Here is a 57,671-nt window from a genome sequence, read left to right on the forward strand (position 1 = left end):
AACGCACCATATTGGAGCCATCGGGTTACAGCGAGTCTGATAAGGTGCAGAAACGCACCATATCGGAGCCATCGAGCCACCAGCAAGTCTAATAAGGTGTAGAAACGCACCTTATTGAAGCCGTCGAACCACAGCGAGCCTAATAAGGAGCAGAAATGCACCTTATGGAGCCAGCGCGCCATTAGCGAGCGTAATAATTGCTGCAATGTAATGTCCACACTTGAGGAGATATGAAGCAGTGGATTCGAACGAACAAAACAACACTCCTTCCCGTGCCAACACCTATGTGAGCGCGAGTCCGATTGAAGATCTAAAGTAACAATTTTAAACGATCGCAGCACATTCCCCCTAAACCACCAATAAACCGTTCCTCGTCAGCTGAGTAGTGCTCATTCGCATCACTCATAATAAAGACGACAACCCTGATAACAATGGGGCGGAAAAGCTGGCGGGAGCCTTGACAGTTGGTGTCGAATGTGGGATAATTTCTTTCGATAAAGCAGTACCTTTAAATCAGCCCAGAGAGGCTGGCAAGGTAGCGTGATAACATATTTCTCGGTCGGCCCACAGACGGCAGAACCGAGCACCGTTTCTATAGTCGCGTCTTTATTGCGGCCTAATGCGGTGCTGTCGGTTTGCACTGCTGGTGCACCGGGTTATCAAGCTAACTCCTTGCCTGTAGGGCAAGGAGTTTTTTTGTGCACGCTCGCCTGACGAGGATGAAGGAGGAAGCGGCTTCCATGACGGTAGAACAGCAGCGGATACTAATGGACGAGACGGCGATCCGACGCGCATTGACTCGAATCGCGCATGAAATTGTCGAGAGAAACAAAGGCATTGACAATGTTCTGCTGGTAGGCATTCGGACGAGAGGGATCTATCTCGCCGAGCGTCTCGCCATGCTGATCGAGGAAATCGAAGGCAAGCCGGTTGAAGTCATTGATCTCGACATTACCGCTTATCGCGATGATCGCAGATCGGGAGCGTTAGATCGGCGCAAGGCTGGCAACGGTGAGTCGGGCTGCGGGTTGAACGTCGAAGGTCGACGCATTCTGCTGATCGACGATGTCCTGTACACCGGACGAACGATTCGCGCAGCGATGGACGCCGTCATGGATTGCGGAAGACCGGAGGTTATTCAGCTGGCAGTGCTGGTTGACCGCGGTCATCGAGAGCTTCCGATTCGACCTGATTTTGTCGGGAAGAACGTACCTACCTCGAAGCAGGAGCAGATCGAAGTATCGCTGGCTGAAGTGGATGGGGAAGACAAGGTTACGATAAGCATCTACTTAAGCTAGCGGCTAACGGATTGGAACTGAAGCAAGACCACGAACCACAAAGTCGTATGCGGCTAACAAATGGACTAGGGAGGCTTTGCCAAATGACGACAACGGCAATCAAGCAACGCAGCTTACTCGGATTGAAGGATCTGGACGCAGCAGAAATCGAATCGATTCTCGATCGGGCGGCTTATTGGGAACAGCAATCGATTAAGCTGAACCCGGTGCTGCAAGGCAAATTCGTTGCAAACATGTTCTTCGAGAACAGCACACGGACGCGTTTCTCCTTCGAAATGGCGCAGAAGCGGCTCGGCGCAGAGGTGATGAACTTCGCAGCGGCAGCATCGAGCGTAGAGAAAGGCGAATCGATCTACGACACAGTGAAGACGCTCGAGTCGATGGGGATCGACGCAGGAGTCATCCGACTGAAGCCAATCGGCATGCTGGCTGACATCGCGGCGAATGTGAAGGTTCCGCTCATTAACGCAGGCGACGGCAACAACGAGCATCCAACGCAAGCGCTGCTCGATCTGTACACGATGCGCAAGCAGTTCGGCAGCCTGAAGGGCCTGAACGTCTCGATCATCGGCGACGTACAGCACAGCCGAGTCGCTCGTTCGAATCTGTGGGCGCTTCGCAAGTTCGGCGCCAACGTACAGTTCTGCGCACCGAGCAGCATGCAAGCGGCAGAGCTTGATGCGCCTTATGTCTCGATGGACGAAGCGATTCGCGCAGACGTGGTTATGATGCTCCGCGTACAGCTGGAGCGGCATGCAGGCAGCGTGATGAATTCCGCTGAAGCGTATCGCGAAGGCTACGGTCTAACGGTTGATCGCGTGAAGCAGCTCGCATCGCATGCGATCATTATGCACCCTGCACCGGTTAACCGCGACGTCGAGATTGACAGCGAGCTTGTCGAACATCCGCAATCCCGCATTTTCCCGCAAATGTCCAATGGCGTTCCGATCCGAATGGCGGTTATGGAGCGGGCACTGAGCTAAAGCTAGGGTGAACATAGATGAACGGCAACAACGAAGGGAGTTAGCGAAGAATGACACTTTGGGTACTTAACGGACTTATTTGGAACGAAGCAGCAGGCACGGTAGAAAGCAAACACGTTCGGGTAGAGGGCGACACGATTGCGGAAATCGTTGACGGCTCCCAGACGCCGGACACGGCAGGCGCAGAAGTCGTGGATGCAGCAGGCAAACTGATCAGCGCAGGTTTCATCGACATGCACGTACATCTTCGCGACCCGGGCTTCGAATATAAAGAAGACATAGCAACAGGTACGCGCTCGGCTGCAGCAGGCGGATTCACAACGATCGCTTGCATGCCGAACACGCGGCCGGTTACGGACACGGCTGAAACCGTGAAATACATTCTCGACAAAGCAGCGAAGGAAGGCGTTGTGCGCGTCCTGCCTTATGCAGCTATCACGAAGAACGAGCTCGGTCGTGAGCTGACGGACTTCGCGGCACTGAAGGAAGCTGGCGCAATCGGCTTCACGGACGACGGCGTGGGCGTACAGAACGCACAAATGATGAAGAACGCGATGACGCTGGCTAAGTCGCTCGACATGCCGGTTATCGCACACTGCGAAGATGACTCGCTGGTTGAAGGCGCTTGGGCGTCGGAAGGCAACTTCGCGAAGAAGCACGGCCTCAAAGGCATTCCGAACGAATCGGAAGCGATCCACGTCGGCCGCGATGCGCTGCTCTCTGAAGCAACAGGCGTTCACTACCATGTCTGCCACGTCAGCACAGAGCAGTCGGTTCGTCTGATCCGCCTTGCGAAGTCGATCGGCGTGAAGATCACTGCTGAGGTTTGCCCGCATCACCTCGTGCTGTCGGATGAGGACATTCCAGGCGTAGACGACGCGAATTGGAAAATGAACCCGCCGCTCCGCACGCCGCGAGACGTACAAGCGGTAATCGAAGGTCTCGAGGACGGTACGATCGACATCGTCGTAACCGACCATGCGCCGCACAGCGCAGAAGAGAAAGCACGCGGACCGCAGCTTGCGCCTTTCGGCATCGTCGGCTTCGAGACAGCGTTCCCGCTGCTCTACACGAAGTTCGTACGCACGGGCAAATGGACGCTTGGCTTCCTGCTCCAGCGTATGACGTCGGATCCGGCACGCGTTTTCAGACTGCTAACAGGCCGTCTGGAAGCAGGCGCACCAGCTGACCTGACGATCGTCGACCTGGAGAACGAGCGCGAAGTTCGCCCTGAGACGTTCTCGTCGAAGAGCAACAACACGCCATTCGGCGGCTGGAAGTTGTACGGCTGGCCAACGACTACGATCTACAATGGTAAAGTCGTTTACAACCAAGCGTAATAAAGGAACTACTATATATAACTTCTGAGGAGTGAATTCGGATGCAAGCAAGACTTTTGTTGGAAGACGGAACGCTGTTCACGGGCCTCGCGTTTGGCGCTGAGGGTCAATCGGCTGGCGAAGTCGTATTCAATACAGGCATTACAGGTTACCAAGAGGTGCTGTCCGACCCATCCTATTGCGGTCAGATCGTGACGATGACGTATCCGCTCATCGGCAACTACGGCATTACGCGCGACGACTTCGAGTCGGTTCGCCCTTACATCCACGGCTTCGTCGTACGCCGCCACGAGCCAGTGCCATCCAACTGGCGCGGCGAATACTCGCTCGATCGCCTGCTGAAAGAGTACGGCATCACGGGCATCAGCGACATCGACACGCGTATGCTTACTCGCAAACTGCGTAACTTCGGTACGATGAAAGGCCTTCTGACGACGGGCAACGAGCGCATTGAAGAACTGCAAGAACGTCTGGGCGTAGCTCAATTGCTCCGCGACCAAGTTGCGCGCACGTCGACGAAACAATTGTTCTCGGCTCCAGGCAACAAAGAGCGCATCGTTCTCATCGACTTCGGTGCGAAGAGCGGCATCGTGAAAGAATTGTCCCAACGCGGCTGCGACGTTATCGTCGTACCACACAACACAACGGCTGATGAAATTCGCCGCCTGAACCCGGATGGCATTCAATTGTCCAACGGCCCTGGGGACCCGAAAGACGTTCCTTACGCAGTTGAGACGATCAAGCAGCTGATCGGCGAATTCCCGATCTTCGGCATCTGCCTTGGACACCAGCTGTTCGCACTCGCTTGCGGCGCAGACACGACGCGCCTGAAGTTCGGCCACCGCGGCGGTAACCACCCGGTTAAAGAACTCGCAACGAACCGCTGCTTCATCACTTCGCAGAACCATGGTTACACGGTACTGGAAGAATCGATCGCTGGCACGGATCTGGAAGTTACGCACATCAACAACAACGACAAATCGATCGAAGGTTTGAAACATAAGAAACACCCTGTGTTCACGGTTCAATATCACCCGGAAGCGGCGCCTGGCCCGCATGACTCGAGCTACCTGTTCGATCAATTCCTTGACATGATTCGTACACACAAGAAAAACAATCCAGCTAAGCCGCTTCAAACACGGCTGCAGGAGACGCTGAAGGGAGAACTGCAGTATGCCCAAAAATAATGAACTCAAAAAAATTCTCGTCATCGGCTCCGGCCCAATCGTCATCGGACAAGCGGCTGAGTTCGACTACGCCGGCACGCAAGCTTGCCAAGCATTGATGGAAGAAGGCTACGAGGTTGTTCTCATTAACAGCAACCCAGCCACGATCATGACCGACACGAACATGGCTTCCAAAGTTTACATCGAGCCAATTACGCTTGACTTCGTATCCCAAATCATTCGCAAAGAGAAGCCGGACGGCCTGCTCCCAACGCTGGGCGGCCAAACGGGCCTCAACATGGCAGTCGAATTGGCGCGCGCAGGCGTGCTGGAACGCGAGAACGTGAAGCTGCTCGGTACGCAGCTGACGGCAATCGAGAAAGCGGAAGATCGCGACTTGTTCCGCGAACTGATGCGCGAGCTGGAGCAGCCAGTGCCAGAATCCGTTATCGTAACGACGGTTCAAGAAGCGCTCGACTTCGCTAACGAAATCGGCTACCCAATCATCGTTCGTCCGGCATACACGCTGGGCGGTACGGGCGGCGGTATTTGCGCGAACGAAGAAGAACTGCTTGAGACGGTTGCATCGGGTATCCGTTATAGCCCAATCGGCCAGTGCTTGATCGAGAAATCGATCGCAGGCATGAAGGAAGTCGAATATGAGGTTATGCGTGATGCGAACGATAACTGTATCGTTGTCTGCAACATGGAGAACTTCGACCCAGTAGGCGTTCATACGGGCGACTCGATCGTCGTAGCGCCAAGCCAGACGCTGTCCGACCGCGAGTACCAAATGCTCCGTTCGGCATCGCTGAAGATCATCCGCGCGCTGAACATCGAAGGCGGCTGTAACGTACAGTTCGCGCTCGACCCGCACAGCTACCAATACTATGTCATCGAAGTTAACCCGCGCGTTAGCCGCTCGTCGGCGCTTGCTTCCAAAGCAACGGGCTACCCGATCGCGAAGATGGCAGCTAAGATCGCAATCGGCTACACGCTGGACGAAATCGTAAACCCAGTAACGGGTCAAACATACGCTTGCTTCGAGCCTACGCTCGACTACATCGTATCGAAGATTCCGCGCTGGCCGTTCGACAAGTTCACGTCGGCTAACCGTAAGCTCGGCACGCAGATGAAAGCGACTGGCGAAGTTATGGCGATCGGCCGTACATTCGAAGAGTCGATTCATAAAGCGGTTCGCTCGCTCGAGATCGGCGTACACCGTCTGAACCTGAAAGAAGCTACGTCGCTTGACGACGAGACGCTCACAGCACGTCTGATCAAGCCGGACGACGAGCGTATGTTCCTGATCGCTGAGGCATTCCGCCGCGGCTGGGCACTGCTCGACATTCAAGATCTGACGAAGGTTGACTGGTGGTTCCTTGACAAAATCGAAAGCATCATCGCATTCGAAGACCGCATCCGCAAGGAAGCAACGCTGACGCGTGAAACGCTGTACGAAGCGAAGCGCAAAGGCTTCTCCGACCGTTCGATCGCCGAGCTCCGCCGCGAAGGCGCTGCGAAGTCGCATACGCACGAAGACGAGATCCGCGCATTGCGTCTGGAGCAAGGTCTGAAGCCTGTATACAAAATGGTAGATACGTGCGCAGCTGAGTTCGAGGCAACGACGCCGTACTACTATTCGACATATGAAGTAGAAAACGAAGTAACCGAATCGAGCAAGCAGAAGGTGCTCGTGCTTGGTTCCGGTCCGATCCGTATCGGTCAAGGCATCGAGTTCGACTACTCGACTGTGCATGCTGTATGGGCAATCCAGAAGGCAGGCTACGAAGCGGTGATTATCAACAACAACCCAGAGACCGTATCGACAGACTTCTCGACGTCTGACCGCCTGTACTTCGAACCGCTGTTCTTCGAAGATGTAATGAACGTAATCGAGCAAGAGAAGCCAATCGGCGTAATCGTACAGTTCGGCGGCCAAACGGCAATCAACCTGGCTGCACCGCTTGCCAAAGCTGGCGTACGCATCCTTGGCTCGAGCCTCGAGAGCATCGATGCAGCAGAGGATCGCAAGAAGTTCGAAGCAATGCTCAGCAAGCTCGACATCGCGCAGCCTAAAGGCAGCACGGTAACGAATGTTGACGAAGCAGTAGCAGTTGCACAAGGCCTCGGTTATCCGGTGCTCGTACGTCCATCGTACGTACTCGGCGGCCGCGCAATGGAAATCGTATACTCCGATACGGAATTGCTCGTATACATGAAAGAAGCAGTGAAGATCAACCCAGAGCATCCGGTTCTGATCGACCGCTACATGCTGGGTAAAGAAGCGGAAGTCGACGCAATCTGCGACGGCGAGACGGTTCTCATCCCAGGTATCATGGAGCATGTCGAGCGCGCAGGCGTTCACTCCGGTGACTCGATCGCCGTATATCCGCCGCAATCGCTGTCCGATGAGATCAAGCAATCGATCATCGACATCACGATCAAGATCGCGAAGGAACTGCAAGTAATCGGTCTGGTCAACATCCAGTTCGTTATCCATGAAGAGAAAGTGTACGTCATCGAGGTTAATCCTCGTTCGTCCCGTACGGTTCCTTTCCTCTCCAAAGTAACGAACCTGCCGATGGCAAACCTGGCAACGCAAGCGATTCTCGGCACGAAGCTGAGCTCGTTCGGTTACACGGACGGTCTGTGGCCAGAAGACGAATACGTATCGGTCAAAGTGCCGGTGTTCTCGTTCGCGAAGCTCCGCCGCGTCGACCCTACGCTGACGCCAGAGATGAAATCGACAGGCGAAGTTATGGGCCGCGACGTACAATACGAGAAAGCATTGTACAAAGGTCTGATCGGCGCAGGCATGAAAATCCCTACGACGGGCGCAATCGTCGTAACGGTAGCAGATAAAGACAAACAAGATGCAGTCGAGCTGATGGAAGGTTTCGCAGCGCTTGGCTACAAGCTCATCGCAACCGGCGGTACGGCTACGGCACTCGAAGAAGCAGGTCTGCGCGTTACGCGTGTGAACAAGCTCTCCGAAGGCACGCCGAACATCCTCGACCTGATCCGTACGGGTCAAGCGAACTTCGTCGTCAATACGCTGACGAAGGGCAAAACGCCTGAGCGTGACGGCTTCCGCATCCGCCGCGAAGCGGTGGAGAACGGCGCAGTCTGCTTGACGTCGCTCGATACGGTTCGCGCATTGCTCCGCATGCTCGAGACGCTGAACTTCTCGTCCCGTTCGATGCCGGTATTCAAATAAGTCAGACGGTAAGCGGCCAACGACGGCTGTCCTCGAAGCATCCGAGCAGGAGCTTCAAGGACGGCGGCGGGTGGCCGCCTTCCATGTCCGAATATAAGTCTCAAACACCCGACTGAAAGGGGTCTATACGATGGGTTTGACATATGAGCAAGCAGCAGGCCGCATCATGGTCGCACTCGACTATCCTGAAGCGGCAGGAGCAGAGAAGCTTCTGCGCGAACTGGAGGGCATTCCTTGTTATATGAAGGTCGGCATGCAGCTGTATTATGCAGCAGGACCATCCTTCGTCTCCGCATTGAAAGAACGCGGCTACAGCGTGTTCCTCGATCTGAAGATGCACGATATTCCGAATACGGTTAAAGGCGGAGCCAACAGCATTACAAAGCTTGGCGTGGATGTGTTCAATGTCCATGCAGCAGGCGGTAAAGCGATGATGGAGGCAGCACTCGAAGGCGTCGAAACTGCGCTGACAGCAGGTGCGAAACGTCCTGCAGTCATTGCAGTAACGCAGCTGACCAGCACAAGCCAAGCTGTACTGAACGACGAAATTGGCATTGCCGGTCCAGTTGAAGAAGCGGTACTGCGTTATGCGCGCCTCGCGCGCGAAGCCGGCTTGAACGGCGTCGTGGCATCTCCGCAGGAAGTCGTCGCGATCAAAGCGGCGTGCGGCACTGATTTTCAAACGATCACGCCCGGCATCCGCCCGGCTGGCGCCGACATCGGCGACCAATCGCGCATCATGACGCCGGCGCAAGCGATTATAGCAGGCACCGATTACATGGTAATCGGCAGACCGATCACAGCAGCGCCTAGCCCTCGCGAAGCGCTTGAATCGATTATTAAGGAGCTGATGGCAGTATGACGACAGTATCTGTAGAACAACTTCCCCGTGAAATCGCGAAGAGTTTGCTTGAAATTGAAGCGGTAGCTCTTCGCCCGAATGAGCCATTCACTTGGACGTCCGGCCTGAAATCGCCTATCTATTGCGACAACCGCCTGACGATGACTTACCCAGCTATTCGCGACCTAATCGCAGAGGGCTTCGCAGCCGTTATCCGTGAACGTTACCCGAATGCTGAAGTAATCGCAGGAACGGCGACAGCAGGTATCCCGCACGCTGCATGGGTTGCACAGAAGCTCGGTCTGCCGATGGCATACATTCGCGATAAAGCGAAGGGTCACGGCAAACAGAATCAAATCGAAGGCCGCATCGAGGCTGGTCAAAACGTTGTCGTGATCGAGGACCTCATCTCGACGGGCGGCAGCTCGCTCAAAGCCGCAATCGCGGTTCAAGAAGCTGGCGCGAACGTTAACGCCGTGCTTGCCATCTTCTCTTACCAATTCGCTGCAGCTGCGGATGCGTTCGCGAATGCAGGCATTCCGCTCGAGACGCTGTCGAATTACTCGGCGCTCATCGAAGTAGCTGCTGAGATCGGCAAAGTGCAGCCGTCGGATATCGAGACGCTGAAATCGTGGCGCGAGAATCCGCAAGCTTTTGGCCAATAATTGAATCGCATCTCCATTGAAGTTTTACGAAGAAAAGCCGCTAAACTAGGCGCATTCCGCGCAATTAGTTTAGTGGCTTTTATAATTTTCTAAGCATTTTTGCTTATTTTCGTTGTTTATGCTTTTTCTTCTAATTATCCGAAAATGTTTCGCCGATAAGATGGGTATCAGTCATGTGAAGCCGTGCTCTGACAACTAGAAGATTGGCGAAGAGGAAGGGAAGATGTGTTATGAAATTAGGATTTCGCACGAAAGTAATTGGTTTGATTTCGATTCCATTCTTACTGTATATTGGGACGTCGATTTATTACCCTCTGTACGTCAATTCGACTGTCGATAAGCTGAAGGAGCAGCTATACGTCACCTCTTATTCAGCTAACAACGAAATCATGAACGCCGACCGCGACGTCTATCAGGCGTTATCCGCTTATACATTTATCGATATGGGCAATCCTTCAGGTAAAGAAAGAGAAGATGCGATAAAAGATTACGAAGAAAACATCAAACAAGCGAATGACCGCATGGCCCATGCTCGTCAGTTGATCGAACAGGCAGGACTTATGAATATTACCGAACAGGGCTCCGATCGTCCGGTATCGGCATTGTTCAAAGATTTTGCCGATGGATTTAACGCTTGGGCAGAAGGGACCGGCCAGACACTCAAAGATGGCAAGCATGGGAGTGGTGAATTGTACGCGTTGTTCACACAAGGCAGGTCTGGAATCGACGTCATTGGCAATATTCTTGATCAGTATGCGTTAGAATCACTTCAGCGGATTGATAAAGAAAACAGTGATTCACAGCAATCGGCGCTTATTGCAGCGGGAATTATTATCGTGGTGGTAGGTATTCTCATGTATGTTGTCATGCGTCGTCTCAGCCAATCGGTTCGCAGCGCTGCCTCTAAGACGTCTCGAATTATGCAAGGCGACTTGACGGTGGAATCGGAATTGCAGTACAGCTCAGATGAGATTGGCACGATTCTCAAGAGCACGGACGCTATGATCGGCAACCTGAAGTCGATGATCGGCGGCATTGTTGACAATGCAGGCAGAGTTGCGGACTCCTCCGTCACGCTTAATACGGCATCGCGTGAAACAGCTGCATCTGCCAGCCACATCGCCGAGCATATTCAAGAAGTGACGAGCGGTACGGAAGTGCAGGCAAGAGGCGCGGAAGAAACAGCTCGCGCGATCGAGGAGATGGCAATCGGAATCGCCCGCATTGCTGAGAATACGTCGGAGATGGCATCGCAATCGACAGACACTTCCTCCTATGCTTCAGAAGGCCGTAACTCACTGGATCATATGATTGGGCAGATGCATGAGATGAAGGTTATTCTTAACCGATTGTCGCAGTCGATTCAGACGCTGGAGAATCATTCGGGTACGATCGGCAAAATCGCGGATGAAATTACGGCGTTTGCTTCGCAGACGAACATTCTCTCGCTTAACGCTTCGATCGAAGCGGCGCGTGCAGGCGAACATGGCAAAGGATTTGCCGTCGTCGCGGGCGAAATTCGTAAATTGGCGGAGCAATCGTTCCATTCTGCGGATAACATCCGAGAGCTCGTAACGGCAACGATGGCAGATATCTCTGGTGCATCGACCTCGATGAGCGAGACGCTGGTAGAAGTTGAGAAGAGCAGCAAGACGATTGAAGTGCTCGATGATCAATTCATGCGAATCGCGAGTGCAATCGAGCGAGTATCCGAACAGCTGCAGGAAAACTCCGCAATCGCCGAGCAAATGTCGGCAAGCGCGGAGCAGGTGAGCGCATCGATGGAGATGTCGAAGCATGCAGCAGCAGATAATCTGGGCAAAATCCAATCGGTTGCAGCAGCAACCGAAGAACAACTTGCGCTCATGGGCAGCATGGCGGAATCGGCCAAGCAGCTTCAAGAAATCGTAAGCGAGCTGACGAGCGCCGTCTCGCACTTTAAAGTGAAGTAAATCGTTATTAACTTATAGAATGTAGATTAAGATCTCTTCATATTTCTCTTGCCAAACCTCACAAGAAATCAAGTTGCCCAGCAACGTTGATTTCTTTTTTTTCGCTCGAATACGATAGCTTAGCCCCATAAAGACAAGCAATTCACAGCATGCAAGGCCTACACACGCCTCTGTTTCACTGCCGTCTAGAGATGTAGAACTTTTTTAGGAAAATTATCGTAATCCAGCGTAACTTTTCTTCCAATGCTTCCGTCTATAGGATAAATGAGAAAAATGAAAAAAGGATAGGCGGAGGTGACCACCCCTCTATGGGTTTATTGACCACATGGAAATCGAAATCAAAAACGAAACAAGCGAAGAACAATTCCACTCCGCAAGAGACGTCCGAAGGCGAATTAGCGCAGCATGAAATCGCCGTTTCGTCTGACAGCCTCGTGGAGCAGGAGGCAACGGGCGAGCTCGCAGCCGTCCCGAAGAACAGAAGAGTCGTATCGACTGAACCCATCATGACGGTCAGCGGCGTTGAACGAACGTTCAGCGTAGGCGGTCAGCCGCTTCATGTTCTGAAGGGCATTACCATGCAGGTGCTTCCAAGTCAGTTAGTCATGCTTAGAGGCCGCTCGGGCTCTGGCAAGACAACGCTGCTGAATATGCTAGGGGGGTTAGACCAGCCGAGCAAAGGCGAGATCTGGTTCGATGGCAGGCCATTTCACGAACTTGGCGACAATGACAGGACGAAGGTTCGAAGGATGGAGATCGGCTTTATTTTCCAAGCCTATGCGTTAATGCCGCTTCTGTCCGCTTGGGAGAATGTAGAGCTGTCGCTTCGTATGGCCGGCGTGCCGAAGAGAGAATGGAAGGAACGGGTAGCTCATTGCTTGCGGCTCGTCGGATTGGAGAAGCGGATGCATCATCGTCCGTTCGAGCTATCCGGCGGCGAACAGCAGCGGGTTGCGATCGCCAAAGCAATTGCGCATCGACCGAAGCTGCTGCTCGCCGATGAGCCGACAGCGGAGCTTGATTCACAGATGTCCGCGCAAATCATGGCAGTTTTCCAAACAATTATCGCAACAGAACAAGTAACTATATGCATGACAACGCATGATCCTACAATTTTGGAGGTTGCCGACCATGTTTACGAAATGGTGGATGGAAAGTTTATTTAAGCGGAGCGCGGCAGTCGTGCTCAGCTTATCCCTATTAACGGCGGGAGGCTGCGGGTTGCTGCCGAAGGAACAGGAGGAAGAACAGCTGCCGGCAATTACGCCGCCTACGATATCGAAGAAGCCGGAATATGAAGTGTCGACGGCAACGCTCGAGACGAAAGTCTCGTCCGTCGGCAAGGTTATTTCGATGCAGGAGGAGACGTTGTACTTCACGCTCAATGAGAAGAGGCTGAAGGAGTTGTACGTGAAGATCGGTCAAGATGTGAAGGCTGGCGATCCGATCGCTGAGCTGGATGTGGACGATCTTCAGAAGCAGCTGCGAACGAAGAAGCTCGACTTCCGCCGACAAGAATCGAAGATGAAAGAGACGCTGCGAACGAAGGATGAGATGGATCCGGTCGATTTCGAAGAGGCGGTCATTACGTTTGAGGAAGGGCGTCAAGCGCTGACGGATTTGCAGGAAGAGATTGATAAGGCGGTGCTTACGGCTCCTTTCACTGGCAAAATCGTCTCGTTGAACGTCCAGAAGGGCGACGAGATCAAGGCCTATCAGGCAATCGCAATCGTGGCGGATACAGCTCAGCTGACAGCTGCCGCGAAGCTGACCAAGGATCAGCTCGCGAAAGTGTCGCTCGGCATGGAGGTCCTTGCCGACATTAACGGCATCGGTCAAGTGAAGGGCGTCGTCAAGCAGCTGCCGCTTCCGGCCTCGACGGATGACAACGGGCAGAATGGCCAAGGCGGCCAGCAGAAGCCGGAGCGTCCGGAAGATTTTCTAATCGTTCAACTGTCGAAGATGCCTAAAGGGCTGCAGAGGGGAACGCCGCTGTCGCTTAACATTATAGTGAATCGCAAGGAGAACGCTGTCGTCATCCCGCTGTCCGCGCTGCGCAGCATCGGCGCCCGCCAATATGTGCAGGTTGTCGAGGCAGACGGATCCAAACGCGAGGTTGACGTCGAGGTCGGCCAACAAACTTCTACCGAAGCGGAAATCCTGAAAGGATTGACACCGGGACAGAAAGTCGTAGGTCGATAAGCTATGGGGATCCCGTTGTTTCGGTTTCTGTATCGCAAAATGTGGAACACTCGCTGGCTGACGCTCAGCACGTTCGCCGGACTGATCATTGCGGTCGCGTTCACGACGAGCATTCCGATGTACGCCGATGGGGCGCTGAAGCGCGTTGTCGCGCAATCGCTGCAAGAGAAGAGCGCCGGTCTGCCAGCAGGTTCGCTGCTCATTCGCAATCAAGCAGCAGCGGGAACGCAGACGGATCTATCGGCGCTCACTGACGTAGACCGATATATTCATGAGGATGTACCAAAGAAAGTCGGATTCCCGGTTTCAACCGATGTTCGCACTTATTCCATTCGCAGCAGCGAGGTTGTGCCTGTCGATATTACGAAGGTCGATCCGAGCCGTGTACGCCAATTGGCGCTGATGACGATGTCAGGTTTGGAAGACAAGGTGGATCTGACGCAAGGCAGATGGTTCGTTGATTCGGCCAACAACAGCGGCGACGGCGTCATTGAAGCCGTCATGCTGGAGGAAGCCATGTTCCGCAACGATGTTCATATCGATGATGAGTTCGAATATCCCGTCTACGGCGGTCTCGATCTAACGCTGAAGGTGAAGATCGTCGGTGCATTCAAGCCGAAGTCGGATACCGATCCGTATTGGTACCAAGGCATTGAAGGTCTGGTAAGCGGTCTTCTTGTCGGCGATAAGACGATGGTCGATGGGCTGATGGGGCAGCAGCATATCCCGCTGCATACGGCCAACTGGTACTATGCTTTTGATCTAAGAGAGATTGCAACAAGCCAGCTGTCGCCGCTCAGCAAGACGCTGGAGCGAATGAACATCGACTTGTATCAGCATATGAAGGATACGAAGATCGAGATCTCATTCGCATCGACGCTCTCGGAGTTCCGCAAGCAGAGCATCCAGCTGCAAACGCTGCTGTTCACGCTGGCGGCGCCGATGATTGCGATGGTATTCTTCTTCATCGCGATGAACGCTAGGCAATCGCTCGATAAGCAGCGCTCCGATATTAGCGTCCTTCGCAGCCGCGGTGCGAAGACGAAGCAGATCATTCTTATTTATTTGCTCGAAGGATTGTTGCTAGGTGTGCTGGCGCTTGCTATCGGCCCGTTCTTAGGCTGGTTCATGGCGAAGAGCATAGGCTCGGCGAACGGCTTCCTGACCTTCGTCGACCGTAAGTCGATCCCGGTCGGCTTCACGATGGATGCCATCATTGCCGGTGGTGCGGCAGTCGTGCTCGCGATTCTCGCGACCGTCATTCCAGCCATCAGCTATGCACGGATGTCCATCGTCGTTTATAAGCAGCAGATGGCACGTTCCGATCGCAGGCCGGTATGGCAGCGCTGGTTCTTGGATGTAGCGCTGCTCGGCGTTGCGGGGTATGGCTGGTACTTGTTCAATGAGCGGCAAATGATTTCGTTCAAGACCGGTATGACGACAGACCAGCTGAACGTACAGCCGTTTCTGTTCTTCGTACCCGCCATTGCCATATTCGCATTGGGACTATTCTTCCTGCGCATATTCCCTTGGCTGCTAAGATTGTTCAACTGGCTCGGCCGCAAGCTGCTGCCGGTGCCGCTCTATCTGACGCTCGTGCAGCTGTCACGTTCGTCCAAAGGCTATTATCCGCTTATGATTTTGCTCATATTGACACTCGGACTTGGTGTGTATAACGCATCTGCGGCACGTACGATTGATCTCAACTCGACCGAACGCACGCAGTACAAATACGGAACAGACGTTATTATGCAGACGGTCTGGGAGGGTACAGCCGAAGTCAGCATCACCGACAACAGCAATAACGGCGGTGGAGGTCAAGGCGGCGAAGGCGGCGGTCAAGGCGGCGGTCAAGGCGGCAGCGGTGGAGGTCAAGGCGGAGGCGGCGGACAATCCGGCGGGGGTAACACGCCGACGCGGATCAATTATTCGGAGCCGCCGTTCCAGCTGTTCAAAGAAATGGACGGCGTAGAGGCTGCAGCACGTGTGCTGCAGACCAAAGGAAGCGTAAGGGTTGCAGACCGTTCGATCGGGCAAGGAACCTTGATGGGGATCGACAACGTCGATTTCTCGAAGGTGGCATGGTTCGGCGATGATCTGTTCCCGGTTCATCCATTCTACTACTTGCGGAATTTAGGTTTGTTCGAGCAGGCGGCCATTATTCCGAAGTCGGTGGCAGACAAATATCAGTTGAAGCTTGGCGATACCGTTTCTGTTGGTTTGACGGACGGCGTCATTGAGTTTGCGGTCGCAGGCATCGTGCCATACTGGCCGACGCAGTATCCGGATAAGTCGCCTTTCATTATTGCGAACCTGGATTACATCTACGATCAAGTGCCGATTATTCCTTACGATGTATGGCTGAAGATGAAGCCGGGCGCTTTGGTTGGTCCGGTGATGACAGAGCTGCAGAAGCAAGGTGTGGAACTAGCATCGGTTACAGATGCACGGACAGAGCTTCTCACGCAGTCGAAGCATCCGACGCGCGGCGGTGTGTTCGGCATCTTGAGTCTCGGCTTCCTCGTCTCGATTATCGTCTCGCTGACGGGCTACGTGTTGTATTGGTTCTTCAATCTCTCGGGACGCGTCGTTCAGTTCGGCGTGCTTCGGGCGATGGGGCTGTCGCGCAGACAATTGACCGGCATGCTCCTGCTCGAACAGGTATTTACGGCAGGGTTGTCGATCGGACTTGGTATCCTCATTGGCAAAATCGCAAGCTTGCTGTTCCTGCCGTTCCTGCAGACGACGGACAATGTCGAGAACTCGGTACCGCCGTTCCGAGTCGTATTCGATTCACAAGATACGAATCAGCTGTACATGGTCGTATCCGTCATGATGGTGCTTGGCGCTATGCTGCTGCTGCTTCACATCCGCAGGCTGCGCGTTCATCAGGCAGTCAAAATGGGAGAGGAGCGGTAGACGATGATCGAGTGCGAAGGGCTAGTGAAAATCTACAAATCAGACGATCTCGAGGTTGTCGCCCTCCAAGGCTTGAACCTGCGGGTTGAAGATGGCGAGATGATGGCCATCATCGGCAACAGCGGCAGCGGCAAATCAACGCTGTTGAACATTCTCGGCGGACTGGACCGGCCATCGGCCGGTTCCGTCAAGGTCGGGCAGTGGGATTTGCTCAAGATTACGGAAGAGCAAATCGTCGAATATAAGCGCGATACCGTCGGGTTCATCTGGCAGAACAATGCGCGGAACCTGCTGCCGTACTTATCGGCGCTCGAGAATGTCGAGATGCCGATGATGCTTACGGGCCGCGCAGATCGCGCCTATGCGAAGCAGCTGCTCGAGTGGGTTGGGCTGAAGGAGCGCATGCATAATAAGCTCCATCAGTTATCCGGCGGCGAGCAGCAGCGCGTAGCGCTCGCCATCGCGCTGTCGAACCGGCCGAAGATGCTGCTCGCGGATGAGCCGACAGGATCGGTCGATACGCGTACGAGCGATATGATCATGGATATTTTTCGCCGGATGAATCGCGAGCTTGGAGTTACGATCGTTATCGTTACCCATGACTTGTCGCTGGCGAGCAAGGTGGACCGTGTTGTCGCAATCCGAGACGGCTTGACGAGTACAGAGTTCATTAAGCGCAATCCGAACCTGGATGAAGAAATCGCGGCCGGCGCCGCCGGACTGAAGCAGGTTCATGAGGAATACGTGGTCGTTGACCGCGTCGGCCGGTTACAAATTCCGAAGGAATATTTGACCGCGCTGAACATTAAGGATAAGGCATCGATCGAGTTTGACGGCGAACGCATCGTCATCACGCCGCCTAGAAAATTGGAGGGGTAGCAAACATGGAGAAGAAACTTTGGATGAAACGAGCAGCTGCGACGACGGTCGCACTGACGATGCTCGTACCGTTAATGGCAGCATGCAGCAAGGGAGAGAAGGACAACTCGGCGGAGAAGCGGGTGCTGCGTATCGGCACGCTGTACGGCGGCAAGGACAATGAGCCTTGGTTCCGTCAGCAGTACACGGATACGTTCGAGTTCACGCATCAGAATATCGAGATTGAGATCGTTGGCGCAATCAACAATGACGATCAACGTTTCCAGACGTACGATCCGAACAATCCGCAGAAGCAGCCGGACACGTATGAAGAGCTGAAGAAGATGTTGACGGGTCAGAACCCCGTTGACGTCGTCGTTGTCGACTATACGCAGCTGAAACGGTTGGTCCAGGACAATCTGATGCAGCAGCTGGACCCGCTGATCGCACAAGATAAATTCGATCTCTCAGACTATGTGCCAACCGTATTGGACGGCATCAAGCAAGTGGGCGACAACAACCTGTATGCGCTGACGCCAACGTTCAGTTCCTCCGCACTGTTCTATAATAAGAAGCTGTTCCAAGAAGCAGGCGTTTCGGTTCCGACAGACGGTATGTTCTGGCCGGACATCGTAGACTTGGCTCGCCGCGTCTCCAAGGGCGAAGGCAAGGACCGCAAGTACGGCTTGTCGTTCAACCGCTGGCCGGGCAGCAACGGCATCTATGACGTTCAGAACTATGCAAGTACGCTGCAGCTCAAGACATGGGATGACAAGGGCGAGAAGATGCTTGTGAATACGCAAGGCTGGGTAGATGCCCTTACGGTCGTAGCAGGCCTTTATAAAGATGATATTATTCCTGATTCCGAAGACGTCCAGAAGATGAATGAAGGCAAAGAGGGCGGCGATGCCGGCATCTACAATCCAGTCGATAACGACTGGTTCCTGAGCGGCCGAGTAGCGATGACAATCTCCGATTTCAGCTATGTGAATGAACTTACGCTTGCGAAGGATAATGCGGCTAAGATCAAAGACTTCACACCAGTGGATTGGGACGTTGTAACGGTGCCGCAGCATCAGCAGGCAGCAGGCATCGGCGGCAATATTTATTACAGCCAGCTGATGGGCATCAATGCGAAAGCGCAGAATCCGGATGACGCTTGGGAGTTCATCAAGTTCACGAACAGCCCTGAGCTTGCGAAGCTGAAGTCGAGAAGCCAATACGAGCTGTCGTCCCGCAAATCGTTCATTAAGGCGTCTGAAAGCGCGACGCCGTTCAATATTGCAGCGTTCTATTCCCTGAAGCCTATTCCGCCTTCCACGACGGATACGGATAAACTGTACCGCGAGAAGCCAGGCATCTGGGAAGCGACGAATGCCGGCAACGATGCGTTCAACGACGTCGTCAAAGGCAACAAGACGGCGAAGGAAGCGCTCGCGGAATGGGAGACGAAGGGCAACGCGGTGCTTGAGAAGCTCAAGACGAACCCGAACGGCGGCGATGGAGGCGGCGGTGCGATCGATGTGAAGCCGCTCGCGGAAGCTGCAGGTGAAGCGACGTCGACGGAATCATCTGAGGCGACGGAGTCGACTGAAGTAACATCATCAGATGCTGCTGTAGCAAGGTAAGGAATAACCCGCAATCGCGACCATGCGATTGCGGGTTATTTTTTTGGGTACATTAAGAACAACTTCTAGGTTACACATAATGTGGAGGCGATACGGATGAAATGGATTTATTGGGGACGTCTGTACGAAACTAAGTTTCAAGCCGGCTGCTTAGTGCGGCGAATGGAGAATGATTGGTGGATCTATGGCTATGACAGCCCGTCTGAGGTAGAAGTGTTCCGTTCGCGTAAAGGCAGATACGGCGTACGATATTTACCATGATAAATCGCAAATATTTCAAAAAACAGTTGACTTAGATCGGCAAAATATAGTATATTAATTTTTGTCTCCGTTCGAGATATTTGTTGCTGGTAGCTTTACAGCAGCGATGGTGGATGTTATCAGGGCCTTTAGCTCAGTTGGTTAGAGCGGTCGGCTCATAACCGATTGGTCACAGGTTCGAGTCCTGTAGGGCCCACCAGATCTTTCATCGAATTGTGCCGGGGTGGCGGAATTGGCAGACGCACAGGACTTAAAATCCTGCGGTGGGTGACCACCGTACGGGTTCGACCCCCGTCCTCGGCACCACTTTTATCAAGGAAATCAAGGGTTTCAGCTCATGTGAGCTGGAGCTTTTTTTCGTTTATGGAGCGGGCTTGCTAACATTTTGCTAACGGCGCTCTTTTTTTGTCTTCTTTCGGGGTTTTCGATACGCTCGGCATCATGTTCGTACTGGCTTTATCAAGAACAATAGAAGTATTAGATGATGCGTTCGAGGATTCTATCACGCTCCCCTCTCAGACGCAGGATTTCGGCTTTAATGACCTCTTTGCGATCTGGTAATATGTTTTTACCGCTATACTCCAAAGCAAGCTTTACATGGGTTCTTGCAATCTCTAGCAGTATTGATGTTACTCCTTCATTGTTTAATGCCCGCCACACAGCATACTTCATTGTTACACTTCCTTTGCTCTTTTTGAAAATAGATCATTAATTTTTTGTGCCGTATCCTTCTTCGTTTCGATGTCTATGTGAGCGTAGGTGTTTGCCGTAATGTTGAATGTGGAATGCCCCAACCATACTTGAACTTCTTTTAGTCCAATACCATGTTTGACGAGGTAGCTTGCGGTTGAATGCCTGAGGTCGTGAAATCGAATATGCGGCAATCCGTTCTTCGCGAGTATGGCTTTGAACTTGTGATTCAAGTATTCCGTTTTAATTGGGCTACCGTCAGGCCAGGAGCAAACAAGACCGCTATCGACATAATCTTTGCCGTACAACAGTTTGCTTTTCTTCTGCTGCTTCTGGAGCAGCTTTAAATAATCCTCGATGTTTTCCATCAAAGGCAAAATACGCTGGCTGCTTTCGCTTTTTGGCTTCTTCACAACAACATCTTTGCCGTATTTCACGCGAACTTCTTTAATCGAGATCGTCTTTTCCTCGAAATCAATGCAATCCCATTTCAAGCCCAGCACTTCGGAACGTCTCAAGCCATAATGCGCGGCGATATATACTGCCGACTCAATCGGTGTGCCTAGACAAACTGCAAAAAGCTGTTCAAGCTGTTCGACAGAGTAGTAACTGGCATAGTACTTCTCTTCCTTTGGGAGCAGGATTCGATCGGCTGGGTTAAACGGAATCAAGTTCATTCGTACTGCGAAATCCAATGCACTCTTAATATTAGCGTGATGTCTCCGCAATGTTTTAGCGGACAATCCTTTTTTCTCTGTGGCCTGATCGACTTGTTGTTTGGTCTCATAATATTTTTGCAGATGTATCGGTTGTAGTTCTTGCAACAGTATATCGTTTCGGTTTTTGAAATAAGGGACGATGTGTTTGATTACGATCATCTCGTAGCCTTCCCATGTGGTTTCTTCGACTTTGCTTTTAATTACGTTATGAAGCCAGTCGAGTATAAAGTCGGTGAATGTAAGCTTCCGTTGCGGAAGAACGAAGCTATTATTGTCCATCTTCGTCAATGTTTCTCTCAGAAACTTCTCGGCATCCGATTTCTTCTCGCACTTGGTATTAATCCACTTCTGCTTCCGCTTCCCAGACTCGTCCTTTGTTTCAACAATGATGTACCAGAATTTATTGCGTTTTTGCAAGCTGCCTTTCATTTGACTCGACCTCCAGTACGGTTTTGGAATATGAAAAAGACAGGAGCATAGTTGCCCCTGTCCACTAGAATGGTTGGTAAATCTACTTTACATTTGATAGTACATATTCTTCGATACAACTTTTTGGAATCCGATATGCTTTGCCGATTTTGATTGATTTATTTGACCAGAATGAAGCAATTCGTATGCTTTATTCCGACCAATTGCAAGTATCTCCATCATGTCAGAAAGTGGTATCACATCGTCGTAATTTGCGAACATCTACACCACATCCTTTCAATGTATTCAAAGCAATAATATATACTTGATATTATCCTTAATACGATTTTGATTGCATGTGTAATGGTGTTTTTCCCACATTCCCACGTTCCCACATTCCCAAAGCTTTAAGTGAGGATTCGTATTATGGTAGACTGAGTATAATAATTATTTGATTTGTGCCTTATTTAGCTCACCATCCCGTTACAGTAGATTTGAATATTACACTTTTGTTTGATTCTGAATCATTTATTATTCGTTATATTGTATCTCGCAAGAATACGAAATGAAGTAATCGTAGAAAAGAAAAAGGGTGGCATAACGTGGAGAAATATCTCTCGGAGGATTTTATTGAGAAGTTTTCGGAAAGAGTGAAAGGATCAGTATTTGATCATGAGATGAATAGAATAAGAACAAAAATTAACAGGGTACTACAAAAGGAAAATCTGTACTTTGATGAAGAGTGTTATCTTGTACTTCAATCTGAAAACAAAGAAACAGAGAATAAGATCTGTAATTTCTTTGTTCTCCCTACGCATACTTTATACTATGATGACGATGAGAAATTACATGAAGCAGGGATTGCGTTAGAACTCTATTCACAGATAGAAGAAGATAAGTATAAACGCATCCTTCTTAATCTGAATGACGAGGCAATTGAAAAAGGTAATTGGTTGAACAATATATCATTTTTTGATCGTGACTACCTGGTTTACAAGTCTGATTTGTATAGATACTTAAGAATTGCAATAAAGTTGTCTACACGCATTCTAAAGGAAAACCAAAAGAAGGTATTTTATGATGATGCGTGGTTGGAAGACGATGATGCACTGGAGCATATTTCAGCATTTAAATACGATCAAAGAATGTTACAATTAAGAAAATACAATAATGAACTTGAGAATGATACGAATCGAAAAGAAGATATTGATGCCATCAATTTCTTAACAGCTCAGAGTAAGTATATATCTGAGATTACAATGCTTGCTTTTCCAGAAGATCCTTCCGTTGAAAATAGTGAATGGGGATGGGAAGATAATGAGTACTACTATCTTGTCTACTCCAAAACATGGAGTTGGATTCGTGCTTTTTTCAATCATAATGAGATAAAGTTGAAACTGAATGAAAAAGAGTTAGATGACTACCTGATTGAAGCAGGTGTTTTCGAAAGCAACGAAATTAGACCAAAAACTAAAATTAAACGTGCAGACCGTAAAACCCCTCCATTAAAACAGAGGGTATTTATGATAAATAAACTAAGGCTCCATGAATTCCTGTCACATAAAGAGAATTGATGATAATAATAAACAATGAAGTACATGAGCGTATTGGCTGCTCATGTACTTTTTTATTGTCCAGAGTACATCACTTTGACACTTAAATAATATACCCCCTCCGGCAGTTAATCTTTTTGTTCAGATCTCTGTGGTGGGGTAGCGAGTGAGGTGATGGTGCTCGTATGACAGTTGATAAGATGTATGTAGTTTATGAGATGACAGGTGCGGAGTACCATGATACGTTTGAGAAATTGTGGTCCTATTTTAAAGGTACTCGGCACGGGCTAAGGAGAGACAAGTATGATAAGTCCGTATATGTAACGAATGGACTATCTGAATATGGTATTCAAGAAATACGTTTACGTCGGTTATGGAATTATCATGCGATAGAAGTGCGAATGCGCCCGGAGCTGCTTAATGAAATCGATGGTTCAAATTATTATGGATTGACTCGCATCAGCGAATTTGGTGAGGTTAGCATGAAGTTCGACTACATTTTACGAGATAGCATTGGACTTAACGTACCAAGCTTCTTTGAGTGGATAGCAAAACGAGTCGAATACACCGTTGATTTAAATGTAGGGGAAGCATTAATTCCAAAATTGCTGTTTCTGTACAAGAGTGGTAATATCCCGCCTTATATGTTACACGATGATGTTACAAGAAGATATTTCGAGTCGGATACAAATCTGTATCTTAATTCTACAACCGTAACAGCGCATTGGTATGATAGGTACAGGACACTTCAAGAGAAGGAAAAGAAGGCGAAGAAATCATATAAGGATTACAGCGTAACTCGAGGGATTTTGAGGTATGAAGTTCAATGCAAGGATTGTAATGAGAAAGTTCGTGATGTGCTTTCTGTAGAACAGTGTAGAAAGCGATTGTGGTACTTTTATGAATTGATTGTGGGGAAAGGGGACTATTATACACTTAATAAGGCAAAAGAGATTATCAATGATAAGGTAAAGAGTGAGAAAAAAAGAATGAGTCTAAATCAGCTCCTTGATTTAATCAATGAATGCGGCAGCGTATGGTTGGCAAAATTACGGTTTGCAGAACAGCCGGAGTTTTCGAGCGGGAAACAAAACCTAAAGCAGATTATGGACCGATTTAGCAGTAGACTTAATAAATTAAGGGATCTTGGTATCAATCCGGTATGTCTACCTTCAGGATGGGGAATTAGTAGACTTTCGAATTTGGACGGTATGATGTGCGAATACTTTGAAGCACAATATCCTAGATGAACAAATAGAAGGAGGTTCTAGGCCTCCTTCCTAATTTAATGCATGATAAGACGGTATTAATAAGTGCTGTCAAATGCTACCGCAATATTTCATCCATTTCTACACCAATTTACAAAGTGTTCGCAATTTTTGAATATTAAATTGTATTCAGCTTCACCCAATCTACTGTAAGCTCTGCTTACTGCTGCATCACGGCTACGTCTCAAATTAGATTGGCGCTTTTCGATAGACTTGCCATTTTTGAATGTTTCTAATGAATCAATTTGAATTCTCCCTTTTCCACTGGGCTTGGTATAATGAATGACCATGTTATTACCAATGTAAAGTCCATGGTGCATATACCCACAGTAGACCATGATATGATCTCCTTTTTCCAAAACAGGGTCAGATCCCAAAAACGCATGGCCCGCTCTTATTGGGGCTGTTTGCACACTTTCAATCGCATTAAACGCTGTTATGGCTGTTTTTTTGATTGCTTCACTTAAGAATGATAATGGGTGTTTCATTGAAATATTCCTCCATCATTGGTGGTATGAATGCCATCAATAAACCATTTATAATTTCGAAAGAATTCCTCAATGATATTCTTCATTACAAACCCAACTTCATATCCTTGCATTTGAATGAAACTAGAGAATATTCTATATGATTATCCTTTAGTTCATCCTTTTGGTAGAATATGCTTTAATATGAAATGGACGAGATAGTAGTGTTTACATGGTGAATATTGACTTCGAAATTTATGGCTTAATATTCGATCCCCCTTTTTTGACAAATAAAAAGACGGTTACCACTAGAAGAAACAAGAATGAATCTACAGGAAATAAGGAGCATCCCTATAGGCTTCTTTCCATCTTCATTGGGTAAACGTCATGCAAACAATAATTATTTATACAGTCGAATCCAAGTGGTCAGTCACTTGGGGCTGTTGCAGATCTGAGTAACAACTCATGTTGCCAAGGAAACTTATACATTGCATCAATCTGCGTATTCTAACTACTAGCATTCTAATCATACTTCTGCGTTCCATTTATTTCAAGAATTATTTAGGAAACCTTTAAGTGATCCAATCAAACAGTTGATGCGCATATCGATTTTTTAACGTGGCTCCATATGAAATTTTCAGAACGTGGAGGACAAGGAACGGGCAGATTCCACCGTTGTAGTTAAAGCATGGCTATAGACTTTAATGAAGATGACCGTGTTCCTTCAAACTATAAAATTGATTGCCGCCAATAATTATATGATCGAGTACTTCAATGCCAATGATTTCTCCAGCCTGTACAAGTCGTTTAGTTAAATTAATGTCTTCTGTGGAAGGCGTCGAGTCACCGCTCGGGTGATTATGCGCGCATATGAGGGAAGCACTGCAACGTTTAATAGCAGATCGGAAAACTTCCCGCGGATGTACTATAGCAGCGTTCAGTGAGCCGATCGAGATGGTTTCTTTATAGATCACACGATTCTTTGTATTCAAAAATAGACAAATGAAATGCTCTTTGGGAGAATATCTTAAGTCGGGAGCGAGCAGATCGAATACGTCTTTTGGTCGATGAATTGCAACAAGGTCAAACGAGGGAATGGTCAAGGTCTTAGTCAGTTGAAGTAGAGCCAGAATTTGACGAGCCTTACCTAATCCGATTCCCCTAATCATGGTTAATTGCTGCTCGTTTGCTTCCAATAGTTCTGTTGTTGTCGGGAACTGTTGAAACAACTCTTGAATTATGTAGCTGTCCTGTTTTTCTCTCAAGGATTCTGAAATAAGGTGTTTGATTTCTGCAGATGGAAAAGTGTTCATTGGTTTTCCTCCATTGCTATATTGGAATAAAGAAGGCCTTACACTTTTGTGTAAGGCCTTTCAATGCATGTAGATCCTCTCACGAGGACTACCTATCATGCATAGGTATCGAGGATATAATATATATTCATCTTTAATAATATTACGATTGAAATAGAACGATTAGACCGCTATCTATAGTTTAGATACGTGGATATTAAAATTTGTCTAATAATTCATATTCTGTCGACGCTATTCTACATATTAGAGGAAATCCACCCCTGATTAGAGAAGTAATATAGGGCAATGGACCTAATGATAAGCCGAGGTGTAATCATGATCATCGATGATGCAATTAATTTCGTAGTAGACGAAGTTGAAGATCCAGCATTGTTGCATCCAAACCTAGAGGATGAATTTAAAAATAAAGTAACTCGTTCAAAAACGATTGTACATAGAATAAAGAAAGTTGGAGATTTGAAACGATATCTTCAACGATTCGAGGTTGTCCCTCCACCAGGAGATCAAAAGAGGGCATTATATGACCGGTTTAAGGAGCTTGGCCTAAAAACATATGAAGATTTATACCCTGAGTTTGTACAGAAATTTGCTCAATATATAGACGATGTTACAGTCATCGACGATTTTGTTCTAGGTAAAGAGTACTCCTCCTGGGATATTTCGATATTCTCTCAAACATACGATACGCAATCAGGTATCTATTTAATTGGTGACGAACCTAATTACCAAGCTATATTTGTAAAGGCTACATTTGAAGAGGGAAAGTATCCAAATAAATGGATAGAAACTAACGAGCTTCTGAAGTACTACATGTATAGTCTTAAAGGGAACTTTAATCCGTCTTATAAATATAATGCTGCTATTATTAATTCAGTAAAAACAAATACACCGATTTATGTATTTGAAAAACAAGATACCCGTCTAACACTCAAAGGTATATTTAAGTATGAAAGCGATAATTTTGATCCTTCAGATAGTTCACGTTGGTTCATCTTAAAAAAAGTAAACTCACTACAAACAAGTAAAATACTGACTGTAAGAGAGTATGACTTAGAAATTGAGAAGCAAGTACGTGTTTCAAAAAAGTATACAAATGCTGAACGGAAAAAGAGATTGCATGAAGCAGATAAAATTCCAGCAAAGTTGACAGTGACATCGAACCAATTTATTAGGAATTCGGATGTGATCGTAGAAGTATTGTTACGTGCAAAAGGAGTATGTGAGAAGTGCCGGAAACCGGCACCTTTTATTCGGGCAAGTGATTTGTCACCTTACCTTGAAGTTCATCATATTATTCCGCTTGCTGAAGGCGGAGAGGATACCGTTGAAAATGCAAAAGCGCTTTGTCCTAATTGTCATCGTGAGGTTCATCATGCAGCTGATGTGATTACGGTTACTGCAGGAATTCTAATCGAAAATGGTGAGGTGTTAATTACACAATGTAAGAGCAATGATGGAGACCTAGGGAAATGGGAATTACCTGGCGGGCAGATAAAGAATAATGAAGCCCCTGAGAGATGTTTGAGACGTGAGTTAAAAGAAAAGCTCGATATTACGGTCAGAGTACAGAAATTCTTCTGTGATAGTGTCTATAACAATGGCAAACAAATAATTAGATTAATGACATACATGATAAGGCGTGTAGAAGGTAATCCTGTTATGGTTGAACATGAATCGCTTCAGTGGGTGAAGCCTGACGATATTGATAATTTAGAGTTGCTTCCGGCTGTTGTTCCTGTGATAGAACGGTTGAGAAACATCAATAGATAAGAGAATCTGTTTTTATAGAAAGGACTATATTATGAAGCAAGTTGATGTTGTAGGAGCAGTAATATTTAATGATTGCAATGAAATTCTTGGCGCACTTCGGTCAATGGAGATGTCCTTACCTGGTTACTGGGAATTCCCTGGTGGAAAAATTGGGCAAGGTGAAGATCATCAATCAGCATTAGTAAGGGAGATAAAAGAAGAATTATTGTGTGATATAGAAGTCGGTGAGCTCATCGCTGACATTGTGCACGAGTATCCAAATGTAAAGGTCAGGTTAATAACGTATAAAGCTAAAATTGTAGCAGGTGTTCCAATAGCAGCTGAACATGAGAAACTTGAATGGATAGCACCTAACGACATTAGAAATCTTAAGTGGGCTCCAGCGGACATCCCCACAATTGATATCCTAAGCAAATAAAGTCTCTTTTAAGAGGTGGGGGCTCTGAATGAGAATTGTGGTTGGAAAGGTACAATTCAAGAGTTATTAAATCTTGATAAAGAAGAATTAGTATCTTGTTTAACTGATTTTTTAAGTAGCTTTCAGTTGACTGTGAATACATCACATGAAAACTCATGGCGAGATACATACATTTTTTTGCACGATGCCTTCCATCTTCATTTGAATAAATATAAAGACTTATATGTAGTTTTTGAATATATACTCCCCCTTGAAAAGGGGAGAAGACCAGATGTTCTTCTTATGTTAAAGGAACGTGTGATAGTTCTGGAATTTAAGAGTAAAGACAAAGTTTTAATCGAAGACGTAGAGCAAACTATTGGTTATAGAGAGGATTTATTGAAGTTTCACCATGTAACATATAAGAAGAATGTCAAAGTAGAAGGGCATTTAGTACTTACTCAAGCAGTGTTTAAACCTGAACAACTCCTAGGTATAAGCATACTTGTTAAAAGTAGATTTATAGAGGATTTACATTTGAACGGTGAATCTTTTCAAAATAATGAAGACGTAACAGAATGGATCCAATCGTCTTATCAACCGCTACCTTCCATTACAAAGGCTACATTAGACTTATTTAAATACGGGGCTCTGCCCTGTATTAAGAACATTGAAGAAGGCGCCATTAGCAAGACAGTTAGCTTTATAAAGAAAAGAATCCATTCGAATGAGACGATAGAAAAGAGAAAACAGATTATCTTTGTTTCAGGTGTACCTGGAGCGGGAAAAACCCTTGTTGCGTTAAAAACGTTGTATGACTATAACGCATATCAATTTAAGCATAATAAAAATCCGGTTGCATCCATTTATCTATCAGGTAATGGTCCGCTTGTGAATGTTCTGCAGACCCAACTTGAAGATGTTGAGTTTAATGCAGCCGATGGTAGGTCCTATATTCGAGGTGTGTATGCATACAAAAGAGAGTACTTAGATTCTAATAAGGTTCCCCCGTTTCATTGCATTTTCTTTGACGAAGCACAGCGGGCTTGGGATGCAGCGAAAATGAAAGGCCCACTAAGTGAGCCAGAGGGATTACTCCAAGTTGGAGAAAAAATATATGCAAAACATGGGCATGTAACGATTATTTGCTTTATTGGTGATGGTCAAGCTATTCATACAGGCGAAGAGAAGGGAATGTCGCTTTGGAAGCAGGCACTAACCCAATATCCAACTTGGCAGCTCCTTGTACCACCTAAATATTCAGAAACATTTAATGGACTTCGTGTCCATGAGTCCGATGACTTGTTTTTAGACACAAGTATTAGAAGCAACTTTATTGATACCAGTAAGTTGCTCGAGTCTTTATTAGATCTCGATCTCGATTCTGCAAAAAACGAGTTATTAAAAATGAAAAAAAAGGGCTATATTCTGAGAGTGTCACGCAACTTCGAAGCAAGTAAATATTTCATCGAACAAAAATTAGTGGATTACCCTGACATGATGTATGGGATGTTAGTCTCTTCCAAAGTCGAAGATAATCTAGTTCAATCTGTCACCAAGACGCCCACTTATAAAAGTTACATGAAAGACACTGATGCCGGCAGATGGTTTCTTCATGACAGTAAAACATGGAAGCAAGGCGCCACTGAATTCGTTTGCCAAGGCTTGGAGCTAGACTTTCCGTTAGTATGCTTTGGCGGAGATTATTATGTTAATAATGGCAGATGGGTAATAGAGGACAGAGTATCTCGGAAGTATAATAATAAGTACGAGGATTTCCCGACAATTGTTAAGAACATATATCGAGTACTCTTATCAAGGGCTAGGAAGGGCATGGTCCTATTTATACCAGTGGACCTACGAGAGACATATGAAGTGTTTCTTAAGATAGGTGCTGAGGAGGTATAAGTATGCTAGTTTCATATTCTGGTCATGCATTATTGGGAGTTTGCTGAACAGCCTGGATTTAAGTTGTTGAGAATGAAACATATATAAGGAGTAGGTACAATTGCAAGAGCCGACTGTTCGATTTCTTCCAGATGAAAGTATTGAAAATAAGAAAGTATTTGAAGTAACTGGTCCGCTCGGTATCATAATAATAAAGCTTAGACGTCAAGGGGAAGCAGTGCAGCTTTGTGAACCAGGTGTGTTCGATTCAGATGGGAGTGCAATAAAGAATTGGAAAACAGGCGGGATTAATGGACGCTACACACTAAAAGAGTTTATTTCTGACCGAGTAGGCGTGCCCTTTTCGGAAACACGAGACGTATGGTTTGGAAAGCTTATGAATCTAAGTGATACGGGAATGGACATGAAACCAGATATCAAGATGTTAGAGATTCTGGACTTTCTAAGAGACCATGGTGGAGAGTATTACAAGGACCCAGAAAAAGCAGATAATGATGTTGCGAAAAAAAAGATGATTGAGCTTAAAGACTTAGCTAAAAGTATTGGAAAGAATTTCTCGAAAATAGGTCAGTTCTTCATCTCAGATGGTTACGTTTTTGATGAACCATCTGCCAGTAAGTGGTTGGATGGTAGTGGAAACGGAATCCGCACATATTTTTGGATAGAACTTAAGTTTCCTCATAAAGAAATGCTTCCAACGAGTATTTCAATTTTTGCTGAGAAGAAAAATGATAACCTTAATTACAGAGTTTCATTAGAGATTAAAGACAGTAAAAGTGATATTGAAGGATATAAGAGGCATAATAAGTTTTTAGATATCCTAAATCCTGAATCAGTAAACTTTGAATACTTTGTAACAACTAAAGCAGGGCTTGAAATGCAATCCGTATCTGGAGAGCAAATTCTAACTACTATAGAGAAAGTGAAAAATAGAGAGTACCGAAAGCTACAGATTGGTAGAACCATTACTTACGATGAGATTCTGAGAATGGATAGCATTCAGTTTCTAAAGAGAATATCAGACGTAATAGTTGAACTGGAACCATATTATAAACGAGCTGTTGAGGATGGTAATTCAGAGCAAAACGAGAAGATAAATGGAACTTCTTTAGATGGAGGAAATGTCGTGAAAGACAAAAATATTATCTTGTATGGACCTCCGGGAACTGGGAAAACATACAATACTGTGAAATACGCTTTGGCTATCATCGAGAATAAAAGTTTTGAGCAAATTGAAGAAGAGGTCAAAGGGGCAGGATACGACCATGTCTTTTTGCGTTATAAAGCGTATAAGGAAAAGGGCCAGATCGCTTTTACCACTTTTCATCAATCCTTTGGATATGAGGAGTTTATAGAAGGTATTAAGCCAATAATTGACGATGAAAACACAGGAGAGGTTAAATATGCTTTGGAACCTGGTGTTTTTAAAGCTTTCTGTGACAATGCATCGAAATTTAAAGTTATTACCAATAATGGTGACTCTGAATTAATAGCTGGTAACTCAATGATCTGGAAAATTTCATTAGAGGGAGCAGGAGATAATCCTACAAAAAAAGCGTGTTTTAGAGATAGTTGTATTCGAATTGGTTGGGATCATCTACCTGAGCATATCGAATACGAAACTGAATGTGATTCCTCTACTGTTCGCGACATGCTTATTGACTTTCAGGATACTATGAGCATAGGAGATGTTGTTCTTTCTTTATTTAACAAGTCTACGATCGATGCAATAGGGATCGTTACAGGTGATTACATCTATGACAATGATCTAAAGGAATACAAGAGAAAAAGAACTGTGAAGTGGCTTGCAACTAACATTAGAGAAGACATCTACGCTCTTAATGGAAATACATTTTTAACTACTCGTACTTTGTATAAATTAAATAGAATTAACCCTTCTGATCTCATGAAAATTATCGAAAAATATCAAGATACTGGTTCCATCGATTCGGAACTAAGTAGTAATAACCAGTCTCAAACAAACATTAGTTTAGAGCGCGAACAGAACAATTATGTTTTCATTATAGATGAAATCAATAGAGGTAATATTTCAAAGATATTTGGTGAGTTAATTACTCTCATTGAGTCTTCGAAACGTCTAGGCAAGGATGAAGAGCTAACAGCAATCTTACCTTACTCGAAGAAAAAATTTGGTGTGCCTGATAATGTTTATATACTTGGAACCATGAATACAGCTGACAGATCCATAGCATTATTGGATACCGCGCTTCGCAGGAGATTTAAGTTTATTGAAATGATGCCGCAGTGTGAAGTGCTTGATAATGTACTAGTTCAGGATATTAATGTAAGCAAACTTCTCGAAACAATTAATAAAAGAATAGAAGTCCTTTATGACAGAGAGCATATGATAGGGCACGCCTATTTTATTGAACTAAAAAAGGACCCATCGATCGATCGGTTAGCAAGTATTTTTAATAATTCAATTATCCCGCTACTACAAGAATATTTTTATGAAGATTACAAGAAGATTCAGTTGGTTCTTGGAGACTTAAATAAGAAGGAAGAATTAAGGTTTATCAAAAATATCCAAGTTGATCAAAAGCTCTTTGGTAATATCCAAGACATGGATTTTGATGAAAATGAGGTTTTTCTGCTTAACCAAAGTGCATTATATAACATCGAAGCTTATAAACAAGTTTATAACTTTTAGTTATTGGTGATTATATTGAAAAACTATTATGTAATAAAAGAGTACGATTCATTCGTAAGGGGGGAGTTGGCAGGACTCCCATCCAATTATGTTTCAATTTCAGAAAAAACATTTGATGATCTAGAGAACTTTATTATTATGCATAAAACTGACTCAGGGACAGAAGCTCTTGAATTTATGTCTATCTCAAGTAAGAAAGGCATTGGAAAGGTTATTAGTGCCAAGAACTATGTTGGACTCATACAAATGAATGATGGTACACAAATTGAAATTCTCCCTAAGATCTATACGAAAGAAAAGATAGAGTCTGAAAGAGTGACCAGAAAGATATTTCTAAAAATGCTCAGTTCTCTAAAAGACTTCCCTTTTAAAACTTTCAATAACTCAAATCTTGGAGTATCCAGAACTAGTTTATTTGAGATTTTCATAAAGATGTTCATTGACGAGATACGAGCGTTAACAAAGAGGGGATTAAGTTCAAATTATATTCCTCACGAAGAGAATGAGAAGTTTTACAAGGGGAAACTAATCTTTAACGAACAGATAAAGAAAAATTTTATCCATAAAGAGTGTTTCTTTGTATCTTATGATGTATTTAGTGTGAATAGGCCGGAAAACAAACTAGTCAAAGCGACACTAATGAAACTTTTGAAGTTATCAAAGGATTCACGGAATATTAGAGATATTGAGCAATTGCTTGTCGCATTCGAAGTGGTGGACGTTTCTGTAAATTATTCACAGGATTTTTCGAAAATTAAAATGGATAGAAGTATGCAGGCTTATGAATTACTTCTTGCATGGTGCAAGGTTTTCTTAATGAACAAGAGTTTTACAACATTTGCGGGCTCGAGTATAGCTTATGCTCTTTTGTTTCCAATGGAAAAAGTGTTTGAAGCTTATATGGGTAATGTGATGAAAAAATACTTTGGGGCTAAGGATAAAGTTACGCTTCAAGATCAAAAATACCACTTGTTCGATCAGCCGAAGCAATTTAAACTACAGCCTGATATTGTCTTACAAATGACAGACAGCATAATCATTATGGATGCAAAATGGAAATTGCTTAATAGTTTGTATCCAAACTACGGGATTTCCCAAACTGATATGTATCAAATGTATGCTTATTCAAAGAAGTATAATGCTCGAAAAATTTATCTATTATACCCTTTGCATGAGGATGTATCTGATCAGATGCATGCGGAATTATCATTTATAAGTAATGACCAAGTTATGATAGAAGTTATTTTTATAGATTTACAAAATATCGTCAGCACAATTGAGAGAATTTCTGCAAGCATGTCATAGAAGCGATGCTCAAAGAATGTGTCAAAACCAGGCCGGCGTGACCCAGCTACATATAGGTTATCTTGGATTCTTATCAAAATTAGGTAATGATTGTGACGGATTGGCTTGTGAAGCAAAAAGACCGTTCATAGAAGGGAACTGTATAGTGTAGTTCCCTTTCTCTAGAGTAGTTCATGTATTGATTTATACTAGCTTCAGGGGAACAAGACCACCGAGAGTTACTAAGCCGTCGTTTTCTCAGGAGGCACTGAAGGGCACTTCTTATTAATTCCTTGATAAGGAACATGTGTTCGTTCTACACTTATCTACAGAGGCGAGCCGAATAGACACGTCAAAAACAAGTAAGAAACTGATGGGGAATGGCTTCTGGGAATCAAGCCGTGATGCTTCCGAAGCACAAGGCTGCACTGATCGAGATGCGTAAAGAGGCGCGTAAGCATATACGCCGAATGTCGACTTCGAAGCAGCTGAGAACATCGCAGCAGCAGTCGCCAGGTCGTTTACAGAGCAACAATAGGAGATCACGATCATGGTGTACAATCCATACTGTGATCGTGTCGAGGCGGGAATCGTTGAGCGCGATGACCAATTCGGCAAGCGGATTCGCATTGACGGCGAATGGATACTGTTCGAGGATATTATTGCTCTGGAATAAACAAAAAGAGCCGGGGATGCTTTCCCACGACTCTAATCGACCGATGCTTTCGGATTTGATTTAATAATAACATGATCAAGAAATATTTGTAAATAAGAATTAGAATTCGCTACTTCGAGTATCCGTTTGCGAAGCGCAAGGTAGACAAGGAAGCATCTTTTGTGTGATGTGTTTTTACATGCCTAGATAGAAAGTCGGTGCCTTTATGATATTTAAAGTCTACTCCACGGACTTCGAAATTCCTTTAACCCCAGTTGATGTTGTTTACTTAATCGAAGATAACTGGAACGACTGGTGGGAATACAAGACAATGTATACGTTGTATTACATCGATCGAGCTGGTGTAAAGCATCATATCGGAAGTGTTAAGATCGGCCAAGAAAAAATGAAGGAAAAACGGCCGGATCTCCCCTCGTCTTTTCAAAGTCTGAGTAATTCATTTTTTTCAGTCGGACAAGATGTTGATTATTACTCAAACCTAAATAAGCTAGCCGGGGATACACGTCACGGTATTTTGGCAGCTTTAAATGATATTGCACTGAAGCCTGATGTTTATGAAAGAGTACGTTTAAATCGAGTTGTCCGTGTTTCATTACTTAGAGACGTGCGTAAAGTTTCTATTGAGGGACAGTATCGAAGGCTAGCTAACGGCGATGCTAGATTAACTCGATACGAATTCACTTATCGCGGGCCTAAAGTCAAAGGAGTTAACGAGCGCTTGGAATTATCCTTTGATGTAAAACCAAAATCGAACCCACCATCAAATGTACATGTGGTTATTGGTAGAAACGCTGTAGGTAAGACCCATCTTCTTAATAACATGATAAAATCACTTATTGACAATAATGCTAATCGGGCAAGTGTTGGTTATTTTGTATCTACACAACAAGAGAATCCTGAGGTAGAAGAGATTTTTGCAAACGTAGTATTTGTTTCTTTTAGTGCATTTGATATTACGGAACCAGTCCATGAGCAGAAAGATAAATCTATGGGAATTCAGTTCTCATACATTGGCTTGAAGCAAGTAAAGAAAGGATTACCCCCGAAAAGCCCGGATAAATTAAAAAAGGAATTCGGAAAGAGCTTGTATGCATGTAAAAGCAGCTCAAAGATAACAAGATGGCTGCGTGCTGTTGAAATGCTTAATGCAGATCCAATATTTCAGGAAGCAAATATCTCAAGTATCTTAGAAGATCAACCTGATGAAGATACAGAGGTTCTTTATAAGGACCTTGTCCAAAGCGATGACAAAGGCTGGATATCACCGGAAGACAAAAGATTAATGCAACGCGCTGAAAGCTTCTTCCATCGTCTAAGCTCCGGACACAAGATTGTACTACTGACACTTACACGACTTGTAGAAACGGTTGAGGAGCGAACACTCGTATTATTAGATGAGCCAGAGGCACATTTACACCCACCATTACTTTCGGCGTTCACTCGAGCTCTTTCTGATCTTCTAGTTAGCCGTAATGCGGTAGGCATTATTGCGACGCACTCCCCTGTTATTGTTCAAGAAGTACCAAAAAGTTGTGTATGGAAGCTCAGAAGAAGTGGACTTGAAGTCTCCGCTAGTCGATCTGAAATAGAAACATTTGGAGAAAATTTGGGTTCTTTAACTCGCGAAATTTTTGAGCTTGAAGTTACTTATTCTGGGTTTTATAAGATGCTAGATAAAGCTGTTGAAGATCTTGATGATTACGATGAAGTTGTAGATCACTTTAATGATGAACTTGGTATGGAAGCTCGAGCTATTATACGGGGACTAATAGCTTCTAGAGATCGCGGGGGCGAATAAGTAATGAGAACACTACCTAAGCCGCCTTTTACAGCAGAAGAGGTATTCCGCCAATCGATAAGTCGAGTTAAAGATTCAGAATTAAAGCAGCGGCTGAGCAATTGTTTACCTGAAATCATTACAGATTCTGATAACTTTGATATTAAAGCTTCTTCAGCGCAACTGCATCTAATACAAGATAAGCCCTTAGTTAATAATGATGTAACCGTAGAAGAAATGGAAGCCGTTTATGTAGGGCGTATGGCAAAGATAGGCGGACCGGGGAGAGATTACTACAACAGGTTGAGAAATGCACCGGTCAACGGCAAATGCCCTCTTTGCGGCCAAAGACCGGTTGGTACACTCGATCACTATCTACCAAAAAGTAAACATCCTTCTCTTGCTGTCTCCCCTAATAATCTGGTACCTGCATGTGGGGATTGTAACTTCATAAAGAAGGCATCACAACCAACTAAAAGTGAAGAAGAACCTCTTCATCCTTATTACGATAACATTGAAACGCAAAAATGGTTGCATGCTGAGGTTGTTCGTTCCAATCCTGTGGCATTCTGGTTTTACATTAGCCCCCCACCTGGTGCCTCGGAGCTTATTACAGAACGAGTTAAACTTCATTTCTCACAGTACAAGCTTGCTGATTTATACGCCTCTGAGGCCGCCAGTGAATTGGCGGATATCGCCTTTTGGATGAGAGAGCTGCATCAATCTGGTGGCCCAGAGGTGATAAGACAACACTTGACGGATACTGCAAGAAGCTGTACTCGAAATCAGATTAACTCATGGAAAACTGCCATGTATGAAGCTTTAGCTAACGACGAATGGTATTGGAATTTTGGTGCAATACAATAATGAAGGAGTAGCGGCAACTTGAGGTCGCTGCTCTTCTTTATATTTTCGCGGTGGACTTGCAATAGAGGTGAAAATATCCTTTTTGTCGAAAGTAGTAAAGTGCTGTAGTTTGAGCTAGGGGGAGAAGATTTTGAATAAAGAAATATATCTTAAAATTGTTACCAGTGCATTGGCACAATTAGTGGCGGAAGTAGAAATAAGGAATCGTATTAGTCTCTTTGACATTAATATTTTAGCTGAAGATTTTTATAGGGATTTTCTCAAGTTAATTTTTGGATATGAACTTGTTAACTTAAATATCGGGGAAAAGAATAGCGCAGCAATAGATTTGGCGGATGATGGAAGCCGAATTGCAATTCAAGTGACGTCAGACAACTCTAGTACAAAGATTAATGAAACGATAAGAAAGTTTAATGAGAAGACTCTCCATACAAAATATGATAGATTACTTTTTATAATGCTTACCAGAAAGAAGAGCTATACAGCGAGTTTTAATACCCAAGGTTTATTTCAATTTTCTAAAGCAGACGATATTATAGACTATCTAGATTTGATTGAGCATATAAAAAGTATGGATGTTAGTAAAATCGAGGTGCTTGCAAATTTTCTGGAAACGGAAGTAACACGAAAGCTTACGGATTCTAAACGGCGGCAGGCAAGTGAAGTAGAGACAATAACAGATTTAATTGAGTTTTTGAGCAGTAATAAAAAGGTAGCGGAAACTAAAAAGAAGGATAGTGTTATTGATCCAGATAATAAAATCAACAAGCGTTTTAAAGAGTACTCAGAATTTTTAAAAGATCTTTATATAAAACTTGTTTCTATTTATAGTGAGGCTGTAAATCAGGCCACAATCACTTTAGGACTCGATGATGTTAAGACTTTGGTTATTCAATTTTACTTACAAGATATTAGTAATACTTTTTTAGATGACAATAATGGTGATCCGCGAGTTGCGTTGGAAGAACTGACGTCATACTTTGAAGAACAGCTTAGTCAGCATGGAAAGGTGTATGACAAAATGGCCATAAAATATTATTTGATTTCAGAGACCATTCAATGTAACGTATTTCCGAATGTAGTAGGTGATCCGGTTGTTAGTTGATGATACTAAAAATACTAAGACCTCATCAGTGTACATAGGCTATTTAATTCTGAAAGTGATTAAAGAAAGTGGTTCTAATAAAATCTCCATTTACAGGGTCTCTGATGCACTTAAGAAAAATGGTATTGTGCATAGTAGGCAATTAATTTTTGGTCTATTGTTCTTATACTCGCTGAATATTTTAAAATTTGAGGAGCCATATTTATGGATACAAGAATAGTCAAAAGAATAAAGCTCAAAAAACTCTATTCTGAGCCTGAAATATTTAATCCAATTGAATTTAGTGATGGAGTCAATATAATACTAGGGGAAAAGTCTGATTCAACAACGACTGCAGGAAGGAAGACAAATGGTGTTGGTAAATCAATGTGTATAGAGTTTATCAACTTTTGTTTGCTTAAAAAATATAGTGATAGTCGAATAGCTTTGATACCAAAAAATGTACTCGATGAAAGTGTTACCATAAAACTTGATTTGGAAATTGGAAGAGAACAAATCACTATATCTCGAAATAGATTGAGCCATGAACAACCAACTATTCTTAAAGACGGAAAAGATATTCACTTTGAGAGCATAGAGGAAACTCAACGTTTTTTAAAGGATTTGCTGTATGTTGATTTGAAGGATAGTTTATTACCCTCATTTAGAGAGTTGCTTTCTCCACTAATTAGGGATGAGAGATCTGAATTTAAATCAATTCTTGAAAGTTTTGATGTTTCTAAAAAAATCCCAGTTAACTATGTACCACATTTGTTTTTTTTAAGTGTCCCCCTCGATGTTTATAAGAAAACTAGAGATACAGTAAAGAAAATTGAAGATGTAAAAAATATCTCAAAAAATAGCAAACGAGAAGTAACTAATAATAATCAAAAAAAAATAAGTGATGTAAAGGCTGAACTTAACGCTTTGAATGATGACATAAAGAACATGAGTGATGCTATAGAAAGCTTTAAAAGCAATGAGTCATTTAATTCACTTGAAAAAGAGCTTATACATATTGAGGATGCTCAAGATAAATTAAGAATTCGAGCAAAAAGTATCTCTTATGAACTTCAAAAAATTAATTCTCTTCCAAAACCAGAAACCATTGAAACGGAAGAGGTTGAGTTTATTTATAATAAGTTTAGACAAGGATTAGGAGATTTTATTGTTAGATCATTGGAAGAAACATTACTTTTCAAAGAGAAAATCGAAAGTTTTCAACGTTCTTTAATTAATCAACGTGCTGCAGAACTCCGTGAAGAGTATGAGGAAATATCAATTGAATTGCGCAGATTAGATGATTTATATTCAGGGAAGTTGAGCATCATTGACCAAAGAGGGGTGCTAAAGAACCTTAAGTCGAGTTTAAGGATTTATCATCAAAAAACTATAGATTATTCAAAAAAAATAGGTTTATTCAGGGAATACGAAGCCGCTGAGAAAGAAAAGAAGGCGTTAAATCTCCAAAAAACACAAGAGGTTATCGAATTAGATAAATCTCTCGAAGATAGAAAAAAGATCATAGATAGCTTTATCGATACACTGTTAGATATTCATTATTATATTATGGGTAATAAAGAATGTTCTTTTACTATTGATACAATAAATAATACTAGTAAGCAGACTATTGAAATTGATTTGCGTATTTTTGATGATGGGAGTCACAGTGTTGATCGTACCAAGGTTTTCATATACGATATGGCTTTGCTATTCAATCAACATACAAGAAACCGGCACCCTGGTTTCTTGATCCATGATAATATTTTCGATGTGGATCAAGATACGTTAGTACAAAGTTTGAATTTATTAGCGAGAGAGGAAAATCTATCTCCCGATTTTCAGTATATCCTGACATTAAATCGCGACAAAATTGAACATGAGGAGAATCAGAAACAAATAAAGCTCAATATTGAAGGGCATAAAGTTGCTGTATTCACAAAGCAAAATAAGTTTTTGAATAAGAATTATCAAGAACTTCAACGAAGTTAGAGGGTTCGGATATAAAAGTACCGAATCTGAACAAAATAAAAGTGACCGTTTCAGGCACATGAAGTACATTGAAAACGGTCACTGGTCACATATTGGTCACGCGAATGTTTTGTCAACGAATCTGGAACTCTTGCCGATCACGGTAAATGAATTGTAGCTCGTAAAATCGAAAGGCTCGAGCATTAATCGTTACGCTCCCTCGAAATAATTCAGTTTCCTCACTCAGACTCATGAATTCGGAGGATTCGTAGTAACCGAAAGAAATGCATTTCGGGAAGTCAAATAAATAGATCTAACTAAATCCCTCCGTGTTGAAGCAGCCTTGCCCGATTATGGGGAGGGGATGCATCTAAAAAAGTCTCCTGGTAAGAGTATTAAAATGGCATTACAGATGCCAGATGAGCAAATAAAGTAATCCTAACTACAAACATCTCTGTACAAAAGGCCGCTTTGTCAGCTGCCTTTTGTTTTTGATTAGGGTCTGCGGTGTTCCATTTCAGACCTGGTTCATATACGGGCAACAGGTAAGCTTTAGCTGAGGCCATTTGCGAAAGTGTATCTATCCAAGGCCAGAAACTTTGTATGATTCCTCAAACCTTAATATAAACGTAACCTACCGATGTACGGCTTCATTGCCTCTTTGGTGTTAGGTGCAAAACCAACACAAGTTAGTGAGTTAGGGGGAACTTCCGTATGGCCATTATCTCGAATATGGTATGCACCGAGCTCAATTAATTTTAGTAAATCCTTTTCTTTACCCCTAAGTATTATCTTACGCTGATCCTTATAAAACCAATCTGAAAAAGTCTGATTCTTCTCATTCATTGCGATAATCGTGGCAACATGAGCGACTTGAGCTGCAACTTTGCCAGCTGACATATTCAATTCGTTATTGACCACAAAATATTCAATCAGTTGCTGTTCTTCCACATGCGTGCTCCCTTCATAATTAAAATACTCGATTCATTTTGGGTTACAGTTTTTTACTCATACTACTATGATTCATTAAGGATTAAACCAATATCATTACTAAAGATCAAGTTTTAAAAATAGTCATATTCCTTCAAAAAATAGGATTTTCACTCTGAGGGGAAAATTGTTTGCAATCTCCGGTTTTCTTAAACATGCTCGCTCTCTCTTTAGTTGATTTCAAAATTGATTTGTATTACATTACCACTATAACTTAACTAGTGACTGTTAGATTGAAATTATTTCCTAAAATCGTGGAAAGGATGGTTTAAGATGGGTGATGTTGTTATTAATCTTTATGTAGATGATTTAAGGGACTGCCCGGAGGATTTCATCGTAGCAAGATCGTATAACGAAGCGGTCAGAATTCTTAAGGACTACTCTATTAATATCATGTCGCTTGATCATGATTTAGGCGAAGATGAAAGTGGAAAGGAACTGCCTAATGGCTACGATTTAGTGAAGTACTTTTGTGAACATGGTTTGAAAGTAAACAAAATCTACATCCATACAGACAATCCCGTCGGACGTAAAAATATGTATGAAACGTTATTGGCAGCACAGCGAAGAGGGTTTATTGATCTGAATATTGAGATATATCATTATCCTTTTACAGAGAACAAATACTCAGGGGGTTGATCTCCGGTTAAGGTGATTAAATTGGCAAAACGTACGAAGAATTCAGAACAGAAGCGCACTTCCATTATGCCAAAACATCCAAGTCAGCGTTATTACTGGAGTTTTAAAGAAAATAGGCTTAGCGAGTTGAATCGATTTATCAATGAATATGGTAGCACGGATTATCTTCTTAAGACAGCGCACGGAAGTAAAATATACGGTCATTTTCACGATTATGATCACAGTATTGAAGATGCTTTGATTGAGCTTGGATATGATCTTGATAAGGTGCGAAGCCGCAAGACTAAAACCTATTACTATAATTATGATAACCTGAAGGCCAAGATTGAATCCTTTATAACTTTCTATGGCCGCTTCCCAACAAAAATGGAAATCGTCAAAGAACTTAAGATCGATCAGCGTTATGTGGACGCACAAGGTGGTATTGCAGCACTTAGAAGAAAAATAGGGTATAAATCGGATTCGGATTATGTAGATGATAATGGTTATGTAAACCGCTCACTTATGGAGTTTCAAATCGCTCAGTTTTTGATCCATGCTGGTGTGGATTATCAGCGGGATGAACGAATCTGTCCTAATCAAGGGTATAAGGATGACTTTTATTTACTAAAGGATGGAACACATGTGGAACTTTGGGGGTATACCGAGCGTGCTGGCTCTCGTCGACACAAGGCATATGTTGAAAGGAAGAATAAGAAACTTGCGATCTATGCTTCCCTTGATGCAAGTTTGATCGAACTGGAATACCACAAGTTGGCCCAATATTCGTACAAACGTTTGTTCACCTTTCTATGCGTTGTGTTTGAAGCATACATACCAGAGAATTATCGTTTTGACCGTGCATTGTTTATTCGACGTAATAGTATCTCTGATGATGCTATCATGACGCAGATTCGCCAATTCATGAGTGATGGCGATAATCACCTCCCCGAAGTGAAACTACTACAGAGTGTAGGGCTGGGCCATTTAGTTCGGATTATTCGTAAGCGACACGGAAACTACCATAGTTTTGGGAAGCTGTATAGCCTCGTCGATCCCAATAAGATCATAGACATGACAGATATCAATAATGACTATATCTTTAAAGCCTTTGATGAATTATCAAAAACAAAGTGCGGAATTACGACAAGGGGTCTGACAGAAGGATACAGTGTTAACACGCTTAAGTGGCTTGCGAAAAATGGGGGCTATTTTCTATGGCGAATGAAGCACTGCGAGCTTCTACTTATGAGAGGAATTCGGTTGGATGACTCTATTATACGAAAGATCTTTAACATTACAACCAATCGACATCTTAAGAGGGATATCAAGCGAAGCTACGAAGCTGAAACGATTGCACAGGCAAAGATCATTTTAAATAAGCTACGGCATGATCAATATTATGCAAAACTCATTAAGAAAATGGTCGAAGAAAAGCCGTACACGGAGGAAGAGTTAGAAGAAAACTTCTTAAGATACGCTAGTGGAGAAGCGCTCACCCCTGCAGGCTTTGCTAAAGTATCACCGATACCCGTAAAAGCGTACAGCGGATTCTTTAAGGATAGTACACCAAGCTGGTGGCAGATCTGTGATCGATATGGAAGACTGGAAGAACTGACGGCTTATATCACAACCGAGTATCGAGTGTACCTAGCAGCGGGTAACCCTGCTAGTATTCGAACTTTTGGGAAGCAGCATACCTATATAAATAAACGCACGATGGATTATAAGCCATTTCAAGAGTGGTATGCGTTGGCAGATACAACTGCGAAACAAAAGCATTTTACAGAAGATGAGCTTAATGGAAACTTCAATGCAATAAAAAATCAACTCGGTAGGCTGCCGACTTTTTCGGAATTTCGTTCACTTGGAAAGATAGGTGTTAAACCATACATTAGATTTCTTGGCTTACATCGGCAAGATTATGCAGCTATTTTGTTGCATTACGGGACGAAAGAGGAACTTGATGAACTAGATCAGTATAAGAAAGAAGCTACCCGCGCACGCGTCGCATTGGAAGACCGTACAAAGATTAGTCAAGAAGAGCTTAACCGGAATTTCCATGAAACCTTCGGACGATTCTATGAGGAGAACGGAAAATACCCTACAAAGCGGTGCTTTAATTTGATCTCGCTATATGATGAGTCTTCGTACCGTAATCGATTTAAATGCACTTGGGCGCAAGTAGTGGCACTATACGGTTATCAATAACGGGGTCCAAGCTAAATAATTTTTTATGATAACTCATATAACAAGTCGTTGCTGCGACCGGTATCAGCAAGTCGAAGCTGATTCGAGGAAGTATGTTCGTTACCGTGCTGGAGCAGAATGCTAAATGATTGATTCGAAGTCTTTCGTATTGCTTCGGCTCAGAAGAAAGGATTTGCATAAGCTGTGGTTTAAAAGGTTTTGAGTAAAGGAGCAAATGGTGAGTTCTTCGGTAGTAGTACCTATTCAAAATGTCGACAGATAGAAAAATAATATGCAAAGGGCTGTCCCAAAAAGTTATAAGCTAGGATGGAGATAACCGTCAGGCAGAACACTAAAAATACAACAAAGAGCTGCATAGTATACTGAGCAGTGGCGTGGTATCCACGAATGCCGGCGGTGCCGTTTACGGTGCTTGTTAAAAGTCAGACCGGTGGTAGCACCAGCGACCCTGGCGACATGACCATCAAACCATCCCTTTGAGCTCGGTTGGTTTAGGCTGTCGTCCGTGCTTCTCTTTCTTCTCACCTCAATTAATAATGTTTACAGATTTTAACCACCATCTATAATGGATAAGGGACCATTATTATATAAAAGGAGCTAATTGATATGTCATTTATTAATACCGCAGAAACAATTTTACAAACAGCTGACTTACATTTGGACCATCAAAATGTCGATATTCGTGGCAAAGAGAAAACTTACCGCTACTACCCAATTATCAGAGAGGATGGAACGGCCGTTGGTGTTTTAGTAATTGAAGATTATGATCAGTCAGTTTCAGTTGATATTTATCCAAACTCCACTGAACGAGAGCGTGCAGCTATGGATCTGGTCAAAGCTACTTTTGACGAGACAGACCAGCCAATGTAACCCTCCTCCTCTAGACTGGCTGCCGTCCTCGGAGCAATGATTCAATCAAAATGACCGGCTCCGGACAAGCCGGAGGCTCCATCAATTTGGAGAAGAGGATTTGCTTAAGGGCCACAAGATATGCTGGACCGGCACGGTAGAACTCAGTGGCGCTTCCGCATCCATCGGTGGATTAAAAGCGCAGTAACACCCCTTATAGGTGTTACTGCGCTTTTTTACCTGGATAGTATTGGGTCTGGTATGTGAGTCAACCGGAATATCCCCACCGGCTTTTTAAGTACTGTAATTACTCGAAGAACATCGCGGTGGCGCGCTTCAGCAGGGAGCAACTAAGAAAGTCCTAGTTATAAACATTAGAAAAGCGGGAAGTCTCAATTGATAAAATTACAAGTCTCAATCGTAGCCATTAGAAAAGGCCATTTAATCGGTTTTTAGTCCTGTTTGTAACTATTGCTCACATAGACACGGACGGTAATTGTGTTACAAATCGCAGAGCCTGGCGGATCGCCAGGCTCTTTTATTATGAAAATAGGATGTCCAAACGTCGAAGCTCTTGCTCAGATGGCGGGTTTGCCCAATACTGATACATGATTTGATCGACCGTGAGATAGGTCTGCTCATTAAAAGTGAACAAGTAGTAATAATCTTTGTAGTAGTTCTTGTCGATTTTATAGTTGAGGTCGACAGGCAAATAGAATTCATTGTAGGTGTTATTCGCAATCTTTGAGATCGTTTGCTTAATATCATTAAACATTAGACCAACTTGGTATTTATACAAAGCTGAACCGTTCTTGTTGGCCAGTGCTTGTTTGTGAGTGGTTTTTAAATGAGCCATCAGTACATTTAATCCCTTTTTATAGTTTAATTTATACAGGATTAGATATAGGTTAATGATCATTAACGAAGGGGATTTGTTCAGGGTTTTCCTTACGTTGTTTAACAAGCCGTGTTCATCCCTTACTTGAGATACAAGCTCTCCCTCTTCGTTTTTCCATACCGCAGAATTAATTGAGTAATTATGTAACAAGATGTTCAAATTTTCAGGAGCGGTCAGTTTAAGATCCTCTTTATAGATCTCCATCGCTTTAAAAATGTCACCTTTTAACAAGTACAGAATACCGTTTAGGTACGTTACAACCTCTTTTTCAACGAGATTGATTTTCGTTTTTTTGCAGAATCGTTGAATGAATTCATTGTTTAGCTGAAGATAAGCGTCAATGAGACCATTTTTATTGATTTCAATTTCATTTTTTGCGATATAGGCGTGGAGAAACGCGCGTAAGGAATCATAGTGTTGTCTTTCGCTTCGATCGCTTTCGATCCTGGCCTTTAAGTAACGGTATTTATCTCCATCAAAGGACGCCATCTCATCAAAGGATGTTGTGTACGCGACGGGGGCGGTCTCTATGGAAGGATCCAAATGGTATTCTTGAAGCAGCTTCATAAGGGCGGTGCCGTCAATCAGCTCCAAGTTCTTGCCGCTGGCGAATGCTATGGCTTTGTTGGAAAACGTGGAGTTGGTTATAAGGATCCCTTTATTCGCTTGTTCACTCAGCACAACGCCGTACAAATCGCGGACGGCGGGCTCCCCGACCGCATTATTCCAGCGTTTGCACTGAATCAGGTATTTTCCTTTAAAGATGAATGAGCTGGAGTAAGCAATAATGTCAACGCCGCCATCGCCAGATAGCGAGGTCATCTCGACTGAGAATCCCATCTTTTTTAATAATTGCGTGATAAGCCGTTCGAAATCATAGCCGTCCATGGTGTGAATGCTCAAAGATGCTGCACGCTCCTCTGTTAATCTCTTCGTGTAATATCCTCATTGTACCATTTTCTCTAGATTAAGAGGAACACTGAATCCATGTGCCTAAATGGGCGGCTATCATCGCGCCGACTGGATTAAAAACATGGGTAGATCTCTACTTCGAGGTCTGCCTTTTTTCGTTATCTATGGGTCCGGACGATCCTCGAATATGCGTAGCTGCTACGATCAACCGAAAGCGTTATTCCGAATTATGCTGATTTTGTTGCGAAAAAGTCAGTTCGAAATAGCATAGCACAAACAAAGACATACGGGATCTGTGTGACTTTTTTTTCATTGAGTCGATCGATGCCGAATGAATTCCGTCGGGTTAACTGAATAAGCACCGGAAGCTGACGAAAGAACTGGCCGACGAATACGTGACGCTCGTTATCCAATTGATAAACATGAACAGTGGAGTGCCCGTATGTGATTCGGTCGACAGAATTTCTGCGAGAGGTGACAAAATCGAAAAGGCATTACTGACGTCAGGAAAAATCAAGAAAAATATGTTGACGTTTGGCATTAACATAAAATAAACTGGATCCAATACCGAATGGAAGGTAGTGGTTTTAATGGAAAAATTATATTATACAATCCGAGATTTAATGGAATTTGCTCAGAGTAAAGGAGGAAGCTGCCTATCGTTTGAATATGTTGCTTTTCATCATCCTTATAAATGGAGGTGTGAACAGGGACACGTGTGGGAAGCTCCGTTTTCCCGAATTAGAAGCGGGTCTTGGTGTCGTGAATGTCATTTAAAGTACCAAAGGCAATATCCTAACACGCACATAACTATTGTTGATTTACATAAACTTGCTAAAAGCAAGGATGGTCAATGTCTTTCGGAAGCCTATATCAACAGCCATCATAAGTATCAGTGGAAGTGCAAAGAAGGACATACTTGGGAGGCTCCTTATTCTCGAATTAAACGTGGAGGTTGGTGTCCTGAGTGCAATGTAGTGAGCAGAGCAGAAAGGAAAAGAAAATACACCATTGAGGACATGAGGGGCTTGGCTAAAAAGCAAGGAGGAGAATGTCTCTCTGAAAAATTTATTTCTGTAAGTAAAAAATTCATATGGAAATGTGCGAAAGGGCATATTTGGGAAGCGATTGCTATTCCCATTATGAGTCGTAATGTATGGTGTCCTATTTGCGCTAGAGAAAGGGCGGGAATTAGTAGAAGATTTACCATTGAAGATGCTCAAAATATTGCGGCAATTAGAGGCGGTTACTGCTTATCTGACAGCTATATAAATTGTAAGAGTCAACTTCTTTGGAAATGTACTGAAGGTCATGAATGGGTGTCGACTTTTGATAACATTTCAAGTGGAAGTTGGTGTAAAGCATGTGCGGGTCTAGAGGGAAATACGATTGAAGATGCACAAAAATTAGCAGAACAAAGAAACGGAAAATGTCTTTCTAGTGTACTTAAAAATAGTAAAGAAAAGTTAGCATGGGTGTGCGCCGAGGGGCATAGGTGGGATGCTTCTTATGGAAACATACACAAAGGTACTTGGTGTCCTACTTGTGCGGGTACCGTTAAAAACACATTACATGATGCACAATTGATGGCTCGAAGTAGAGGAGGTAGATGCTTATCAGATACCTATGTTAACGCACACGAAAAGCTTAAATGGGAATGTGCGAACGGTCATATTTTCGAAAAGAATTATAACAATGTTCAGCAAGGAAATTGGTGTAGTCAGTGCCTAACGAGGTTGAATGAACAAAAAACAAGGTTTATATTTGAGGCGCTATTAGAGAAAAAGTTCCCTACTAACTGGGTTGTATTAGGTAATTACTGCCAATTAGACGGATACAATGAAGAGTTAAAATTGGCTTTCGAATTCCAAGGAATTCAGCACTACGAAGAATATCCGTACTACCATAGAAACAGGGGCGATTTTGAGGCACAAACCAAGAGAGATGAAGAAAAAAGACAACTGTGCAAAGAACTTGGCATTGTGCTGATAGAAATCAAATACACACTTAAAACGGACCAAGAAAAAATTAATTATATCCATAATTTTTTGAATGAAAACAATTATCAGGTGAATACGAAAGAAGATGTGCTAGAAAGGATGAAAGATTTCTATAAAGTGAATGCAGCGTATTTGGAATTAGTTCAAATTGCGGAAGAACGAAAAGGGGAATTATTATCAGAAAACTATTTAGGTGCTCATGAAAAGTTGTTATGGTCATGCGAGAAAAGTCATGAGTGGCTAGCGGCGCCTACTGCTATAAAAGGTGGAAGTTGGTGTCCTGAATGTAAGAAGCATAAAATTGGGGACACAAAGCGGATATATACAATTGATATCGTAAAAGAATTTGCGGTTTCGAAAGGAGGAGAATGTGCATCCGAGGAGTATAAAAGTGTTACTCAACGATTGGAGTGGAAATGTTCGGAAGGACATACTTGGAAAGCTAACTTTGGTGCAGTTAAAAGTGGGACATGGTGCCCCTATTGTGCAGGGAACGTTATGAAAACGATTAAAGATGCGCAAGCGTTGGCTGCAAAAAAAGAAGGGCTATGTTTATCTTTGGAATACAAAGGTGCGTTTGGGAAACTTACCTGGAAGTGTCGTTGTGGTCATGTTTGGGATACCACATATCATCAAGTGGATAGTGGGGGATGGTGCCCGGAATGCGCGAAAGAGAGCAGGGCTAAACTCTTTAGAAAGTATTCAATAGAAGATATGAGAGCTATAGCAGCAGAAAAGAATGGTGATTGTTTGTCTGAGGCATATGAGAGTTGCAACAAAAAACTTCTTTGGAAATGTCAAGAAGGACATGAGTTTGGAAAAACCCTCAGTAATCTAAAAAGAGGTCAATGGTGTCCTTTTTGTAGTAAAGAACGATAAATGTTACCGTTCAGTCAAATTTTAATTAATTTGAGGTTCCGTACTGCCACATATCACCGATATTTGTATAATTCTGAACGGAGCTAGGTTTGCCCATAACAGCACGTACTTCATCCTATGTTGAGCCTAAGTTAGTTTTAGTTGTTTTTTTGCTCCTACTTTTCTTTAGGTGTCTCAGTTACAAAATTCTCTTGTACAGGCACAGTTGAAACAGGTGTGGATTGTTTCTTCGGCGGTGAAGACGCTTTCGCTTCTTGTGGCTGCTGCGGTTCTTCTTTAACTTCTTCATTAAGCTCTTCGAGTACAATGCTTATTTTCTATCTTCTTTACTTCTTTTCCATTATAGTTCGTCTAAGTCTTCGAATGCCACGACGAACCCTACGATGAGTAAGACGCTAACTGTAGGTGATCCAGGATACAGCTAAGCTTGATCGCGATGGAGTTGCTGCATGCGACTAAACAGTATGTTCGCTGTCTAGGGACACAAAGCCACCTACAAATTGATTATCTACGGCGTGTCAGTGAGTAGGGTTAGGGACGAATTGGGGACCAATTTCGTCCCCAACAATCGTAAGGCAACCAGATCAATCATATTTTGGATGGAGAAAAGCCCATAAAATAAGAATTCTTATGACTAGATCCGACTATAACTTACCTATTATTCATCACTGGCAGCGAAGAGGTCAATCGCCATATAAAAGGGCAGAGTTGTTGTTTGTTTCTGCCCTTCATATTGCTAACATTTTTGCTAACATGGTTCCGTATGCAACTTCCCGAACGTAGAGTACATGGAACATGAAAATAGTGCCTTTAACCCGCATCGTTAAAGGATTTCTGCCCGAGATTTCTTTTGTGTAGAGATGAGGTTCAATATGCTACTTCAGGACTTAAAATCCTGCGGTGGGTGACCACCGTACGGGTTCGACCCCCGTCCTCGGCATACGAGTAGAAACCTTGAGAAATCAAGGTTTTTTCTTTTTTTATGTAACTTCTATAACATAGAGTCCAGTGTGTTGAAACAAGATACACAAGATTCATGAGATGATAAAACCTCCTTTGCAGGATCCGAGTCATAATCGGATCTTGTAATGGAGGTTTTTGTTGGTAGTGCGATTAACAAAGGTAAAAGAAGTTGCTCCAGCTACAATGGAAGAAACGTTCTAGTGTTGATTTTCATAATAAGCGAGCAGGATATGGAAATGACTTCACGAATAGCTTGGAGATAACAAAATTTTATGAAATCCACAAAAATACGATATGAAATTTGAAAATATCAAAAAAAGATAACTGAGGTGATATTAATAATGAGGAAGATATTATTTTATCTCGTGCTCTTTGGATGTTTAACTGCTTGCAGTGATAGTTCTATTTCTGAAGACAATTCAGCGAGTGTCATACATCCTACAGAACCTATAATAACACCAATAGAGAAAGAGACCGTAATAAAAGACGATAATAATCCTGCACCAACTAAAGTAGATAATGACAAATCAATAAATAAAACCGATGAGAGCAACTCAAAAACGAAGGATATTATTTCGTTAATACCAACGGGTTGGCACATTTTAGAGAGTGGACAGCCTGTAGAAGCTGAAGGTGATTTGAATAAAGATGGCATTCAAGACATAGCAATTGCAATCGAGAAAACAACGGATGTAGATGCCCGTTCCATCCTGATTGCATTTGGTACCGAAGATCATGCATACGAACTTTCAATTATTGCAGATCATGTAGTCCTGTCTGAATTGGAAGGAGGACCCTTCGGGGATCCGTTTAATGGTCTTATGATAGATAGAGGGTCTGTAGTGGTGAGTGATTACGGCGGAGGTAGCGGAAGGTGGTTTCACAAATATAGGTTTAGATATCAAGAAAACGATTGGTATTTAATCGGAGCAACTATGGGATCGAATCATTCGATTAAGAAAGATACAGAAATGGTATTTGATACGGAAGACTATAATTTGCTTACAGGTGACTATATTATTGACACAACAAACGAAAACGGAGAAGAAAAGATTACGAAAGGAAACAGAGGAAAGAAGAAGCTTGTTAGATTAAGTGAATTTAACATAGATGATATGTAACGAAATATCAAAAACGAACGTGTCATTCTCTGACATGACCGAACCATGATTCATTCCTCGTCTTAAAAAAGAGCCTGCTCGTTCGTACGCAGGCTCTTTGATGGACATCCGATCACCTTCTTGCTGATGACAGTCTATGCCAACTGCCAACAAGTGAGGACTGCATGGATGATTACTAGCGTCATAGTATATCTAGCAAACTAACAAAACCTCCACTTCCGCACAGCGGCTGTGGAGGTTTTACTTACAGCTCAAACTACAATCTATTCCTTCGTCTCTTCCACGATCAAATCGAGCAGCGAGCTCGGCAGGGAGAATTGCTGATTGCTTATCGTAATCCGCTTGATGAGATCGTCTTCATCGGCGGCGTTCGCTTCCTTAATCTCAGAAATTTCACGATGCAGCCGTTCCATCTGCTTATCCAGCGCATTGGCGGAGTCGGCAGCGGCTTTCAATTCCTGCAAGAGATGCTGCGGGACCGCTTCGTTGTATTTGTAGAAAATTTTGTGCTCCAGGCTCGCCCAGAAATCCATCGCGATCGTTCGAATTTGCACCTCGACACATACACTTTCCATGCCGTCGGACATGTAGACAGGTACCTCGATAAGCAGATGCAAGCTCTGATAGCCATTTGCTTTAGGATGTTTAATGTAGTCCTTGGTCTCAATAATACGCAGGTCGTGCTGGCGGCGCAGCATGTCGCTGATCTGATAGATATCCGATATGAATGAGCATGTAATGCGTATTCCGGCGATATCTTTAATGTTGCGCTTCATGCTCTCGAGCGATAGCTCGCAGCCTTTGCGGAACAACTTGTTCATCATGCTCTCCGGCGATTTCAGACGGGACTTCGTATGTTCGATCGGGTTGTAATCATGCAAAAGATGAAACTCTTCCTTCAAGATTTCGATCTTCGTCTCCATCTCGTCCAAGGCGAACTTGTACACCATTAAGAAGCGTGTGATTTTATTTTTAAAAAGTTTAAGCTGTTCAAGTTGATCATGCGAGTTCATGGAATCGCTCCTCTCTCTCCTAAGAGCATATTACACTTGGATATGGTAAATCAAATCATCTTCGGATTCATTGTCACGATATGTTGCTGTCCGATATACTTAAAGGAAGAGCAAGTGACGAGGTGGGACGAATCGATGTTGATGATCAAGCAGCCGGATTGGAAGGACAAGCTGAAGAAAGAACTGGCACAGCCCTATTACAAGCAGCTAATGGCGATGCTCGATGAGCAATATGAAGAAGAGCCGATCTATCCGGCGAGAGAACAGCTGTTTCAGGCATTGGAATATACGCCGTTCGAGCAGACGAGAGTCGTTATTCTTGGACAAGATCCATATCATGGCCCGGGCCAAGCGAATGGACTCAGCTTCTCAGTGCCAGTGGGCATTCCGATTCCGCCATCGCTGCGGAACATTTATAAAGAGCTGCAGGCTGATGTTGGTTGCGAGGTGCCGGACCATGGCTCTCTAACCACATGGGCGAAGCAGGGAGTGCTGCTGCTGAACAGCGTGCTGTCGGTGCAGGATGGCAAGCCGAATTCGCACAAGGGACTTGGGTGGGAGCGATTCACCGACGCGGTCATTGCTGCGCTTAACGAGCGTGAGACGCCGGTTGTATTCATTCTATGGGGCAGCTACGCGCAGCAGAAAGCAAGTTCCATTAATACGGACAGGCATGGCGTCATCGCATCTGTACATCCAAGTCCGTTAGCGGCTCATCGCGGCTTCTTCGGCAGCAAGCCGTTCTCGAAGACGAACGAGCTGCTGACAAGCTGGGGACAGCCGCCGATCGATTGGCGAATTCCATCATCATCAGAACTGGACTAGTTCTAAACCAATAGAGCGCATCGTCGCCTTCGCCTCATCGCTTCAGACAGCGATAAAGGAGGGCGCGATGCGCTCTTTGTCATTCCTTCAGTGTATTCGGCTCCGATAGCCGCCGCCTTGATTCCTTCAGCGTATTAAGCTCCGATAGCTGCCTTGACTGGCGGGCTGCTGACCGTATCGGAGGAGCCCGTATTCGGCTCCGAGCTTACCGATGTATCTGGCGTATCAACGATACCCGTCGATCCGTTCGTACCGCCGCTGCTGCCTGTGCTTGCAAGCACGAGCTCTGGCGTATAGGACGAGGATACATAAGTAACAGCCGTTAGGTCTGTAATGACCTGCGCATACATTCGATCAGGATCAGGCTGGACGATCTCGGCATTAATGAGCGCTTTGCTGCCATCGAACTGGATCGATGCAATGCGAAGGCCATAGCCGGGATGCGGAACGGTAGCCGTTACGGTGACTTCATTGACCGATTTGTTGACCGGGTTAACGGTCAACTTCATATCATAGGCGGCGGATGGATCGGAGCCGCCGTTGTTCTCTTGGTCGTAAGCGGCAGCGAACGCGAGCCCGTCATACAGCCAGCCTGCAGCTTCGCTGCGGGTGATGGATTGCTTTGGATGGAAATTCTGCTGGTCATCGAGCTTTACGATCTGCGAGATGATCAGCTTTTGGATACTATCCATGTAGGTAGCGTTAATGGCCTTCTCGTCGTTAATGAGCACGAATAGCTCAATAAAGGCGATGTCGCGATCATGGATGATCGATTGGAACAAATAATGAGCGAACTGTTCGCGTGTCAAGGCAGCAGCCGGATTCACGTCCTTCGGCACATCGAGACCAACAGCATGTGCAATAACGAAGGCAGGTGCATACCAAGCATTGTTAGGGATGCGTGTGTAATAATCACTCGCCTCAGGCTTCTTGATGTACACGTTCGTATCCTTCAGCTCAAACCCTTTCACCAGCAGGCTGATGCCCTCTGCATAGGTCAGTTTGTCGTTGGGACGGAATTTGCCTCCGGTGCCAGATAGGATGCCCTGCTTCTGCAGGCTGGTGATTTTGTCCGCGTTGACGTCGGTCTGCGTATCGGAGAATGCGAACACAGATTGTCCGATGAGCAGCAGCATGCTTGTCAAGATGGCGATCAGTAGAGGAAGTTTCATGGTCTTCTTCATGTTCAAGCTCCTTTCGTTGATCGTATTTGACATAAGAGACGCTCGATATGTATCAAATGTTGCACAAGTCGTGTAGGCGGATGTCACGATGATAACAAGACCGACAATCCAGACAGACATAGGGCATATCCATCTGGATTGCTGCTCCCGCTTAGGGACGTATCGTCACCCGCGTGCCGATTGGAACAAGCGAAGACAGCTCGATGACATCCTGATTGTACATCCGAATACAACCATGGGATACCACGTGACCAATAGATGAAGGATCATTCGTTCCATGTATGCCATAGTGAGGCTTCGATAAACCCATCCAGAAAGCACCGAACGGCCCGCCCGGGTTCGGCTGTTTGTTGATGATGCGAAACTCGCCGGTGGGCGTTCTCGTCACCATGCGGCCGATTCCAACCGGGAAACCACGCGTCACAACATCCCCATCGAGCAAATAAAGTCGGCGATCCGACAAATCAACGATGATCCGATAATTAGGCATAAGAAATCCCTCCGCCATATCCTATGCGAGACGGGGAGGGAGGAAACGTATTTATTCCGTTGTATGGTTGGCTCACTGTTTGTCTCTTAACAGATGCTGAGCAATGAATGAATATTATCCGTTAATCAGACGTCTAGGTCTCCGAAGCACTTTGACCCAAACGCCGCCTTTATCATCGCGATAGAAACGGATTCCTACTAACTTAAACGGCGTCCAGCGCTCTCTTAATTCATAATACGGCATCTCACGATCACTCCTATTTTGTACCAATTGCAATCATTCTATCACAACAACGTATAGTAAAAAATACCTAGGTCGTAGGATTTACCTTAATTTTATGTAAAAATGCTGAGCATGATCGTTTTATCGTAAGGAGTGCTGTCTTCGAAGGTTTACGAACCAGTGAAGCTAATTCTACATAAGTCCATTGTCGCTGCAAATTTTATATAAATTTTATGTCTGAAGCACTATTTTGGTATGAGCTTCAGTAGAAAGCTGGAAGTAGAGTAAGTATACTAGCTATTAAGGAAGAAATTCGTTATTAATCGAGGTGTGCAATGGACATTAATTATTTTGGTCAGGACCCCATCAATCATGCCAATACTCTGGACAAGGCATTCGGCAATGCTTCCGATCACGCTCAACAGCCTGTCTTTGTAGACGATTATTTCCGGCATGACGGCACGCATGTTCATGGTCATATGCGTTCGCATCCTGACGGCAATCCGTTCAACAATTATACGTATCCCGGCAACATCAATCCTTTTACAGGTGAGATTGCAACCGGCGATCCGCTCACTTATTTGGACCATCATTACCATCATTCATTCCAGCATGTGATCGAGCAGTCGAACCCGCTTGCTCACGTCCAGCAGTACTCGATGCCGCCATTGTCGTTTCAAGGGTCTTAATTGAATGGGTTGAACTTCAAGGCCGGATTCAGCTGATGAGCCGGTCTTTTGTATGAGGACATACTATCGCCTACATAAGGAGTTATTCATAGATGACAGGGATTAATTTATCCTCCTACCTGGAGCGAAGACAGCGTATCATCGACAGCTTGATGGAAGTGCAATGGATAGCCCAGGAGCTTCAGGTTGATTCGGCTATTGAAGTGCTGCAAGCAACGAAGCAGGGGCTGCTCGATGATGTATTCAGAATGGTCGTAGTCGGTGAGTTCTCCAGAGGCAAATCCGCCTTCGTGAATGGCTTGCTCGGCAAGCGGATTTTGCCTTCTTCACCGGTGCCAACAACGACTGTGCTCAGCAAAATTCATTACTCCAAAGAGCCGTACTATCGGCTTCATTACCGCGATGGGCGAAGCGAAGCGTCCATATCGGAATCGGCATTCCGAACGATCGTCGCTCCTGACGAGCCAGACCCGGACGACCAGCATGCGATAGTGGAATACAGCGCGAAGCTGGAGCAAATGACAGAGATCGCTTATGCGGAGATTGGCTATCCGACCTCGATCTGCGAAGGCGGAGTCGAGCTGATCGATACGCCAGGAACGAATGAGCTGGATGCGGCCCGGGAGGAAATTACATATACGTTCATTCCGCAGGCGGACACCGCAATCTTCGTGTTGTCTGCGCGTCACCCGCTGTCCGAAACCGAAATGAGGTTCTTCCAAGACCGCATCCTGAAGGCGGATATTCAGAAGGTCTTTTTTGTCGTTAATTTCAAGGATCGACTGGCAACAGATGAGGCTCGCAACAAAGTGATGCAATTTATTATAAGCCGCTTGTCACCGATCATTAAGGATCTGAAGATTTTCCTTGTATCCGCCAAGCAGGCGCTTGATGCTCGGAGAGCGCCTGCCGGAGAGCCAGTAGAAGGTGCTATAGCGGCTCTCGAGCAGAGCGGCTATATGGAGCTTGAATCAGCAATCGGCACTTTCTTAAGCGAAGAGCGAGGCAAGGTGAAGCTTGCCAAACCGCTTGAGCGAACGATTCGAATTGCGAAAGAGCTGCAAATGAATGCTATTCGCCTGCCTTTATCCACAGTCGGAATCAACTTAGAGCAGCTTGAACGGAAGACGAATGAAGTGCAAGGCGAATTGGATCGTGCCCAGCGAATCGCTTCCGAGACGATTCAACGGCTGCGAACAGCGTTAGACAGCGGCGGCTTGCAGATTCGATCGCAGTGGGAGACGGGGCTGCATCGCGTTGCGACACTAGCCGTAGAGGCGGTTACGAATTATACGGGCAATCTGCAGAGCGATGAAATCGCCAGTGCTGTAGAGGCAGTGGTTGCGCCGGCCCAAACGGCTCTACAAGAACAAATTCGGGCGGCTCAAGGCGCTCTGCTCCAAGAGGAGATCGATCGGGCGAACCGCAGGCTGGAGCAAGAATGGGAGTCGATCGAGCAGACGATCGTACGTACATTCGTCTTATCCGCAGACGAAGCGGGTACGGAGGACGAACAATTCCGAGCCCATTATGATCATGATGAAGTCGTGATTAAAACGGGCATTGGTTCATTAGGGCTTTTGGGAGCAGTAATTGGCTTCCATGTTGCGCTGCCGCTTGCGATTCCGGCGCTGCTGTTCGGCGGCGGGTT

General features: G+C 44.7%; 44 protein-coding genes and 2 tRNA genes (1 of these 46 running past the window's edge). 36 read left to right on the forward strand and 10 right to left on the reverse strand.

The window, feature by feature from the left end:
• Nucleotides 1-740 precede the first annotated feature (740 nt).
• The 16 genes from pyrR (at nt 741) to SBI19_RS17675 (ending at nt 19,639) form a co-directional block, all read left to right on the forward strand.
• Entirely contained in the window at nt 741-1,298 is a 558-nt protein-coding gene (gene pyrR / locus SBI19_RS17600) for a bifunctional pyr operon transcriptional regulator/uracil phosphoribosyltransferase PyrR (RefSeq protein ID WP_317970519.1), read from the forward strand.
• Nucleotides 1,299-1,381: 83 nt separating this feature from the next.
• The gene (locus SBI19_RS17605; RefSeq protein WP_317970521.1) at nt 1,382-2,281 is read left to right on the forward strand and encodes an aspartate carbamoyltransferase catalytic subunit; all 900 of its coding nucleotides are present in this window, start codon (nt 1,382-1,384) and stop codon (nt 2,279-2,281) included.
• Between the two features lie 50 nt (nt 2,282-2,331).
• Nucleotides 2,332-3,621, forward strand: a complete 1,290-nt coding sequence (locus tag SBI19_RS17610) for a dihydroorotase (protein WP_317970523.1) — start codon at nt 2,332-2,334, stop codon at nt 3,619-3,621.
• Nucleotides 3,622-3,662: 41 nt separating this feature from the next.
• Nucleotides 3,663-4,808: a carbamoyl phosphate synthase small subunit gene (locus SBI19_RS17615; RefSeq protein WP_317970525.1), complete on the forward strand. Its 1,146-nt coding sequence runs from the start codon at nt 3,663-3,665 to the stop codon at nt 4,806-4,808.
• On the forward strand, nt 4,795-8,007 hold the full coding sequence (gene carB / locus SBI19_RS17620) for a carbamoyl-phosphate synthase large subunit (RefSeq protein WP_317970527.1): 3,213 nt from the start codon (nt 4,795-4,797) through the stop codon (nt 8,005-8,007). The genes SBI19_RS17615 and carB overlap by 14 nt, the downstream gene beginning before the upstream one ends.
• Nucleotides 8,008-8,137: 130 nt before the next feature.
• Entirely contained in the window at nt 8,138-8,869 is a 732-nt protein-coding gene (gene pyrF / locus SBI19_RS17625) for an orotidine-5'-phosphate decarboxylase (protein WP_317970529.1), read from the forward strand.
• Complete coding sequence (gene pyrE, locus SBI19_RS17630; protein WP_317970531.1) at nt 8,866-9,513, forward strand: orotate phosphoribosyltransferase; 648 nt, start codon at nt 8,866-8,868, stop codon at nt 9,511-9,513. Before pyrF ends, pyrE begins: the two co-directional genes overlap by 4 nt.
• A gap of 230 nt (nt 9,514-9,743) precedes the next feature.
• The gene (locus SBI19_RS17635; RefSeq protein WP_317970533.1) at nt 9,744-11,465 is read left to right on the forward strand and encodes a methyl-accepting chemotaxis protein; all 1,722 of its coding nucleotides are present in this window, start codon (nt 9,744-9,746) and stop codon (nt 11,463-11,465) included.
• A 308-nt stretch (nt 11,466-11,773) separates the two neighbouring features.
• Nucleotides 11,774-12,631 (forward strand): ABC transporter ATP-binding protein, encoded by an 858-nt coding sequence (locus SBI19_RS17640; RefSeq protein WP_317970535.1) that lies wholly within the window; start codon nt 11,774-11,776, stop codon nt 12,629-12,631.
• Nucleotides 12,597-13,667, forward strand: a complete 1,071-nt coding sequence (locus SBI19_RS17645; RefSeq protein WP_317970537.1) for an efflux RND transporter periplasmic adaptor subunit — start codon at nt 12,597-12,599, stop codon at nt 13,665-13,667. Before SBI19_RS17640 ends, SBI19_RS17645 begins: the two co-directional genes overlap by 35 nt.
• A gap of 3 nt (nt 13,668-13,670) precedes the next feature.
• On the forward strand, nt 13,671-16,586 hold the full coding sequence (locus SBI19_RS17650; RefSeq protein WP_317970539.1) for an ABC transporter permease: 2,916 nt from the start codon (nt 13,671-13,673) through the stop codon (nt 16,584-16,586).
• Between the two features lie 3 nt (nt 16,587-16,589).
• Nucleotides 16,590-17,465: an ATP-binding cassette domain-containing protein gene (locus SBI19_RS17655; RefSeq protein WP_317970541.1), complete on the forward strand. Its 876-nt coding sequence runs from the start codon at nt 16,590-16,592 to the stop codon at nt 17,463-17,465.
• 5 nt (nt 17,466-17,470) lie between these two features.
• The gene (locus SBI19_RS17660) at nt 17,471-19,072 is read left to right on the forward strand and encodes an ABC transporter substrate-binding protein (protein WP_317970543.1); all 1,602 of its coding nucleotides are present in this window, start codon (nt 17,471-17,473) and stop codon (nt 19,070-19,072) included.
• Nucleotides 19,073-19,168: 96 nt separating this feature from the next.
• On the forward strand, nt 19,169-19,333 hold the full coding sequence (locus tag SBI19_RS17665) for a hypothetical protein (RefSeq protein WP_191202288.1): 165 nt from the start codon (nt 19,169-19,171) through the stop codon (nt 19,331-19,333).
• A 122-nt stretch (nt 19,334-19,455) separates the two neighbouring features.
• Nucleotides 19,456-19,532: transfer RNA gene (locus tag SBI19_RS17670), tRNA-Ile, on the forward strand.
• 18 nt (nt 19,533-19,550) lie between these two features.
• A tRNA-Leu gene (locus SBI19_RS17675) sits at nt 19,551-19,639 on the forward strand.
• Nucleotides 19,640-19,810: 171 nt separating this feature from the next.
• Here the strand turns inward: SBI19_RS17675 and SBI19_RS17680 are convergent.
• Both SBI19_RS17680 and SBI19_RS17685 read right to left on the reverse strand, forming a co-directional pair.
• Nucleotides 19,811-20,005: a hypothetical protein gene (locus SBI19_RS17680; RefSeq protein ID WP_317970547.1), complete on the reverse strand. Its 195-nt coding sequence runs from the start codon at nt 20,003-20,005 to the stop codon at nt 19,811-19,813.
• 2 nt (nt 20,006-20,007) lie between these two features.
• Nucleotides 20,008-21,171 carry a tyrosine-type recombinase/integrase gene (locus SBI19_RS17685; RefSeq protein ID WP_317970549.1) on the reverse strand — a complete coding sequence of 388 codons (1,164 nt, stop codon included), beginning with the start codon at nt 21,169-21,171 and terminating at the stop codon, nt 20,008-20,010.
• Nucleotides 21,172-21,752: 581 nt separating this feature from the next.
• Here SBI19_RS17685 and SBI19_RS17690 point away from each other — a divergent pair.
• Nucleotides 21,753-22,724 (forward strand): hypothetical protein, encoded by a 972-nt coding sequence (locus SBI19_RS17690; RefSeq protein ID WP_317970551.1) that lies wholly within the window; start codon nt 21,753-21,755, stop codon nt 22,722-22,724.
• Between the two features lie 164 nt (nt 22,725-22,888).
• Nucleotides 22,889-23,953 (forward strand): hypothetical protein, encoded by a 1,065-nt coding sequence (locus SBI19_RS17695; protein WP_317970553.1) that lies wholly within the window; start codon nt 22,889-22,891, stop codon nt 23,951-23,953.
• An 89-nt stretch (nt 23,954-24,042) separates the two neighbouring features.
• Here the strand turns inward: SBI19_RS17695 and SBI19_RS17700 are convergent, their stop codons facing one another.
• Together SBI19_RS17700 and radC are read right to left on the reverse strand one after the other, a co-directional pair.
• Nucleotides 24,043-24,459, reverse strand: coding sequence for a lecithin retinol acyltransferase family protein (locus tag SBI19_RS17700; protein ID WP_317970555.1), 417 nt, complete (start codon nt 24,457-24,459; stop codon nt 24,043-24,045).
• Nucleotides 24,460-25,139: 680 nt separating this feature from the next.
• Complete coding sequence (gene radC, locus SBI19_RS17705; RefSeq protein ID WP_317970557.1) at nt 25,140-25,751, reverse strand: RadC family protein; 612 nt, start codon at nt 25,749-25,751, stop codon at nt 25,140-25,142.
• 315 nt (nt 25,752-26,066) lie between these two features.
• On the opposite strand from radC, the gene SBI19_RS17710 reads away from it, so the two are divergent.
• The 10 genes from SBI19_RS17710 (at nt 26,067) to SBI19_RS17755 (ending at nt 40,177) form a co-directional block, all read left to right on the forward strand.
• Entirely contained in the window at nt 26,067-27,521 is a 1,455-nt protein-coding gene (locus SBI19_RS17710; RefSeq protein WP_317970559.1) for an NUDIX domain-containing protein, read from the forward strand.
• A 31-nt stretch (nt 27,522-27,552) separates the two neighbouring features.
• On the forward strand, nt 27,553-27,939 hold the full coding sequence (locus SBI19_RS17715) for a (deoxy)nucleoside triphosphate pyrophosphohydrolase (RefSeq protein ID WP_317970561.1): 387 nt from the start codon (nt 27,553-27,555) through the stop codon (nt 27,937-27,939).
• 15 nt (nt 27,940-27,954) lie between these two features.
• A complete protein-coding gene (locus SBI19_RS17720; protein ID WP_317970563.1) occupies nt 27,955-29,826 on the forward strand; it encodes a DNA/RNA helicase domain-containing protein in 1,872 nt (623 codons plus the stop codon).
• A gap of 100 nt (nt 29,827-29,926) precedes the next feature.
• On the forward strand, nt 29,927-32,497 hold the full coding sequence (locus tag SBI19_RS17725; protein WP_317970565.1) for an McrB family protein: 2,571 nt from the start codon (nt 29,927-29,929) through the stop codon (nt 32,495-32,497).
• 15 nt (nt 32,498-32,512) lie between these two features.
• Entirely contained in the window at nt 32,513-33,802 is a 1,290-nt protein-coding gene (locus tag SBI19_RS17730) for an McrC family protein (protein ID WP_317970567.1), read from the forward strand.
• A gap of 529 nt (nt 33,803-34,331) precedes the next feature.
• Nucleotides 34,332-34,457, forward strand: coding sequence for a hypothetical protein (locus SBI19_RS17735; protein WP_317970569.1), 126 nt, complete (start codon nt 34,332-34,334; stop codon nt 34,455-34,457).
• 205 nt (nt 34,458-34,662) lie between these two features.
• On the forward strand, nt 34,663-36,255 hold the full coding sequence (locus SBI19_RS17740) for an AAA family ATPase (protein ID WP_317970571.1): 1,593 nt from the start codon (nt 34,663-34,665) through the stop codon (nt 36,253-36,255).
• A gap of 3 nt (nt 36,256-36,258) precedes the next feature.
• Nucleotides 36,259-37,101 carry an HNH endonuclease gene (locus tag SBI19_RS17745; protein ID WP_317970573.1) on the forward strand — a complete coding sequence of 281 codons (843 nt, stop codon included), beginning with the start codon at nt 36,259-36,261 and terminating at the stop codon, nt 37,099-37,101.
• A 130-nt stretch (nt 37,102-37,231) separates the two neighbouring features.
• Nucleotides 37,232-38,206 carry an SMEK domain-containing protein gene (locus tag SBI19_RS17750; RefSeq protein ID WP_317970575.1) on the forward strand — a complete coding sequence of 325 codons (975 nt, stop codon included), beginning with the start codon at nt 37,232-37,234 and terminating at the stop codon, nt 38,204-38,206.
• 204 nt (nt 38,207-38,410) lie between these two features.
• Nucleotides 38,411-40,177: a DUF2326 domain-containing protein gene (locus SBI19_RS17755; RefSeq protein WP_317970577.1), complete on the forward strand. Its 1,767-nt coding sequence runs from the start codon at nt 38,411-38,413 to the stop codon at nt 40,175-40,177.
• 597 nt (nt 40,178-40,774) lie between these two features.
• Here the strand turns inward: SBI19_RS17755 and SBI19_RS17760 are convergent.
• Complete coding sequence (locus tag SBI19_RS17760; RefSeq protein WP_317970579.1) at nt 40,775-41,107, reverse strand: aminoacyl-tRNA hydrolase; 333 nt, start codon at nt 41,105-41,107, stop codon at nt 40,775-40,777.
• Between the two features lie 312 nt (nt 41,108-41,419).
• Here SBI19_RS17760 and SBI19_RS17765 point away from each other — a divergent pair, with 312 nt between their 5' ends.
• The 3 genes from SBI19_RS17765 to SBI19_RS17775 all read left to right on the forward strand — a co-directional run bounded on the left by SBI19_RS17765 (nt 41,420) and on the right by SBI19_RS17775 (nt 44,845).
• Nucleotides 41,420-41,785 (forward strand): cyclic-phosphate processing receiver domain-containing protein, encoded by a 366-nt coding sequence (locus SBI19_RS17765; RefSeq protein ID WP_317970581.1) that lies wholly within the window; start codon nt 41,420-41,422, stop codon nt 41,783-41,785.
• Nucleotides 41,786-41,806: 21 nt separating this feature from the next.
• Nucleotides 41,807-43,975: a hypothetical protein gene (locus tag SBI19_RS17770; protein ID WP_317970583.1), complete on the forward strand. Its 2,169-nt coding sequence runs from the start codon at nt 41,807-41,809 to the stop codon at nt 43,973-43,975.
• Nucleotides 43,976-44,581: 606 nt separating this feature from the next.
• On the forward strand, nt 44,582-44,845 hold the full coding sequence (locus SBI19_RS17775; RefSeq protein ID WP_317970585.1) for a hypothetical protein: 264 nt from the start codon (nt 44,582-44,584) through the stop codon (nt 44,843-44,845).
• 520 nt (nt 44,846-45,365) lie between these two features.
• On the opposite strand, the gene SBI19_RS17780 is transcribed toward SBI19_RS17775, so the two are convergent.
• Complete coding sequence (locus SBI19_RS17780; RefSeq protein ID WP_317970587.1) at nt 45,366-46,625, reverse strand: restriction endonuclease; 1,260 nt, start codon at nt 46,623-46,625, stop codon at nt 45,366-45,368.
• A 599-nt stretch (nt 46,626-47,224) separates the two neighbouring features.
• Between SBI19_RS17780 and SBI19_RS17785 the strand changes: the two genes are divergently transcribed.
• Both SBI19_RS17785 and SBI19_RS17790 read left to right on the forward strand, forming a co-directional pair.
• On the forward strand, nt 47,225-49,513 hold the full coding sequence (locus SBI19_RS17785) for a zinc-ribbon domain-containing protein (protein WP_317970589.1): 2,289 nt from the start codon (nt 47,225-47,227) through the stop codon (nt 49,511-49,513).
• 1,304 nt (nt 49,514-50,817) lie between these two features.
• On the forward strand, nt 50,818-51,597 hold the full coding sequence (locus SBI19_RS17790; RefSeq protein WP_317970591.1) for a hypothetical protein: 780 nt from the start codon (nt 50,818-50,820) through the stop codon (nt 51,595-51,597).
• Nucleotides 51,598-51,860: 263 nt separating this feature from the next.
• On the opposite strand, the gene SBI19_RS17795 is transcribed toward SBI19_RS17790, so the two are convergent.
• Nucleotides 51,861-52,610 (reverse strand): GTP pyrophosphokinase, encoded by a 750-nt coding sequence (locus tag SBI19_RS17795; protein WP_317970593.1) that lies wholly within the window; start codon nt 52,608-52,610, stop codon nt 51,861-51,863.
• A gap of 135 nt (nt 52,611-52,745) precedes the next feature.
• Between SBI19_RS17795 and SBI19_RS17800 the strand changes: the two genes are divergently transcribed.
• Complete coding sequence (locus SBI19_RS17800; RefSeq protein WP_483312307.1) at nt 52,746-53,435, forward strand: uracil-DNA glycosylase; 690 nt, start codon at nt 52,746-52,748, stop codon at nt 53,433-53,435.
• 134 nt (nt 53,436-53,569) lie between these two features.
• Here SBI19_RS17800 and SBI19_RS17805 read toward each other — a convergent pair whose 3' ends face one another.
• The 3 genes from SBI19_RS17805 to SBI19_RS17815 form a co-directional block, all read right to left on the reverse strand.
• Complete coding sequence (locus SBI19_RS17805; RefSeq protein WP_317970595.1) at nt 53,570-54,619, reverse strand: S-layer homology domain-containing protein; 1,050 nt, start codon at nt 54,617-54,619, stop codon at nt 53,570-53,572.
• A gap of 151 nt (nt 54,620-54,770) precedes the next feature.
• Nucleotides 54,771-55,109, reverse strand: a complete 339-nt coding sequence (locus SBI19_RS17810; protein ID WP_317970597.1) for a L,D-transpeptidase — start codon at nt 55,107-55,109, stop codon at nt 54,771-54,773.
• A gap of 114 nt (nt 55,110-55,223) precedes the next feature.
• Nucleotides 55,224-55,352: a hypothetical protein gene (locus tag SBI19_RS17815; RefSeq protein ID WP_317970599.1), complete on the reverse strand. Its 129-nt coding sequence runs from the start codon at nt 55,350-55,352 to the stop codon at nt 55,224-55,226.
• Nucleotides 55,353-55,666: 314 nt separating this feature from the next.
• Between SBI19_RS17815 and SBI19_RS17820 the strand changes: the two genes are divergently transcribed.
• Both SBI19_RS17820 and SBI19_RS17825 read left to right on the forward strand, forming a co-directional pair.
• Nucleotides 55,667-56,020, forward strand: a complete 354-nt coding sequence (locus tag SBI19_RS17820) for a hypothetical protein (RefSeq protein ID WP_317970601.1) — start codon at nt 55,667-55,669, stop codon at nt 56,018-56,020.
• A gap of 92 nt (nt 56,021-56,112) precedes the next feature.
• Nucleotides 56,113-57,671 carry the 5' portion of a dynamin family protein gene (locus SBI19_RS17825; RefSeq protein WP_317970603.1) on the forward strand. Its footprint extends 379 nt past the window's final position, so 1,559 of the gene's 1,938 nt are visible here — the first part of the coding sequence; it begins with the start codon at nt 56,113-56,115; the stop codon falls past the right edge of the window.

It is taken from the genome of Paenibacillus sp. CCS19 (assembly GCF_033239625.1).
Classification (GTDB): Bacteria; Bacillota; Bacilli; order Paenibacillales; family Paenibacillaceae; genus Paenibacillus_T.

Bases quoted from the DNA above. Each gene is read 5' to 3' on its own strand.
- SBI19_RS17655 (WP_317970541.1), top strand. From the start codon at position 16,590: ATGATCGAGTGCGAAGGGCTAGTGAAAATCTACAAATCAGACGATCTC.
- SBI19_RS17680 (WP_317970547.1), bottom strand. From the start codon at position 20,005: ATGAAGTATGCTGTGTGGCGGGCATTAAACAATGAAGGAGTAACATCA.
- SBI19_RS17710 (WP_317970559.1), top strand. From the start codon at position 26,067: ATGATCATCGATGATGCAATTAATTTCGTAGTAGACGAAGTTGAAGAT.
- pyrE (WP_317970531.1), top strand. From the start codon at position 8,866: ATGACGACAGTATCTGTAGAACAACTTCCCCGTGAAATCGCGAAGAGT.
- SBI19_RS17660 (WP_317970543.1), top strand. From the start codon at position 17,471: ATGGAGAAGAAACTTTGGATGAAACGAGCAGCTGCGACGACGGTCGCA.
- SBI19_RS17795 (WP_317970593.1), bottom strand. From the start codon at position 52,610: ATGAACTCGCATGATCAACTTGAACAGCTTAAACTTTTTAAAAATAAA.
- radC (WP_317970557.1), bottom strand. From the start codon at position 25,751: ATGAACACTTTTCCATCTGCAGAAATCAAACACCTTATTTCAGAATCC.
- SBI19_RS17695 (WP_317970553.1), top strand. From the start codon at position 22,889: ATGACAGTTGATAAGATGTATGTAGTTTATGAGATGACAGGTGCGGAG.
- SBI19_RS17775 (WP_317970585.1), top strand. From the start codon at position 44,582: ATGTCATTTATTAATACCGCAGAAACAATTTTACAAACAGCTGACTTA.
- carB (WP_317970527.1), top strand. From the start codon at position 4,795: ATGCCCAAAAATAATGAACTCAAAAAAATTCTCGTCATCGGCTCCGGC.
- SBI19_RS17820 (WP_317970601.1), top strand. From the start codon at position 55,667: ATGGACATTAATTATTTTGGTCAGGACCCCATCAATCATGCCAATACT.
- SBI19_RS17735 (WP_317970569.1), top strand. From the start codon at position 34,332: ATGGTGTACAATCCATACTGTGATCGTGTCGAGGCGGGAATCGTTGAG.
- SBI19_RS17685 (WP_317970549.1), bottom strand. From the start codon at position 21,171: ATGAAAGGCAGCTTGCAAAAACGCAATAAATTCTGGTACATCATTGTT.
- SBI19_RS17800 (WP_483312307.1), top strand. From the start codon at position 52,746: ATGTTGATGATCAAGCAGCCGGATTGGAAGGACAAGCTGAAGAAAGAA.
- SBI19_RS17610 (WP_317970523.1), top strand. From the start codon at position 2,332: ATGACACTTTGGGTACTTAACGGACTTATTTGGAACGAAGCAGCAGGC.
- SBI19_RS17745 (WP_317970573.1), top strand. From the start codon at position 36,259: ATGAGAACACTACCTAAGCCGCCTTTTACAGCAGAAGAGGTATTCCGC.
- SBI19_RS17605 (WP_317970521.1), top strand. From the start codon at position 1,382: ATGACGACAACGGCAATCAAGCAACGCAGCTTACTCGGATTGAAGGAT.
- SBI19_RS17665 (WP_191202288.1), top strand. From the start codon at position 19,169: ATGAAATGGATTTATTGGGGACGTCTGTACGAAACTAAGTTTCAAGCC.
- SBI19_RS17640 (WP_317970535.1), top strand. From the start codon at position 11,774: ATGGGTTTATTGACCACATGGAAATCGAAATCAAAAACGAAACAAGCG.
- SBI19_RS17635 (WP_317970533.1), top strand. From the start codon at position 9,744: ATGAAATTAGGATTTCGCACGAAAGTAATTGGTTTGATTTCGATTCCA.
- SBI19_RS17740 (WP_317970571.1), top strand. From the start codon at position 34,663: ATGATATTTAAAGTCTACTCCACGGACTTCGAAATTCCTTTAACCCCA.
- pyrR (WP_317970519.1), top strand. From the start codon at position 741: ATGACGGTAGAACAGCAGCGGATACTAATGGACGAGACGGCGATCCGA.
- SBI19_RS17700 (WP_317970555.1), bottom strand. From the start codon at position 24,459: ATGAAACACCCATTATCATTCTTAAGTGAAGCAATCAAAAAAACAGCC.
- SBI19_RS17715 (WP_317970561.1), top strand. From the start codon at position 27,553: ATGAAGCAAGTTGATGTTGTAGGAGCAGTAATATTTAATGATTGCAAT.
- SBI19_RS17650 (WP_317970539.1), top strand. From the start codon at position 13,671: ATGGGGATCCCGTTGTTTCGGTTTCTGTATCGCAAAATGTGGAACACT.
- SBI19_RS17765 (WP_317970581.1), top strand. From the start codon at position 41,420: ATGGGTGATGTTGTTATTAATCTTTATGTAGATGATTTAAGGGACTGC.
- SBI19_RS17810 (WP_317970597.1), bottom strand. From the start codon at position 55,109: ATGCCTAATTATCGGATCATCGTTGATTTGTCGGATCGCCGACTTTAT.
- SBI19_RS17785 (WP_317970589.1), top strand. From the start codon at position 47,225: ATGGAAAAATTATATTATACAATCCGAGATTTAATGGAATTTGCTCAG.
- SBI19_RS17805 (WP_317970595.1), bottom strand. From the start codon at position 54,619: ATGAAGAAGACCATGAAACTTCCTCTACTGATCGCCATCTTGACAAGC.
- SBI19_RS17755 (WP_317970577.1), top strand. From the start codon at position 38,411: ATGGATACAAGAATAGTCAAAAGAATAAAGCTCAAAAAACTCTATTCT.
- SBI19_RS17790 (WP_317970591.1), top strand. From the start codon at position 50,818: ATGAGGAAGATATTATTTTATCTCGTGCTCTTTGGATGTTTAACTGCT.
- pyrF (WP_317970529.1), top strand. From the start codon at position 8,138: ATGGGTTTGACATATGAGCAAGCAGCAGGCCGCATCATGGTCGCACTC.
- SBI19_RS17615 (WP_317970525.1), top strand. From the start codon at position 3,663: ATGCAAGCAAGACTTTTGTTGGAAGACGGAACGCTGTTCACGGGCCTC.
- SBI19_RS17815 (WP_317970599.1), bottom strand. From the start codon at position 55,352: ATGCCGTATTATGAATTAAGAGAGCGCTGGACGCCGTTTAAGTTAGTA.
- SBI19_RS17645 (WP_317970537.1), top strand. From the start codon at position 12,597: ATGTTTACGAAATGGTGGATGGAAAGTTTATTTAAGCGGAGCGCGGCA.